At 72.9% G+C, this 56,614-nt stretch carries 50 protein-coding genes and 1 riboswitch (1 of these 51 cut by a window edge); of the genes, 26 read left to right on the forward strand and 24 right to left on the reverse strand.

What is annotated here, in order from left to right; genetic code table 11:
- Positions 1–57: 57 nt before the first annotated feature.
- Positions 58–327, reverse strand: coding sequence for a DUF4235 domain-containing protein (locus ACFVQ3_RS09570; RefSeq protein ID WP_387637981.1), 270 nt, complete (start codon positions 325–327; stop codon positions 58–60).
- A 169-nt stretch (positions 328–496) separates the two neighbouring features.
- Positions 497–622: riboswitch (TPP riboswitch) on the forward strand.
- 58 nt (positions 623–680) lie between these two features.
- On the opposite strand from ACFVQ3_RS09570, the gene ACFVQ3_RS09575 reads away from it, so the two are divergent.
- The 4 genes from ACFVQ3_RS09575 (at position 681) to ACFVQ3_RS09590 (ending at position 5,383) form a co-directional block, all read left to right on the forward strand.
- Positions 681–1,775, forward strand: coding sequence for a thiamine ABC transporter substrate binding subunit (locus ACFVQ3_RS09575; RefSeq protein WP_387637984.1), 1,095 nt, complete (start codon positions 681–683; stop codon positions 1,773–1,775).
- A gap of 2 nt (positions 1,776–1,777) precedes the next feature.
- Positions 1,778–3,490: an ABC transporter permease gene (locus ACFVQ3_RS09580; RefSeq protein ID WP_387638269.1), complete on the forward strand. Its 1,713-nt coding sequence runs from the start codon at positions 1,778–1,780 to the stop codon at positions 3,488–3,490.
- Complete coding sequence (locus ACFVQ3_RS09585) at positions 3,490–4,830, forward strand: ABC transporter ATP-binding protein (protein WP_387637986.1); 1,341 nt, start codon at positions 3,490–3,492, stop codon at positions 4,828–4,830. Before ACFVQ3_RS09580 ends, ACFVQ3_RS09585 begins: the two co-directional genes overlap by 1 nt.
- A 226-nt stretch (positions 4,831–5,056) precedes the next feature.
- A complete protein-coding gene (locus ACFVQ3_RS09590) occupies positions 5,057–5,383 on the forward strand; it encodes a DUF4235 domain-containing protein (RefSeq protein ID WP_387637988.1) in 327 nt (108 codons plus the stop codon).
- Here the strand turns inward: ACFVQ3_RS09590 and ACFVQ3_RS09595 are convergent.
- Positions 5,313–6,062, reverse strand: coding sequence for a response regulator (locus ACFVQ3_RS09595; RefSeq protein WP_387637990.1), 750 nt, complete (start codon positions 6,060–6,062; stop codon positions 5,313–5,315). The two genes, ACFVQ3_RS09590 and ACFVQ3_RS09595, sit on opposite strands and share 71 nt — an antisense overlap.
- Positions 6,059–7,258, reverse strand: coding sequence for a sensor histidine kinase (locus tag ACFVQ3_RS09600; protein ID WP_387637992.1), 1,200 nt, complete (start codon positions 7,256–7,258; stop codon positions 6,059–6,061). The genes ACFVQ3_RS09595 and ACFVQ3_RS09600 overlap by 4 nt, the downstream gene beginning before the upstream one ends.
- Positions 7,259–7,446: 188 nt before the next feature.
- Here ACFVQ3_RS09600 and ACFVQ3_RS09605 point away from each other — a divergent pair, with 188 nt between their 5' ends.
- From ACFVQ3_RS09605 to ACFVQ3_RS09615, 3 genes are all read left to right on the forward strand, one after another.
- Positions 7,447–7,974, forward strand: coding sequence for a DUF6069 family protein (locus ACFVQ3_RS09605; RefSeq protein ID WP_387637994.1), 528 nt, complete (start codon positions 7,447–7,449; stop codon positions 7,972–7,974).
- Positions 7,975–8,132: 158 nt separating this feature from the next.
- The gene (locus ACFVQ3_RS09610) at positions 8,133–8,753 is read left to right on the forward strand and encodes a dihydrofolate reductase family protein (protein WP_387637996.1); all 621 of its coding nucleotides are present in this window, start codon (positions 8,133–8,135) and stop codon (positions 8,751–8,753) included.
- Between the two features lie 179 nt (positions 8,754–8,932).
- Complete coding sequence (locus ACFVQ3_RS09615) at positions 8,933–9,613, forward strand: hypothetical protein (RefSeq protein ID WP_387637998.1); 681 nt, start codon at positions 8,933–8,935, stop codon at positions 9,611–9,613.
- A gap of 143 nt (positions 9,614–9,756) precedes the next feature.
- Here ACFVQ3_RS09615 and pgi read toward each other — a convergent pair whose 3' ends face one another.
- From pgi to ACFVQ3_RS09640, 5 genes are all read right to left on the reverse strand, one after another.
- Complete coding sequence (gene pgi, locus ACFVQ3_RS09620) at positions 9,757–11,463, reverse strand: glucose-6-phosphate isomerase (RefSeq protein WP_387638001.1); 1,707 nt, start codon at positions 11,461–11,463, stop codon at positions 9,757–9,759.
- 326 nt (positions 11,464–11,789) lie between these two features.
- A complete protein-coding gene (locus ACFVQ3_RS09625) occupies positions 11,790–13,040 on the reverse strand; it encodes a GNAT family N-acetyltransferase (RefSeq protein WP_387638003.1) in 1,251 nt (416 codons plus the stop codon).
- 65 nt (positions 13,041–13,105) lie between these two features.
- Entirely contained in the window at positions 13,106–14,338 is a 1,233-nt protein-coding gene (locus ACFVQ3_RS09630) for a GNAT family N-acetyltransferase (protein ID WP_387638005.1), read from the reverse strand.
- A complete protein-coding gene (locus ACFVQ3_RS09635; protein WP_387638008.1) occupies positions 14,335–15,468 on the reverse strand; it encodes a GNAT family N-acetyltransferase in 1,134 nt (377 codons plus the stop codon). The genes ACFVQ3_RS09630 and ACFVQ3_RS09635 overlap by 4 nt, the downstream gene beginning before the upstream one ends.
- A gap of 104 nt (positions 15,469–15,572) precedes the next feature.
- Entirely contained in the window at positions 15,573–15,839 is a 267-nt protein-coding gene (locus ACFVQ3_RS09640) for a GlsB/YeaQ/YmgE family stress response membrane protein (RefSeq protein ID WP_387638011.1), read from the reverse strand.
- 308 nt (positions 15,840–16,147) lie between these two features.
- Between ACFVQ3_RS09640 and ACFVQ3_RS09645 the strand changes: the two genes are divergently transcribed.
- Complete coding sequence (locus ACFVQ3_RS09645; protein WP_387638013.1) at positions 16,148–16,516, forward strand: RNA-binding S4 domain-containing protein; 369 nt, start codon at positions 16,148–16,150, stop codon at positions 16,514–16,516.
- Between the two features lie 217 nt (positions 16,517–16,733).
- On the opposite strand, the gene ACFVQ3_RS09650 is transcribed toward ACFVQ3_RS09645, so the two are convergent.
- Positions 16,734–17,480 carry a lytic polysaccharide monooxygenase gene (locus ACFVQ3_RS09650; RefSeq protein WP_387638015.1) on the reverse strand — a complete coding sequence of 249 codons (747 nt, stop codon included), beginning with the start codon at positions 17,478–17,480 and terminating at the stop codon, positions 16,734–16,736.
- A gap of 259 nt (positions 17,481–17,739) precedes the next feature.
- Positions 17,740–18,534, reverse strand: a complete 795-nt coding sequence (locus ACFVQ3_RS09655) for a lytic polysaccharide monooxygenase (RefSeq protein ID WP_387638018.1) — start codon at positions 18,532–18,534, stop codon at positions 17,740–17,742.
- Positions 18,535–18,964: 430 nt separating this feature from the next.
- On the opposite strand from ACFVQ3_RS09655, the gene ACFVQ3_RS09660 reads away from it, so the two are divergent.
- Complete coding sequence (locus ACFVQ3_RS09660; protein ID WP_387638021.1) at positions 18,965–19,531, forward strand: flavodoxin domain-containing protein; 567 nt, start codon at positions 18,965–18,967, stop codon at positions 19,529–19,531.
- A 305-nt stretch (positions 19,532–19,836) separates the two neighbouring features.
- Positions 19,837–20,178 (forward strand): YciI family protein, encoded by a 342-nt coding sequence (locus ACFVQ3_RS09665; RefSeq protein WP_387638024.1) that lies wholly within the window; start codon positions 19,837–19,839, stop codon positions 20,176–20,178.
- A 64-nt stretch (positions 20,179–20,242) separates the two neighbouring features.
- Here the strand turns inward: ACFVQ3_RS09665 and ACFVQ3_RS09670 are convergent, their stop codons facing one another.
- Both ACFVQ3_RS09670 and ACFVQ3_RS09675 read right to left on the reverse strand, forming a co-directional pair.
- Positions 20,243–20,650 (reverse strand): GntR family transcriptional regulator, encoded by a 408-nt coding sequence (locus ACFVQ3_RS09670; RefSeq protein ID WP_387638027.1) that lies wholly within the window; start codon positions 20,648–20,650, stop codon positions 20,243–20,245.
- Positions 20,647–21,582, reverse strand: a complete 936-nt coding sequence (locus ACFVQ3_RS09675; RefSeq protein ID WP_387638030.1) for a hypothetical protein — start codon at positions 21,580–21,582, stop codon at positions 20,647–20,649. The genes ACFVQ3_RS09670 and ACFVQ3_RS09675 overlap by 4 nt, the downstream gene beginning before the upstream one ends.
- A 382-nt stretch (positions 21,583–21,964) precedes the next feature.
- On the opposite strand from ACFVQ3_RS09675, the gene ACFVQ3_RS09680 reads away from it, so the two are divergent.
- A complete protein-coding gene (locus tag ACFVQ3_RS09680; RefSeq protein ID WP_387638033.1) occupies positions 21,965–23,500 on the forward strand; it encodes a helicase associated domain-containing protein in 1,536 nt (511 codons plus the stop codon).
- 130 nt (positions 23,501–23,630) lie between these two features.
- Here the strand turns inward: ACFVQ3_RS09680 and ACFVQ3_RS09685 are convergent, their stop codons facing one another.
- The 4 genes from ACFVQ3_RS09685 to ACFVQ3_RS09700 form a co-directional block, all read right to left on the reverse strand.
- Positions 23,631–24,155: a putative immunity protein gene (locus ACFVQ3_RS09685; RefSeq protein ID WP_387638036.1), complete on the reverse strand. Its 525-nt coding sequence runs from the start codon at positions 24,153–24,155 to the stop codon at positions 23,631–23,633.
- Between the two features lie 198 nt (positions 24,156–24,353).
- A complete protein-coding gene (locus ACFVQ3_RS09690) occupies positions 24,354–26,933 on the reverse strand; it encodes an ABC transporter permease (RefSeq protein WP_387638039.1) in 2,580 nt (859 codons plus the stop codon).
- Positions 26,933–27,745: an ABC transporter ATP-binding protein gene (locus ACFVQ3_RS09695; protein ID WP_387638042.1), complete on the reverse strand. Its 813-nt coding sequence runs from the start codon at positions 27,743–27,745 to the stop codon at positions 26,933–26,935. The genes ACFVQ3_RS09690 and ACFVQ3_RS09695 overlap by 1 nt, the downstream gene beginning before the upstream one ends.
- Before the next feature lie 246 nt (positions 27,746–27,991).
- Positions 27,992–30,256, reverse strand: a complete 2,265-nt coding sequence (locus ACFVQ3_RS09700; protein ID WP_387638044.1) for a transglycosylase domain-containing protein — start codon at positions 30,254–30,256, stop codon at positions 27,992–27,994.
- 217 nt (positions 30,257–30,473) lie between these two features.
- Here ACFVQ3_RS09700 and ACFVQ3_RS09705 point away from each other — a divergent pair, with 217 nt between their 5' ends.
- The 3 genes from ACFVQ3_RS09705 to ACFVQ3_RS09715 all read left to right on the forward strand — a co-directional run bounded on the left by ACFVQ3_RS09705 (position 30,474) and on the right by ACFVQ3_RS09715 (position 31,696).
- A complete protein-coding gene (locus ACFVQ3_RS09705; protein WP_387638047.1) occupies positions 30,474–31,001 on the forward strand; it encodes an SRPBCC domain-containing protein in 528 nt (175 codons plus the stop codon).
- Positions 30,998–31,312 carry an ArsR/SmtB family transcription factor gene (locus ACFVQ3_RS09710; RefSeq protein ID WP_387638049.1) on the forward strand — a complete coding sequence of 105 codons (315 nt, stop codon included), beginning with the start codon at positions 30,998–31,000 and terminating at the stop codon, positions 31,310–31,312. The genes ACFVQ3_RS09705 and ACFVQ3_RS09710 overlap by 4 nt, the downstream gene beginning before the upstream one ends.
- Before the next feature lie 78 nt (positions 31,313–31,390).
- Positions 31,391–31,696, forward strand: a complete 306-nt coding sequence (locus ACFVQ3_RS09715; RefSeq protein WP_387638051.1) for a hypothetical protein — start codon at positions 31,391–31,393, stop codon at positions 31,694–31,696.
- Positions 31,697–31,816: 120 nt separating this feature from the next.
- On the opposite strand, the gene ACFVQ3_RS09720 is transcribed toward ACFVQ3_RS09715, so the two are convergent.
- Entirely contained in the window at positions 31,817–32,515 is a 699-nt protein-coding gene (locus ACFVQ3_RS09720; RefSeq protein ID WP_387638053.1) for a phosphatase PAP2 family protein, read from the reverse strand.
- Between the two features lie 166 nt (positions 32,516–32,681).
- Here ACFVQ3_RS09720 and ACFVQ3_RS09725 point away from each other — a divergent pair, with 166 nt between their 5' ends.
- From ACFVQ3_RS09725 to ACFVQ3_RS09765, 9 genes are all read left to right on the forward strand, one after another.
- Complete coding sequence (locus ACFVQ3_RS09725) at positions 32,682–33,473, forward strand: TIGR02569 family protein (RefSeq protein WP_387638056.1); 792 nt, start codon at positions 32,682–32,684, stop codon at positions 33,471–33,473.
- A gap of 112 nt (positions 33,474–33,585) precedes the next feature.
- Entirely contained in the window at positions 33,586–34,116 is a 531-nt protein-coding gene (locus ACFVQ3_RS09730) for an NUDIX domain-containing protein (RefSeq protein ID WP_387638059.1), read from the forward strand.
- A 253-nt stretch (positions 34,117–34,369) separates the two neighbouring features.
- Positions 34,370–36,574: a hypothetical protein gene (locus tag ACFVQ3_RS09735; protein ID WP_387638062.1), complete on the forward strand. Its 2,205-nt coding sequence runs from the start codon at positions 34,370–34,372 to the stop codon at positions 36,572–36,574.
- A gap of 124 nt (positions 36,575–36,698) precedes the next feature.
- Positions 36,699–37,634, forward strand: a complete 936-nt coding sequence (locus ACFVQ3_RS09740) for a cold-shock protein (protein ID WP_387638065.1) — start codon at positions 36,699–36,701, stop codon at positions 37,632–37,634.
- A 334-nt stretch (positions 37,635–37,968) separates the two neighbouring features.
- Positions 37,969–39,849, forward strand: coding sequence for a molecular chaperone DnaK (dnaK, locus tag ACFVQ3_RS09745; protein WP_205308985.1), 1,881 nt, complete (start codon positions 37,969–37,971; stop codon positions 39,847–39,849).
- A complete protein-coding gene (grpE, locus tag ACFVQ3_RS09750; protein ID WP_387638069.1) occupies positions 39,846–40,484 on the forward strand; it encodes a nucleotide exchange factor GrpE in 639 nt (212 codons plus the stop codon). Before dnaK ends, grpE begins: the two co-directional genes overlap by 4 nt.
- Before the next feature lie 181 nt (positions 40,485–40,665).
- Positions 40,666–41,685 carry a DnaJ C-terminal domain-containing protein gene (locus ACFVQ3_RS09755; protein ID WP_387638072.1) on the forward strand — a complete coding sequence of 340 codons (1,020 nt, stop codon included), beginning with the start codon at positions 40,666–40,668 and terminating at the stop codon, positions 41,683–41,685.
- Between the two features lie 44 nt (positions 41,686–41,729).
- Entirely contained in the window at positions 41,730–42,236 is a 507-nt protein-coding gene (locus ACFVQ3_RS09760) for a heat shock protein transcriptional repressor HspR (RefSeq protein WP_387638075.1), read from the forward strand.
- Between the two features lie 195 nt (positions 42,237–42,431).
- Positions 42,432–42,740, forward strand: coding sequence for a DUF1540 domain-containing protein (locus ACFVQ3_RS09765; protein ID WP_387638078.1), 309 nt, complete (start codon positions 42,432–42,434; stop codon positions 42,738–42,740).
- A gap of 187 nt (positions 42,741–42,927) precedes the next feature.
- Here the strand turns inward: ACFVQ3_RS09765 and ACFVQ3_RS09770 are convergent, their stop codons facing one another.
- Complete coding sequence (locus ACFVQ3_RS09770; protein WP_387638080.1) at positions 42,928–43,725, reverse strand: hypothetical protein; 798 nt, start codon at positions 43,723–43,725, stop codon at positions 42,928–42,930.
- 204 nt (positions 43,726–43,929) lie between these two features.
- Between ACFVQ3_RS09770 and ACFVQ3_RS09775 the strand changes: the two genes are divergently transcribed.
- Positions 43,930–48,537 carry a sigma-70 family RNA polymerase sigma factor gene (locus ACFVQ3_RS09775; protein ID WP_387638083.1) on the forward strand — a complete coding sequence of 1,536 codons (4,608 nt, stop codon included), beginning with the start codon at positions 43,930–43,932 and terminating at the stop codon, positions 48,535–48,537.
- A gap of 87 nt (positions 48,538–48,624) precedes the next feature.
- On the opposite strand, the gene ACFVQ3_RS09780 is transcribed toward ACFVQ3_RS09775, so the two are convergent.
- The 4 genes from ACFVQ3_RS09780 to upp all read right to left on the reverse strand — a co-directional run bounded on the left by ACFVQ3_RS09780 (position 48,625) and on the right by upp (position 52,544).
- Positions 48,625–49,710 (reverse strand): glutathione S-transferase family protein, encoded by a 1,086-nt coding sequence (locus ACFVQ3_RS09780; protein WP_387638086.1) that lies wholly within the window; start codon positions 49,708–49,710, stop codon positions 48,625–48,627.
- Between the two features lie 44 nt (positions 49,711–49,754).
- The gene (locus ACFVQ3_RS09785) at positions 49,755–50,747 is read right to left on the reverse strand and encodes a hypothetical protein (protein ID WP_387638089.1); all 993 of its coding nucleotides are present in this window, start codon (positions 50,745–50,747) and stop codon (positions 49,755–49,757) included.
- A gap of 162 nt (positions 50,748–50,909) precedes the next feature.
- Entirely contained in the window at positions 50,910–51,590 is a 681-nt protein-coding gene (locus tag ACFVQ3_RS09790; protein WP_387638091.1) for a winged helix-turn-helix domain-containing protein, read from the reverse strand.
- Positions 51,591–51,908: 318 nt separating this feature from the next.
- The gene (gene upp / locus ACFVQ3_RS09795) at positions 51,909–52,544 is read right to left on the reverse strand and encodes a uracil phosphoribosyltransferase (protein WP_056644908.1); all 636 of its coding nucleotides are present in this window, start codon (positions 52,542–52,544) and stop codon (positions 51,909–51,911) included.
- Positions 52,545–52,700: 156 nt separating this feature from the next.
- On the opposite strand from upp, the gene ACFVQ3_RS09800 reads away from it, so the two are divergent.
- Positions 52,701–53,132 carry a nucleoside deaminase gene (locus ACFVQ3_RS09800; protein WP_377677010.1) on the forward strand — a complete coding sequence of 144 codons (432 nt, stop codon included), beginning with the start codon at positions 52,701–52,703 and terminating at the stop codon, positions 53,130–53,132.
- Between the two features lie 48 nt (positions 53,133–53,180).
- Here the strand turns inward: ACFVQ3_RS09800 and ACFVQ3_RS09805 are convergent, their stop codons facing one another.
- Positions 53,181–54,032, reverse strand: a complete 852-nt coding sequence (locus ACFVQ3_RS09805; RefSeq protein ID WP_387638094.1) for an NAD-dependent protein deacetylase — start codon at positions 54,030–54,032, stop codon at positions 53,181–53,183.
- Between the two features lie 335 nt (positions 54,033–54,367).
- Here ACFVQ3_RS09805 and ACFVQ3_RS09810 point away from each other — a divergent pair, with 335 nt between their 5' ends.
- Entirely contained in the window at positions 54,368–56,077 is a 1,710-nt protein-coding gene (locus ACFVQ3_RS09810) for a glycosyl hydrolase family 18 protein (protein ID WP_387638097.1), read from the forward strand.
- A 119-nt stretch (positions 56,078–56,196) separates the two neighbouring features.
- Here ACFVQ3_RS09810 and ACFVQ3_RS09815 read toward each other — a convergent pair whose 3' ends face one another.
- A protein-coding gene (locus tag ACFVQ3_RS09815; protein WP_387638100.1) for a carbohydrate-binding domain-containing protein crosses the window boundary here: on the reverse strand, positions 56,197–56,614 show its final stretch. 1,727 nt of this gene lie beyond the right edge of the window; the window shows 418 of its 2,145 coding nt (coding positions 1,728–2,145); the start codon falls outside the window, past its right edge; the stop codon is at positions 56,197–56,199.

A 56,614-nucleotide genomic window follows, 5' to 3' on the forward strand; every position in this document is an offset into this window, starting at 1 on the left:
AGGTAGACCTCCGGGAGGTCTACCTCGCGCCCACGGGTCTACCTCGGCTCGGAGGAGTCAGGACGCGCGTGCGACGAACCGCTTCACGACCCGCTTGGCCTCGCGTCCCGCGAACCGGCGCGCGAACACGCTCGCCGCGGCCGCGGCGGCGGCGAACGTGACGGCGCTGATGATGCCGACCTCCGGGTCGTCCAGGTCCTTGGGTGCGTCGTGCCCCGTGGCCTTGGCCCACGCGTAGCTCACGACCTTCTGCGCGACCCAGCCTGCGGCCAGCGTCAGGGCGACGGTCGCGACCTTCTCGGTGAGGGTCTGCTCGTTCTCGGCCATGTGTTCCTCCGGGGAGTGTGCGGCGGGCGGGGCGGGACCGCCGTCGTACCCGCAGGCCCGACGGCGAAGCTCACGTCCCACCGTAGCCGTCCCCGGGGCGGGGCACGCCCCGGGCGACGCCACACGCCGGAACCCTGCCTGCGCCGTCGGGCCGCGGTGTAAAGTCGCAGGTGAACGACAGGGGAGCGCCGACCGCCCGGACACACCGGGCAACGGGCGCTGAGAGTGCGGACCACCGCAGACCCTCGAACCTGATCCGGCTAGCACCGGTGGAGGAAGTCGGGCTTCTCAAGCCTCGCTCACGGGACCTGCCGTGCGCGAGGTCCCCCTCCTGTGACGTCCAAGGAGGACACGTGAACACCATCAGTACCCGCCGCAGCACCCCCCGCAGGCTCGGCCTGGGGCTCGTCGGCGGGATCGGCGCGCTGGCCCTCGCGGCCTGCACAGGCACCGGCGACGCGGGATCGGGCGAGAACGGGTCGAGCGCCGCGAGCAGCACCGTCACGCTCGTCACGCACGACTCGTTCAACGTCAGCGAGGACGTCCTCGCCGCGTTCGAGGAGGAGTCCGGGCTGACCGTCAGGCAGATCGCCCCCGGCGACGGCGGCGCGCTCGTCAACCAGCTCGTCCTCACCAAGGACTCACCGCTGGGCGACGTCGTGTTCGGCATCGACAACTCGTTCGCCACGCGCGCGATCGACGAGGGCGTGCTCGAGCCGTACACGCCAGCGGGCCTCGCCGACTCGGCGGCGCAGTACGCGATCGGGGACACGGGGGCACTCACACCGATCGACTTCGGTGACGTCTGCATCAACATCGACCACGCCTGGTTCGGCAACACCGGGGTCACCGAGCCCGAGACCCTCGACGACCTGACCAAGCCCGAGTACAAGGACCTGCTCGTCGTCACCAACCCCGCGACGTCGTCGCCCGGGCTGTCGTTCCTGCTCGCGACGATCGGCGCCTACGGCGAGGACGGCTGGGTGGACTACTGGGCCAAGCTCAAGGCCAACGGCGTCAAGGTCGTCGACGGCTGGTCCGACGCCTACTCGGTCGACTTCTCCGGCGCGGAGGGCAACGGTCCGCGGCCCATCGTGCTCTCCTACGCCACGTCGCCCGCGTTCACCGTCTCCGAGGACGGGACCTCCACCCGGACGGGCGCGCTGCTCGACACCTGCTTCCGTCAGGTCGAGTACGCGGGCGTGCTCGCGGGCGCGCAGAACCCCGAGGGCGCCAAGAAGCTCGTCGACTTCCTCGTGAGCGACGCGTTCCAGGCCGACGTCGCGGACAGCATGTACATGTACCCCGCGAACACGGACATCGCGCTGCCCGAGAGCTGGGTCGAGTTCGCGCCGCTGTCCCCGAAGCCGTTCGAGGTCGCTCCCGCCGACATCACGGCGCACCGCGACGAGTGGATCAAGGCGTGGACGTCGACGGTGATCGGCTGAGCATGTCCGCGGTGAGCCGCGGCGTGCCCGCGGCCGTGCAGCGCGGCGGGCGGGTCCTCCTGTGGGGGCTCGCCGCCGGGCTGCCGCTGCTTTTCCTCGGCGTGTTCTTCGCGTGGCCCGTCGTGACGCTGGTCGCGCGCGGCTTCGTGACCCAGGACGCGACCGGCGCCTCCGTGGATCTCTCCGGCTTCGCCGAGGTGTTCTCCGAGCCGCGGACCTGGCGCATCATCGGGCTCACGCTGTGGCAGGGCGTCCTCGGGACGGTGGTCTCGGTGCTGCTCGGCGTGCCCGGCGCGTACGTGCTGTACAGGTGCCGGTTCCGGGGACGCACGTTCCTTCGTGCCTTCGTGACCGTGCCGTTCGTGCTGCCGACCGTCGTGGTCGGCGTCGCGTTCCGGTCGCTGCTCGTCGAGGGCGGGCTGCTCGGGTTCCTGCGGCTCGACGGCACGTTCGGGGCGATCGTCCTCGCGCTCGTGTTCTTCAACTACTCGGTCGTGGTCCGCACGGTCGGCGGGCTGTGGGAGCACCTCGACCCGCGCGCGGAGGAGGCGGCCCGCGCGCTCGGGGCCTCGCCGTGGCGCGCGTTCCGGTCGGTGACGCTGCCGTCCCTGGCCCCGGCCATCGCCTCGGCGGCGTCGATCGTGTTCCTGTTCTGCGCCACGGCGTTCGGGGTCGTGCTCGTCCTGGGCGGAATCCAGTACGGCACGATCGAGACGGAGATCTGGATCCAGACCACCCAGTTCCTCGACCTGCGCACGGCCGCCGTGCTGTCGGTGGTGCAGCTCGTGGTCGTCGTCGTCGCGCTGATCGTCGCGAACCGGACCCGCTCCCGGCGCGAGCGCGCGCTCAACCTGTCTGCCGCGACGTCCGCCGCCCGGCCGTTGCGCCTGCGGGCCGACGCCGTCCCGCTCGCGGTGACCGCCGTCGTCGTGCTCGGCCTGATCGCCCTTCCGCTCGTCAACCTGCTCGTCCGGTCGTTCCGGACCCCCGCCGGGTGGAGCCTCGCGAACTACGCGAACCTCGGCACGACCGGCGGGCGCAACGCCCTGACCGTGACCGTGTGGGAGGCGACCGCCAACTCGCTGCGGGCCGCGGCGGTCGCGACGCTCCTCGCGGTCGTGATCGGGGGGCTCGTGGCGCTCGTCGTCTCGCGACGACCCCGGTCCCGCACGGGGCGGCGAGCGATCGGTGCGCTCGACTCGGTCTTCATGCTCCCGCTCGGCGTCTCGGCCGTCACGGTCGGGTTCGGCTTCCTCATCACGCTCGACAGGCCGCTCGGCCTCGACGTGGACCTGCGGACCTCGGGCCTGCTCGTCCCCATCGCCCAGGCCGTCGTCGCGATCCCGCTCGTCGTGCGGACCGTGCTGCCCGTGCTGCGCGCGATCGACCCCCGCCTGCGCGAGGCCGCCGCGACCCTCGGGGCATCGCCCGCGCGCGTGTTCGCCGCGGTCGACGGGCCCATCGCGGCGCGGTCGCTGGGGCTCGCGATCGGGTTCGCGTTCGCGGTCTCGCTCGGGGAGTTCGGGGCGACGTCGTTCCTGGCCCGCCCCGACACCGCGACCCTCCCGGTCGTGATCTTCCGGCTCATCGGGCGGCCCGGTGCGGAGAACTACGGCATGGCGCTCGCCGCGAGCGTCGTCCTCGCGGTGCTCACCGCGACGGTCATGATGGTGGCGGAGCGCCTGCGTGGCGACCGCTCGGCAGGAGAGTTCTGATGGACGGAGCCCAGGTGGCGGAGCGAACGACCGACGGACCGGCCGTGCCCCAGGAGCCGGCGAAGACGTCGGTGGGCCGGGGGCTCGCGGTGCGCGACGTCGTCGTGCACTACGCGGACCCTGCGCCCGGCAAGGGCCCCGGCACGACGGCCGTGCGCGGCGTGAGCCTCGACCTCGCCCCGGGCGAGGTGCTCGCGCTGCTCGGGCCGAGCGGCTGCGGCAAGTCGAGCCTGCTGCGCGCCGTCGCGGGGCTCGAGCCCGTCGCCGACGGGAGCGTCGCGTGGGACGGGCACGACCTCGCGGGGGTGCCCGTGCACCGGCGCGGGTTCGGGCTCATGTTCCAGGAAGGGCAGCTCTTCCCGCACCGGGACGTCGCGGGGAACGTGGCGTTCGGGCTGCGCATGGCGGGCGTGAAGCGTCCGGCCGCGGCGGGACGGGTGGCCGAGCTGCTCGACCTCGTCGGGCTCGCGGGGTACGCGCAGCGCCCGGTCGCGACGCTCAGCGGCGGGGAGCGCCAGCGTGTCGCGCTCGCCCGGGCGCTCGCCCCCGAGCCGCAGCTGCTGCTGCTCGACGAACCGCTGTCCGCGCTCGACCGCGGGCTGCGCGACCGCCTCGCGGGGGACCTGCGTGCCGCGCTCGTCGCGACCGGGACCACGGCGTTGTTCGTCACGCACGACCACGACGAGGCCTTCACGGTGGCCGACCGGGTGGCCGTCATGGACGCCGGCCGACTGCTCCAGGTCGCGGCGCCCGAGGACCTGTGGCGCGCGCCCGCGTCGCGGCGGGTCGCGGAGTTCCTGGGATACCAGGCGTTCGTGCCGGTGGGGGCTGTCCCCGCCGAGCCGTCGGAACGAGCGATGGGTGGGGTCCTCGCGGACTCCGACCGCTCGGCGGCTGGGGGCGGTTCGGCGGTCGAGGGGGCTTCGGCGGGCGAGGCGCTGCTGGCCATCGGCCCGACGGGGCTCGTGCTCGCCGCGTCTCCCGCGACCGAGGTGTCAGGACGGGCGAGGGGTGGGGCCCCCGCGGGTCTCGACAGGTCGGCCGGGTGGGCGGCGACCGTCGTGCGCAGCGCCTTCCGGAGGGGGCGCACCGAGGTCACGGTCGACCTCGACCTCGGGGCGGGGACGCAGCGCGTCGTCGCGCTCGGCTCGCCGCCGGGCGGTGCCGGGACGCCCGCTGGCTCGCCGCCGGGTGGTGCCGCGACTCCCGCGGGTTCGCCGCCGGGCGGTGCCGGGACGCCCGTGCCCGACGGCGCCACGCACCTCCCGCTCGCACCCGCACCGGGGGAGCGGGTCCGGGTCGTGCTGGACCGTGCGGGCTGCGCGGTGGTCCCGGGCTGAGGTGCGGGCCGGAGGCCGAGGGCGTGCGGCGGACTCACGATTCGTCGGTGGCTCGGTCGAGCATGCGGTTGCCGTCCCGCGAACATGCGGTTGGCGTTCGGAATGGCGCCGATACCGACGCCAACCGCATGCTCGCCACCGGTGGGTGCGCCGGGGCGCCGGTGGGGACCCGGGCATCGGCGGCCCCCACCCTGCGACCGACCGGCTGCCGCGTTAGCGTCGAAGGATGAGCGACGCCACGATCGATCACGTGTCCGAGCACACCGAGGAGCACGGCGGTAAGGCCGCGAAGATCTTGTACCGGCCGTTCGGGCTGATCAGCTCGATCGTCGGCGGCCTGGTCGCGGGGCAGGTCTTCAAGCAGGTCTACAAGCGCGTCTCCCCGGGCCACCGCAAGGACGCGCCCACCCCGCTCCAGTCCGAGTACCCGCTGCGCGAGATCCTGATCGCCGCCCTGATCCAGGGCGCCGTCTTCTCGGGCGTCAAGGCGCTGATCGACCGCGGTGGGGCGCGTGCCTTCCAGAGGTGGACGGGGGAGTGGCCGGGCGACTGATCGTCGCCGCGCCCGCGCCCGCGCCCGCACCTGCGCCCGCGTCGCGCACGAGCACTGCGAGCTGCGTCCGGTTCTCGAGGCCCAGCTTGTCCAGGACGCTCGACACGTGGGCCTTGACGGTCGGGACACTGAGATAGAGTTCGCGCCCTACGTCCGCGTTGCTCGCGCCGCGACCCACCGCGAGCGCGACGTCGCGCTCGCGTCCCGTCAGACGGCCGAGCGACTCCACCGCCCGCGCCCGCGTCTCGCCGACCGACGCGGCCGACGCCATGAGCCGCCGGGCGACGTCGGGCGAGAGCACCGGTTCCCCGGCTGCGGCCGCGAGGACCGCCGCCGCGATCCGGGCCGGGGGCATGTCCTTGAGGAGGTAGCCGACGGCCCCGGCGCGGAGCGCCCCGAGCACCTCGTCCTCGGTGTCGAACGTCGTCAGCACGACGACGGCGGGCGCGTCGGTCCGTGCGCGCACCCTGGCCGTCGCGGTGATCCCGTCGACCTGCGGCATCCGCAGGTCCATGAGGAGGACGTCGAGCGGGTGGGCGTCGAGGAGGGCGGGGACCTCCGCACCGTCGGCGGCCTCGCCGACGACCTCGATGCCGTGCGTGCCGTGCAGCATCATGCGCAGGCCGGACCGCACCAGGGCGTCGTCGTCGACGATGGCGATCCTCACGGGCGCGGTCATGAGTCCCACGGTAGCGACACCGTGAGCCGGAACCCTGCCCCCTCCGTGGCCGGGCCGGCGAGGACCTCGCCGCGCAGGAGCCCCGCCCGTTCGCGGAGGCCCACGAGCCCTGTGCCCGTTCCCTGGCGTGAGGGGACGTGCCCGAGGGAGGGTCCGTCGTCGGACACGTCGACCCGGACCTCGCCCGGGACGACCGCGACCGCGACGCGGACCACGCTGCCGGGAGCGTGGCGGCGGGCGTTGGTCAGCCCTTCCTGCACGGCGCGGAAGGCCGCGGCCTGCACGGTGGCAGGGACCCCGACGGGGTCACCGTGCTGCTCCCAGTCGACGGCGACGCCCGCGGCCCGGGACTCCTCGACGAGCCGCGCGACGTCGACCAGGCCGGAGGCGGGGCGCAGGGCGTCGGGCTCGGCGCGGAGCACGCCCACGACGTCGCGCAGCTCCTCGAGCGCCGCGCTCACGCCTTCACGGACCAGACCGGCAGCACGCGCGACCTCCGCGGGCGGCGTGTCCGGCCGGAACTCGAGCGCCCCGGCGACGGTCGCGAGCAGCGACAGCCGGTGGGCGAGCGTGTCGTGCATCTCGCGGGCGATCCGTGCGCGCTCGGCGGTCCGTGCCTCCCGCACGCGAAGCTCCTGCTCGCGCTCTGCCCGTCGCACGCGATCCTCGAGGTCGGCGACGACCTGGGCCCGGGCCTGGGCGAAGGCGCCCCAACCGACGAGGGCGGCGTGCACCGCCGCGTCGCACAGCAGCCACCAGCCGAGCGGGAGACCCACCGGACGCCAGAGCGCCTGGACCGCGTGACCGGCGAACCCCGCCGTCGCGACGAGCACCGCGACCCGCAGCGGTCTGCGGCGGGCGACCTCCAGCGTCGCCACGGTCGACGCCGGGGTCGCCGCAGGGGAGAGCGCGGTGAGCGCGGCCAGCACGAGGGCCGGTCCGACCGGGCCGGAGAGCACTCCTGCGCCGCGCGGGGCGGTCTTCTCTCCCTGCGGCAACCACCACAGGAGAGGAGCGAGGGACACTGCGGCCAGACCGACGCCCAGGTCCAGCACCACGCGCGGCCCGGACTCCTGCGGCAGGACACCCCACAGCATCAGCGCGGTGAGCGTGCCCACGGCGAGCACGACCCATGCCAGCACGGCGCGTGACGGGGCGGGCGGCGGGGAGCACTCCTCGATCGGGTAGCTGTTCATGCGGTCAGCGTAGGAATGTGCTCCGTCGGGCGACCACCGACTTTCGGAGGGGGCAGCGGACCGTCGGTCGGTGCGTGGAGAACCATCTGGAGGGTCCGGGCGGAGGGGTGCGCGGGAGACGGTGGGGAACGCCGGCCACGGGGTCGGCGCGGGGCTCCGGGGGAGCCCTGCCGGCTGAAGGAGGAGTCATGGACGCGAACGGCACGGGTTCGAGGAGCACGGGAACGACGAACCAGCGCGTGAGCACGAACGGACCGGGGGCTGTCCCGCGGTACCGCGGGACGCGCGGGGAGCCTGCGGCGAGGAGGCAGACCGGGAGCGCGGACAGGACGGCCCGGCACCTCCCTGCGTGGTGCGTGCCGCTGCTCGCTGCGGTGGCCGCCGTCCTCGTCTGGTCGGCGGGGACCGCAGCCGGCGTCGAGGCCGTCGTCCGAGGTGCGGACGGTGAGACGGAGGTCGGGCCGGCCGCGGTGGTCGTCGCCTCGCTGCTCGTCGGCTTCGCCGGGTGGGGCGTCCGGTCCCTGCTGCGCAGGGTCGGTCGCGCGCCGCGGGCGGGGCGAGCGCAGGGTGAGCGGGCCTGGGTGGTGACGTGCGCCGTCGTGCTCCTGGTGTCCGTGCTCGGCCCCCTGGGCGCGGTGAGCACGTCCGCGACGCTGCTCCTGCTGGCACTGCACGTCACGGTCGGGTCGGTTGTCGCGCTGGGGCTGCGGCGCTGAGCCGTCCGCGGCGGGGCCGCGCCGAAGGCCCGACGGCGCCGCGCACCTGCGCGCGCCGCGAGCCCTCGCGCGTGCCACGGTGGGACCAGGGGACCGATGAGTTCGAGGTCCGGTCCTGGTCCAACCGTCGTACCGGCAGACTCCCGAAGGGACCCATCATGGCCAAGCTCGTCTCGACCCTGTTCATCTCGCTCGACGGCGTGGCCGAGATCGACCCCGCCTGGCACTTTCCCTACTTCGACGAGCACATGGGAGCGGCCGTCGACGAGGACTACTCGGGCGTCGACGCCCTGCTCCTGGGGCGCGTCACGTACGACAGCTTCGCGGGCGCGTGGCCGGGGCGCGAGGAGGCCGGGGAGGAGGACGCCGTGTTCGCGAAGCGGCTCGGCGACGTGCGCAAGATCGTCGCGACCCGCGGCGACGGAGACCTCGGCTGGCGCAACGTCGACCGGATCGACGGCGACCTGGTCGAGTCGGTGACGACGCTCAAGGAGACCCCGGGGATCGCGAAGGTCCTCGTCGCGGGTTCCCTGTCGGTGGTCCGGCAGCTTCTCGCGGCCGGGCTCGTGGACGAGCTGAGCCTCCTGGTGCACCCGGTCGCGGCCCGCAAGGGCGAGCGGCTCTTCGACGAGGGCGAACCGATCTACCCCCTGCACCTGCTGCGCTCCGAGGTGTTCCCCACGGGCGTCGTGCACCTGGTCTACGGACCGAGCGACCTGCCGGGGAGCGAGGACTACGAGGACGTGAAGGACAAGGTGCCGGGGGGCGCGGAGGGCTGACCGCCCGTACGGCCGGGGCGCCGGGGCGGGCGGCGTCCCGACGGTGCGGCGGCCTCGCCGTCGTGCCCGGATGAGTCTCGTCGTCGTACCCGGATGGGTCTCGTCGTGCCCGGAAGCCAGGGGCCGGCTCGGCCGCGTCTCGACCGGAAGGCTACCGACCATATGGTTGGATTTGACCGGTGAACTCGTTGCGGAGGCATGTCCTCACTGTTGTCCTGCCCGGTGTGCTCGGTGCGACCCTTCTGACGGGGTGCGCGTCACCCACGGACTCCGGCGGCGACGGCCCGGCGACGGACGCTCCTGCCCCCGCAGCAGCCGCAGAGACCCCGCCGGCGGCCGGTGCGTGCGACCTGATCGGCGCCGACCAGGTGACCGCGCTGGCCGGTCAGGCACTCGACGGTCCGTTCGAGACGACGGTCGCGGGCAACGCCGAGTTCCCCGCCTGCGTATGGGGCGACCCGGCGGGCGCCACGGTCCAGGTCTCGCGCGTCCCGGCCGAGGACTGGGCTCAGCAGCTGCCCGAGCTGCTGCAGCAGCTCGAGGCCACCGGCCTCGTCGACGACGCGGAGAACACCCGCAAGATCCGCGAGGCGTCGGCGCTCGTCGGGACGGGCGAGACGCTCGACGCGGTGCAGTCGTGCGACATCTTCTCCACGACGATCGAGATCGCGGGCGGCGAGCCGGGCCGGACCGAGACGGTCAACATCGTGCCCTCGCTCGAGGACCCGCAGGCGCTCACGGGCCAGTCGTGCCGCGACGGGGTCTTCTCGTCCGTGCTCGTCATGAAGGACGGGATCACGGGTGCCGCCGAGGAGGTCGCAGCGGTCGAGCAGGCGCTGGCGGCGGTGGCGGCCCACTAGCGACCGGGATCCCGACGCGCTGGCCCGGCTCCCGGCGCCCCCGGCGCGCGAGAACGGGGTTGAGGTCGTCCCGGGCGACAGGACGACCTCAACCCCGTTCTCGGCAGCCAGCCCAGCGAGGCGGCCAGACAGCCAGCCGGGCGTCAGCCCCGCTGCTCCAGGTACCAGCCGATGAGCGCCTGCGTCGACGGGTCCTGCTCGGCGAGCGCAGCCGCGTCACCGGCGACGGCCGGGGCGATCTCGTTCGCGAGCTTCTTGCCGAGCTCGACGCCCCACTGGTCGAACGAGTCGATGCCCCACACGACGCCCTGGACGAACGTGATGTGCTCGTAGAGCGCGATGAGCTGGCCCAGGACCGAGGGCGTGAGCGCGGGAGCGAGGATCGACGTCGTCGGGCGGTTGCCCGAGAAGACGCGGGCGCTCACGAGGTCCTCGGCCGTGCCCTCGGCGCGGACCTCGTCGGCGGTCTTGCCGAACGCGAGGGCCTTGGTCTGCGCGAAGAAGTTCGCGAGGAACAGCGAGTGGACGTCGACGTCCCCTGCCGAGGAGTCGACCAGCGGGTGCGCGGGGTTCGCGACGGCGATGAAGTCCGCGGGGATCAGGCGCGTGCCCTGGTGGATGAGCTGGTAGAACGCGTGCTGCCCGTTGGTGCCGGGCTCGCCCCAGAAGACCTCGCCGGTCTCGGTCGTGACGGGCGACCCGTCCCAGCGCACGGACTTGCCGTTGGACTCCATGGTGAGCTGCTGCAGGTACGCGGGGAAGCGGTGCAGGTACTGCGCGTAGGGCAGCACGGCGTGCGTGTGGGCGCCGAGGAAGTTGACGTTCCACACGTTGAGCAGGCCCATGAGCGCGGGCACGTTCTGCGCGATCGGGGTGGTGCGGAAGTGCTCGTCGATCGCGTGGAAGCCTGCGAGGAACTCCTCGAAGCGGGCCGGGCCGACCGCGATCGCGAGCGACGTGCCGATCGCGGAGCCGACCGAGTAGCGTCCGCCGACCCAGTCCCAGAAGCCGAACGCGTTGGCGGGGTCGATCCCGAAGGCCGCGACCTTGTCGAGGGCGGTGGAGACCGCGACGAAGTGCTTGCCGACGGCCTCGGCGCGGGCTGCGTCGTCGGCGTCGTCGGAGAGCGCCCCGACTGCCGCGAGCTCGGTCCACAGCCAGTCGCGTGCGAGGCGCGCGTTGGTCAGGGTCTCGAGCGTCCCGAACGTCTTGGACGCGACGATGAACAGCGTGGTGCGCGGGTCGAGGCCCGCGGTCTTCTCGGCGACGTCGGTCGGGTCGATGTTGGACACGAACCGGACGTCGAGGTCCTCGGCCTTGTAGGGCAGGAGGGCTTCGTAGGCCATGACGGGGCCGAGGTCCGAGCCGCCGATCCCGATGTTCACGACGGTGCGCACGCGCTCGCCCGTGACGCCCTTCCACTCGCCCGAGCGCACCTTGTCGGCGAACGCGTAGACCTTGGCGAGCTCGGCGTGCACGTCGGCGTCGACGTCCTGGCCGTCGACGGTCAGCCCGGGGACGGCCCCGGACGGGCGGCGCAGCGCGGTGTGCAGGACGGCGCGGTCCTCGGTGACGTTGATGTGGTCGCCGCGGAGCATGGCGTCGCGTCGCCCGACCAGGTCGACGTCGTCCGCGAGGCGCACGAGCAGTGCGAGGGTCTCGTCGGTCACGAGGTTCTTCGACAGGTCGACGTGGAGGTCGGCGGCGTCGAACGTGAGGCGGTCGGCGCGGCCCGGGTCCTGGGCGAACCAGGTGCGCAGGTCGGGGGACAGCGCGGCCTGGTGGGCCGTGAGGTCGGCCCAGGCGGGAGTGGTGGTGGCGTCGATCGGCGGTGTGCTCGCAGTGCTCACGATGGTCTCGCTGCTCCCTGGTCGGTGGGGGTCGTGGGGTGTCGCGGGGTCATGGCCGGACCCGACAACCGTAGGCCGCGACCTGCACGGTTGTCCTGGTGGCTCACGGTGCGAGCGGTTGTGAGGTGCGCTGCCGGACAACCGTGCACGCCCGACGGCGGAGCATGCGTGGCGCGCGCTCCTCTCCTCGGCCCGCTCTCGCCTCGGCCCGCAAGGAAGCGCGAGGTAGACCTGTGCGCGCGAGGTAGACCTCCGGGAGGTCTACCTGCGCGCGCACAGGTCTACCTCGGCGGGGAGGCGGTGGCGGCCGTGAGGGGGAGGCCGGGTCAGCCGAGCTTCTTCTGCCACACCGCCGCGACGCCGACGGGCTCGAAGCCGAGCGCGACGTTGATCGCGAGCATGTGCTCGTTCTCCTGCGCGTTCCACGTGTTGATGCGGCGTTCTCCGGGCCGGCGCTCGGCGTAGGCGCGCAGGTTCGCGACCTTGACGAGCGTCCCGAGCCGGTGGCCGCGGTGCTCGCGCAGCACGAGCGTGTCCTCCTGGAAGGCGAACGGGACGTCCGACACGGGGATCTGGAGGACCGAGAACGCGGTCAGCGTCCCGGTCGGGACGTGCTCGGCGACCGTGACCAGCACGTGCTGGTGGCGCCCGGCCATGTCGGCGAGGTACGAGCGGACACGGGCCGCGTCCCAGGGGCTCTCCTGGACGTCCAGGTCTGCGGAGGGGACGTCGGTGCTCATGCGGGTCCACAGGTTCGCGACCTGGTCCTGCCATGCGGCCGGTACCTCGTCCCACCAGGTGTGCAGGCGGTGGTCGTCTCCCGCGACCCGGGTCGCCTCGCGCTCGAGCGTGTCGAGCCGTGCGGGGTCGACGGGCAGGCGCAGGACGGAGGCGCGCTCGACCTGTTCGAGCGCGTAGCCGTGGCCCAGGGCGAAGCGCGCACCCCGGGAGTCAGCGGGCACGCGGCCGGCACCCGTGGGGGCGTCGAGGGCGCCGGGGCCGGGCGGGGGCTCGGGGGAGTGGTTGCTCGGCACGATGACCGTGGTGCGCCCGTCGGCGCGAGCGATCTCCTCGGCGCGGGCCAGCAGCGTCTCGCCGATGCCTCGGCCTTCGAGCGTGGGGCGGACCATGAGCGTGACGTAGGCGAGGTGGGAGTTGGCGTCGGTCGCGAGCCACACGATCGCGGCGCCGCCGACGTCCTGCGGCCTGGGCGCCGCCTCGCCGTCGGTTGCCGCCGCCTCGTCGTCGGGTGCCGCCGCCTCGTCGTCGGCCATTCCTGGGACCGCCGGCTCGGGGAGCGCGAGGACCAGGACCTTGCGCTGGTACTCCTGGTGCTGGAGGACGCCGAGCATCACGGGCAGCGGCGCCCACCAGTCGGTCCAGCCCCAGGTCGCGAGCTGTACGTCGTGCTCGATGTCGGTGCAGGCCCGCACGGCCCAGACGTCGGGGTGGTCCAGGTCGGGCGGGATCGGCGGTGCGTCGACCGCGCGCCACGTCGTGGTGGGTGGGGCGGGCGGCGGCGTCGGGCTCGCCGTCCAGGGGTCGTCGTGGCCAACGGCGCTGTCGGTGGTCGTCATGGGTCCACCCTGGCGGGCTGCCGCCCGGCGCCGCCACGGATTTTGCGCGCCTTCCGGGGGCCGGGTCAGCCCAGCCGCAGCTGCCACTCCGCGGTGACGCTCGCGACCTCGAACCCGAGGGCCTCGTTGATCGCGAGCATGTGCCGGTTCTCCTGCGCGTTCCAGGTGTGGATGCGCCGCGACGAGGGCCGCACGCGGGCCAGCTCGTCGAGCACCGCGATCTTGACGAGCGTCCCGAGCCGGTGGCCTCGGTGCTCGCGCAGGACGAGGGTGTCCTCCTGGATGACGACCTCGGGGCGGTCGTGCGGGTACGCGACCATCGAGAACGCGGCGAGCCGCCCCGACGGGACGTGCTCGGCCACCGCGACGAGGTATTCCTGGCCGCGGTCGGCGAACGACTGCGAGGCGGCGCGCACCCGTTCGGCGTCCCACGGGTCCTCCTCGAGGTCGAGCCCGCCGTTGGGGGCGTCGGTGCTCATGCGGGTCTCGAGGACCGCGAAGTCGTCGATCCACCTCTCGGGGACGGCGTCCTGCCACAGGTGCACGCGGTAGTCGTCGCCGGCGGCGGCCTGCGCCTCGGAGCGCAGCGGGTCCACGACGTCGGCGCGGGGCGGCAGCGTGATCGTCGACTGCCGCATGACCTGCTCGAGCGCGAAGCCGCGCGAGAGCGCGAAGCGCGTGCCCGGGTCGTCGAGCGGCACGCGCCCGCTGCCGGTCGGCGAGTCGAGCGCCCCGGGGCCGGGAGGGGGTTCGGGGGCGTGCGCGGAGTCGGACAGGAGCACGGTGCGCCCGGCCTCGCGCGCGATGCGCAGGCACTCCTCCCAGAGTGCCTTCCCGACCCCTTGGCCGCGGTGCGCGGGGTCGACCCCGACATACACGATCGCGAGGTGCGTGTTCCCCTTCTGGGGAAGGCCGACGAGCCCACGCCCGACGACGTCGCCCGCCGCCGGGGCCAGGCCCGGTCCGCGCGCAGCCGGGCCGCCAGAGCCGTCAGAGCCGTCGGGACCGCCAGGATCGTCGGAGCCGCCAGGGGCTCGCGGACCGTCGGCGACGGCGACGAGCCGGACGGTGCGCTTGTACTCCTGCTGGGCCGTCATCGTGACGAGCGTGGTCGCCGCGTCGAGACCGAGGTCGGCGTGACCGTGTATCTCCCGGTCGATGGCCTCGCCCACGCGCACGGTGCCGTGCACGGCCCAGGCCTCGGGCGCGTCGAGCGAGTCCGGGACGGGTGCGCGCAGGACGCGCCACGCCGTCGGGCCGGAGAGCGGTGCCGGGGCCGTGGCCCGCGGGCCGCTCACGCCCCCACCCGCTTCTGCCAGCCGGCGTACCCGCCCGCGGGCGCGAAGCCCAGGTCGACGTTGATCGCGAGCATGTGGTCGTTCTCCTCGGCGTTCCAGGTGTGGATGCGTTCGGTCGTGGGGCGTCGGGCGGCGAGCTCGTCGAGGTTCGCGACCTTGACGAGCATCCCGAGGCGGTGGCCGCGGTGCTCGCGCAGGACCAGCGTGTCCTCCTGGAACGCGAACGACGGGTGGTCCTTGGGGTAGGCGAACACCGAGAACGCGGCGAGCGTGCCCGACGGGACGTGCTCGGCGACCGTCACGAGCACGCCGTCGCCCTTGCCCAGGAGCTCGTCGACCCAGACGCCCACGCGCCGCGCGTCCCACGGGTCCTCGCGGTAGTCGATGTCGCCGTTCGGGGCGTCGGTGCTCATGCGCGTGAACAGCGTCCCGACCTGCTCGCGCCAGTCTTCGGGGACGTCGTCCTCCCAGACGAGGGTGCGGTAGCCCGGTCCCGCCGCGGCGAGAGCCTGCGCGCGCAGCCGGTCCAGCAGCCCCGGGTCGACGGGCAGCGGCAGGATCGAGTGCCGCTCGACCTGCTCCAAGGCGTACCCCTTGCCGCGCACGAAGCGAGGTCCCGGGTCGTCCGCGGGGACCCGTCCGGCGCCCGTCCGGGCCTCGAGGGCGCCAGGTCCGGGCGGAGGTTCGACGCCGTGCTGGGTGTCGGTGAACAGGACGGTCCGTCCGGCGTCGAGCAGGATCCGTTCGCCGTGCTCCCACAGCGCCGTGCCGAGTCCGTGGTGCCGGGCCGCCGGGCGCACCTGCACGTACAGCTCGCCCAGGTGCTCGTTGCTGCTCGTCATCATGAGGACGAACAGGTGGCCCAGCACGTCCTGCGGCCGGGGTGTCTCGGGTGCGTCCGCGCGGACCGCGACGAAGCGTTGCTTGGTCGCGTACTGCTGGTTGTCCATCCCGGCGAGGACGTCGCGGGCCTCGTTCGCGAAGTCGTCGTAGCCGTGGGCCTCGATCATGACCTCGGCCTCGATCTCGGCCACGCCGTGGTACGCCCAGGCCTCGGCGGAGTCGAGGTCGGCGGGGTGCGGGGCCGGGGTGATGCGCCAGGTCGTCGTCGACTCGGTGGGATGGCTCATGCCCTCAGCGTCTCGCGCGAGGCGCGAGCGGTCCACGGGTTTTCGGAGGTGCAGCCCGGCGGACCGGGCCGCACCTCCTCACGTGCCCGACGGCGCAGCGCGCCTCAGGCCTTCGACCTGCGGCCCGCGATGAGGCCCCAGACCAGCAGGACGACGAGCGAGCCGATGAACGCCCAGAACCAGGTCGAGAACGACCAGAACTCCTGGTTGGGGTCCGAGCCGAACGCCCGGCCGATGAACCCACCGACGAACGCGCCGACGACACCGACGATCAGCGTCACGACCCAGCCGCCCGCTGCCCTGCCCGGCATGATGGCGCGCGCGATGGCGCCCATGATGAGGCCGATCACGATCCACGACAGAAACCACATGGTCCACTCCGTCCGTCGGACGAGCCCGTCGGCCGACGACGTGGTCGGGGCCGGACCGGCGCCGTCGCCGGTCGGTTCCACGGTGGCACGGACAGGCCGGACACGCACGCCGATAGGGGACGATCGGCGCATGCGTGTCGCGGATGCTCCCGCGCCACGCCGGGCACCGGACGGCCGCGTCGCCGGGCTCGGCGGGGGCGGCGCCGCCAGGCCCGGGCTCGCTGCGGTGGTCGGCGGCCCGCACCGGACCACCGCGCGACGTGCGCCGCCTACGCTGGGGTGGTCCGACGTCGGGAGAGGGAGTGACCATGCGGGTCGACAGCTGGCTCTGGGCGGTCCGCCTGACCAAGAGCCGTTCGGTCGCGACGGCCGCGTGCCGTGCCGGGCACGTCAAGGTCGACGGGGTGCGCGTCAAGCCGTCCGCGACGGTCAAGGTCGGGAGCACCGTGACGTACCGAGGGGGTGAGCGCGAGCGGATCGTCGAGGTCGTCGAGCTGCTCGCCAAGCGCGTCGGGGCGCCCGAGGCCGCGAAGGCGTACGTCGACCACAGCCCGCCCGCGCTGCCCCGCGAGGCCGTGCCGTTCGTGCCTGTCCGCGACCGCGGCGCGGGGCGCCCCACCAAGCGGGAGCGGCGCGAGATCGACAAGCTGCGGGGCCGCGAGCTGCCGCCCGTCTGACCCGTTGCGGTGAGACGGGTTCAACGGTCGGAGACGGGTCACCCGGATCGTGGCGCACGTGCCCGTCTCGGACCGGACCACCCGTCTCGCTCAGCGGGCTCAGCCCTGCGCCGGGCAGCACGACGCCCGGGCCACCTGTGTTCCAGGCGACCCGGGCGCGGTTCTGGTGCGTGTCGGTCGGCCCTCGCTCCTGAGCGCCGACCGTCCGGTGCTCAGGTCAGCAGGCGCCGAGGTCCTTCCACGCGCCCCACTGGCCGCTCGTGCCGGGGTTCTCCCCGGTGTTCCACCACTTGGCCTCGTAGGTCTTGCTGTTGTACGAGACGCGAGCGCCACCTGTGTAGACCGAGCCGGCCGCCCAGGCGGGAGCCGTGCAGACACCCGTCCCGGTCGTGCCACCGGTGGTTCCGCCGGTCGTGCCGCCCGTGGTGCCTCCCGTGGTTCCACCGGTCGTGCCACCCGTGGTGCCACCTCCGTTGACCGTGAGGTCGACGCAGTTGTAGAACGCGTTGACCGTGTTGGACACGTTCCACCGGGCGAGGATCGTGTGGTTGCCCGAGGGCAGGTTGGTCAGCGTGTGCGAGATGTTGCTCGGGGGCTGGGCGCCGCCCTGGCTGAACGTCTGGTGCAGCTTGCCGTCGACGAAGTACTCCCACGTGCTCGTGTTGTGAGCGGCCGTGAGCTTCCACTGGAACGTCACCGAGCTGCCGACGCTCTTGCGCGGCCACGGCTTGCTGTTGTCGTCCAGGATCGAGAACCCGCTGCCGCCCGAACACTGCATCGAGCCCTTGGGTGCCTCGACGCTCTGCGGCTCGTACTTGATGCTGCCGCAGTCGAAGGACGTGGCGCCGGTCGCGCAGTTGTCCTGCCGGCTGGGCGGTGACGTGATCCATCCGTGTGCCGAGGCGGCCGGGGCCAGCACGACAGGGGCCGCGATCGCGGCCACACCGAGGACGGCGGCAATCATTGCCGCGCGTAGTCGTCTCATCTTTTCTTCTCGCTCTCCATGGCAGTCGGTAGGGCCCCATTGCCGGGCGACCTACACATGTCGAATCGGACAAGTTCGACGCTATGCAATGAAATCGGCATGCACAATCCGGTGAAGCACGTAGGGGGTCCTACGTAGTGCGGGAGATATTCAATCGACCGAGAAATGGGAAAAGTGACGCCGGGTCAGGAATTCCTGACCCGGCGTCACCGGTCACGCGTCACGCGTCATGCGGTCCTCAGCAGGCGCCGAGGCTCTTCCAGGGCCCCCACTGCGCGGCGGCGTCGGGCTTTTCGCCCTTGGTCCACCACTTGGCCTCGAAGAGCTGGCCGTTGAGCGACACCTTGGCGCCACCCGTGTAGGCGACGGCCGTGTCCCAGGGGCCGGCCGAGCACTGAGGCGTGCCCGTCGTGCCGCCCGTGGTGCCGCCGGTCGTTCCGCCGGTGGTGCCACCCGTGGTGCCGCCGGTCGTGCCACCCGTGGTCCCGCCGGTCTCGCCGCCGGTGGTGCCACCCGTGGTGCCGCCGGTCGCGCCGCCACCGGTGACGGTGAGGTCGACGCAGTTGTAGAACGCCATCGGGGTGTCAGCGACGTTCCAGCGAGCGAGGACCGTGTGGTCGCCCGCAGGCAGGTTGGTCAGCGTGTGGGAGATGTCCTTCGCGGGCTGGGCGCCGCCCGAGCTGAAGGTCTGGTGGAGCTTGCCGTCGACGAAGTACTCCCACGTCGTCGTGGCGTGGTTGGCCGTGAGCTTCCACTGGAACTTCACGGAGGAGGCGACCGTCGTGCGCGGCCACGGCTTGCTGTTGTCGTCGAGGATGTCGTAGCCGCTGCCACCGCTGCACTGCATGGAGCCCTTCGCGGCCTCGACGCTCTGCGGCTCGTACTTCAGGCCGCCACAGTCGAAGGACGTCGCGCCGGTGGCACAGTTGTCCTGACGGCTCGGCGGGGAGGTGACCCAGCCGTGCGCGGAGGCGGCGGGCGCCAGCACCACGGGGGCAACAATGGCGGTCGCGCCGAGCACGGCGGCGATCATTGCCGCACGTAGTCGTCTCATCTGCATCTCGCTTTCGTTGTGGTGGACGGCGAGACGCAAGGCCTCGGGTCCACCTCGACCAGAACGCTGCGACGCTAAGGCAGAGGTCGTTGAGTCTTCAAACAGCGGCGCCGGGTAAGGGTAAACACGTATGCGCGCGAGGGGCGTCCGGGAAACGGCGTCCTGGTGCGCCTGGTGAGGGACGCCGTCGGGCAGATGAGAAGCATGTGAGAGGGTGCTCGCCCCGAATCGTGTGGAGAACACCTAGAGGGACAGATCGTCCCATAACACGTCTGGTCGCTCCTGCGCTCGTCGAACGCCGCACGCCACTCCCGAGGCCCTCGTCCACCGGTGCCAGGGGACGAAGGTCCCACCCCCCAGGGACCGTCGTCCGTGGTTCCCGAGAGCCGCTCTCGGGGACGCTGAGAGCATGTCGAACCACGAAGAGAACCTGACTGCTGCCGTCGTCTTCGAGTCGATGTTCGGGAACTGTGAGAAGGTCGCCCGGCAGATCGCAGCCGGCATGGCGACCGGCGTGCCGGTGAAGGTCGTGGACGTCGCGGACGCGGTCGCCGACCCGTCGATCCTCGACGACGTCGCGCTCGTGGTCGCCGGTGGTCCCACGCACTCCATGTCGATGAGCCGTCCCGGTACCCGTGCCGAGGCCGTCCAGCGTTCCGGCGGGACGGTACCTGCGCGCAACGTCGGCCTGCGCGAGTGGTGCGTCGCGCTCCAGGACCGCACGGACGAGCACGGTCCTCGCTGGGTCACGACGTTCGACACCCGCACCGCGCTCGGTCGGGCCATCCCTTCGTCCGCCTCCCGTGCTGCCGCGCGCATCGTCACGCGCAAGGGCTACGAGATGCTCGTGCCGCTCCGTTCGTTCCTCGTCGAGGACGCGGCGGGACCCCTGGTCGACGGCCACCTCGAGGAGGCGTACGTCTGGGGCGAGAAGATCGCTGCGGCGTTGCGCGCACAGGTTCCGGTCGCCGTCTGAGACGGTGTGCGGACGGTCGTCCGCAGCTGAGCACGGACGGGGAAGACGGGCTCAGCCGCGGGGGTCTCGCCGCTGTCCGACGATGCCGCGTTCCCACGTCGGGGACGCGGCATCGTCGTACCTGGGCCTGGGCCTGGGCCTGGGCCGGCCTCGGGTGCTCCGGTGACGCCGCGGGCCCGCCCGCGCGAGGGGGACGTCGACGGCGTCGCGCCCGCCGGAGGGAGGGTGTGCGCGGGTACGTCCTGCGCGCGGTGAGCCTGCGGGGCGAGGATGGTCTCCTGGAACCAGGCAGAGGAGACGACGCGATGACGAAGTACCTGATCTCGTTCCCGAGCGGCGCCATGGACGTCTCCGCGGAGGACCTGCCCGCGGTCTCGGACGCGTCCCACGCCGTCGTGGAGGAGGCGAGGAGAGCGGGCGTCTGGGTGTTCGGCGGGGGGATCGACGAGAGCGTCCCGCCCGTCCTGGTCGACGGCGACGGCACCGTGACTGAGGGCACCTACCCGCAGACGAGGCAGATCGAGGGCGGCTACACGGTCCTCGAGGTGCCGTCGCGCGCGGAGGCGCTCGAGTGGGCCGCGAAGATCGCGGTGGCGTGCCGGTGCGCACAGGAGGTGCGCGAGTTCCAGCTCGACCCCGCCAGCTGACGGTCCGCCGACGCTCTCGGCCGGAACCGGGGGCGCGGCGCGCGCCGTCCGGGCCGCCGTCGCGTCAGCGCAGGTCGTCGGTGCGGGGCGCGCCGACGGGCTTCTGCAGGAGGCCCGTGACGACGTCGAGGATCGCGGAGTCGTCCAGCCCGAGCTCGCGGCCGCGGACGACCATCTGCGTCGCGAGGTCGGCGAACGACCGCTGGTCGGCGACCGACGAGCGCCGGTGGGTGGGGGCCGTGACGACCGTCCCCGTGCGCGGCCGTGACGAGACCGCACCCGCCGCCTCGAGCTCGCGGTAGGCACGCTGCACCGTGCCGACCGCGACGCCCAGGTCGCGTGCGAGTTCGCGTGACGAGGGCAGCCTGTCGCCGGGGTTCAGGGAGCCCAGCGAGACGAGCGCCGCCACCTGGGCCCTGATCTGCTCGTAGACCGGGACGGGGGAGTCCAGGTCGACCGTGAGGGTCTTCATGCCTGGGGCTCGGGCGCCACGGTCGTCACGGGCGACGTCCCTGTCGTGGTGGACGTGCCGGGCGGGGTGGGGAGGGCCTGCCGGGCGAGCACGGAGAGTCCGACGACGACCGACGTGATGCCGATCGCGGACCCGACGGCGAACGCCAGGACGGCGGCTCCTGTCCGGTCTGCCCCGAACAGGGCGAGGGCTGCGGTGAGCAGGACGGCGGCCGACCCCAGACCCACGAGGAGCTGTGCACCTGCCAGGACGTGGGCGGCGCTGAGCCGGCGCAGGGAGTCGTCCTCGTGGGCCGTGGCGCCGCTCACGACGCCGCGCCGGGCGATGAGACGCAGCACGCCGAGCACCCCGAGGGTGATGACGCCCAGCACGCCGAGCAGCGGCCCGGCGTAGGGCCAGCCGGGGTAGGGGCCGGACTCGCCGGTGATCCATCCGTCGACCGTGACGAGGAGCGGCGCGTCGACCGTGCTTCCTCCCTCGCCGGCCGTGACCCCGAAGACCACGAGGGCCGCGGCCGTGAGTGCCGTCGTCGCGAGGAAGAGGGGCAGCCGCCACTCGCCGAGGCCGCGGACGGTCCGTCGGGTGAGCGGGGCCGTACGGACCGCGCCCTGGGGGCGGGGCCAGGCGAGCTCGCCGATCGCGCGGACGACGAGGACCATGACGACGGCGATGAAGGGGGAGAGGGCGACGAGCAGGCCGGGGGCGGCCGTGACGCCGGTGAGGCCCGGGAGCGCCGCGGGGGAGACCACGTAGGCGATCAGCGACAGTGCGACGACGGCGGCGACGGCGGACGTGGTCCGTTCGTGCCGGAGTGCGGCGTCGAGCACGGGGCGTCGGGGATGGCGCCGGGACCGGACGGCGTTGGCCGCCGTCAGGACCGCGGCGGCGAGGGCGCCGAGCGCGACGAGGGCGACGAGCGACAGGCCTGTCATGTGGACTCCTCCGAATGGATCAATGAATCAGAGTATTGACTCATTGGTTCCGGCTTGTCCACTCGATCCTGCCGGGCAGCCCGCCACCGCCGGGCATCCCGCCGCCACATGGCGCGCGCCGCGGGGACCACCCGCGACGGGTGGCGCGACGCCGCCCGTGAGTCGGGGACCGGGGAAGGAGCGGGCCACGTCACCGGGAGCGGGCGGCGGGAGGGGGACCGGGGCAGTGGCGCACAGGCTCGGCAGTCTCGCGACCGCACGAGCGGATGAAGTTGGCGATCGGTCGACGTCCTGCCGTCACAAGGGCGGGCGCAGCGTGTCTTTCCAGGGTGATCGGCCCGGACGGGCTGGTGCCGGCCGTGTTCGGGAGAGGAAGCCGTCGATGGGGCTCTACGAGGAGCGTTGGTGGGAGGGGCATGCCCACCTCGTGCGGTTCGTCGCCGAGCACGGGCACCCTCGGGTCCCCGTGAGCCACCGCACCGAGCCCGATGGCTTCGCCCTCGGCACGTGGGTCAAGGTCCAGCGTCGAGAGCACTCCCTCGGGACGCTGAAGGAGGAGCGCCTGCGTGCGCTGCGCGAGGCCGGGTTCGCGTTCGAGGTCCGGCACCCGCTCAAGCAGTGGCAGCGCAACGTGGACCGGCTGGCCGCGTTCAAGGACGAGCACGGGCACACCCGCGTGCCGTACTACTTCGAGACCGCGGACGGTTTCGGGCTCGGGGCGTGGGTCGGCCGCATGCGCAGGCGCCGGGCCTCGGGCGAGGTCACGGACCAGCAGGTGGCGGACCTCGACGCCGTGGGGATGGACTGGACCCTGGCGCTCGAGACGTCGAAGCGCCGCAGCCACCGGGCGTTCGCGGCGTTCGTCGCCGACCACGGTCACGGGAGCGTGCCGGACCCGTACCGTACGAGCGACGGGTTCGACATGGCGGGCTGGGTGGCGCGGGTGCGTCGCGACCGGCGTGCCGGGCGGTTGTCGGCCACGCAGGAGCGCGAGCTGCGCGATCTCGGGTTCGAGTTCCCGAGCGTGCTGGAGCCGGACGACTGGGATGCTCACCTGGCGTGCCTGTCGAGGTACGTCGCTCGGTACGGCCCCGACATCTCCACGACGTTCGAGTGCGACGACGGGACCCGGCTGGGCCACTGGGTGGCGAGCCAGCGCGCGTCCCGGGAGGCGGGCACGCTCCCGGCCGGACGGGTCGCGCGGCTCGACGACCTGGGGTTCGTCTGGCACGCGCACGACGAGGAGGACGAGCTCTGGCGGGAAGGGGTCGCGCTCCTCGCGGGGTACGTGGCGGAGCACGGGGACGGCCGGGTCCCCGGTGACCACGTCGCCCCCGACGGGACGCCCCTGGGGGCCTGGGTCGGGCGACGCCGGTGGGAGCACCGTCACGGCCTGCTGCGCGCAGAGCGCGTCGACGAGCTCGCGGCCCTGGGCTTCGAGTGGACCTCGACGCCGCAGCCGGGGACGACGCGCGGCACCGACGACGAGGCCTTCCGCGCCTGGGTGGACGCGCTCGAGTCCTTTCGGGGAGAGAACGGGCACTGTCGCGTGCCTGCGAGCCACGTGCGCCCGGACGGCAGGAAGCTGGGCGACTGGGTCGCGTACGTGCGCGCCCGGCACGCCAAGGGGCTTCTCGCGCAGGGTCGGGTCGAGGTCCTCGACGGGCTCGGCTTCGAGTGGCGGGTCCGGGACAACGACGCCCTGTGGCAGCAGGGGCTCGAGGCCCTCGGGTCCTACGTCGCGGAGCACGGGCACGCTCGCGTGCCGATCAGGCACCGGCGGGACGACGGGTTCCGGCTCGGGCAGTGGGTTCGCAGCCGACGCAGCGAGGGGAAGCGCAGGCGGCTGAGCGTCGAGCGGGTCGTGGCGCTCGACGCGCTGGGTTTCGTCTGGGACCCGACGGCGCCCGCGACCTAGGCGGGGCCCGGTACGGTCCGGCGCCGCGCGGTCCGGGGCCGTAGGAGGGAGCGGCAACCGCCGCGTGCACCCGGCGTGGAACCCGTGTCGAGCGCGGAGCCCGCGGCCTGACGCCGGGCCGCGCGGCGCGTCAGTCGTCGAAGGCGTCCCAGCAGATCGCGCTCCGGCGTCGTTGGTCGTCGAGGACGAGCTCGCGGACGGCGTCGGGGAGCCGGTCGCGCTGCCAGTCCCGTTCGGCGAGGCGCGCGGCCTCGGCGTCCTTGCCCTGTGCCGACGCGTCGGCGGCCGCGGCCCGGATCGCGTAGGCCGCGGCCCCCAGGTCGTGCGCGGCGACGTGGGCGACGGCCACGGCCTGGCCCGCCGCGAGCGCGGCGAACCTGGCGGGGTCGGGCAGGTCGCGTCCGGCGGCGTTGGCAGGGAAAGCGGCCCGGTGGGCGTCCTTCATGGCGACCTCCCCGCGGATCCAGGCGCGGCCGACGGCGAGGGCGTCGCGCGGGCGGGGGTCGTCGGGTGCGGCCCGCTCGAACAGGGGCAGGACGTGCTCGGCGCAGACCGCGGCCCACTCCGCGAGGTGGTGGTGGTCCTCGTCCGTGAGCGTGCCTCCGCGGCGCTCGGTGATCAGGCGTGGGTCACGGTCGGTGGGCAGGATCGGCATGGGCCGATCCTGCGGCACGGACGGCGTCTGCGCGAGCGAGCACCGGCATGCCCACGTGGGTGCCGGCATGCCACGTGGGTGCTGGCGGGCCCCGCGGGTCCCGGCACGCACCGGGAGACGGCGGACGCCGGCCGCCCCGGAGCGGGGCGACCGGCGTCGTCGGTCCGTGCGGGCACCCGGCCCGCGAGCGAGCGACCGTCAGTCCACCGTGACGGCGTCGAGCACGGGGAGCCGGGCTGCGCGCAGCGCGGGCCACCCTGCGGCCAGGATCCCCACGAGCACCGCGATGCCCACCATGGTCCCGAGCTGGGCCCACGGGATCACGAGGTCCGTGAAGCCCGTGCTCGCGAACACGGTCGGCATCCCGGCCGCCAGCCCCACGCCCACGGCCAGGCCCAGCAGCGTCCCGAACACGGCCGTGAGGACCGACTCGATGACGATGGTCCCGGCGAGCTGGGAGCGTCCCAGCCCGACGGCACGCAGGAGCCCGATCTCGCGCGTCCGCTCGATCACGGACAGCGCGAGGGTGTTGACGATGCCGAGGATCGCGATGACGATCGACAGCCCCAGGAGCGCGTAGAGGATCGTGAGCATCTGGTTGACCTGGCTCGCGAGCGACGAGATGAACTCCTCGTTGTCCATGACGGACACGATCATGTAGGGCTTCGCCGCGGCGGTCACGGCGGCGTCCAGGTCGGCCTGGCTCACGCCGTCGGCCGCCTGGAGGAGCAGCATGGTCGACATCTCGGTCGGTGCCGCGGAGAGCTCCGCGAACACCGTGTCAGGCACGACGACCGGCACGCCGAGGGCGGGCGAGTCGAAGACCGAGCCGATCGTCACGTCGGTGGTGCCGAGCTGTGTGCGCAGCGTGAGCTCGTCGCCGAGCTTCCACCCTTCCTCCTCGGCCTTGGCCTGCAGGACGGAGACCTGGCCGTCCGCGAGCGTGTCGAGGTCACCCTCGACGGCTTCGGTGTCCCACGTCTCGCCGAAGAGGCTCGGGTCGACCCCGAGCACGAACAGCGGTGACGCGTCGGCGGCGGGCTCGTCCGCGGCCCCGACGAAGTAGCGGTCGGCCGTCATGGAGTCGGCCCGGCCGACCTCGGGCAGGTCGGAGATGTCGCTCACCGCCCCCGAGGGGACGGTGCCGGTCGCCGACTGCACCACGAGGTCGGCGAGGGACTCCTCGGTGACGATGCCCTTGAGCGAGGCCTGCATGGACACCGCCAGGACGGAGGCCGCCCCGACGAGCGACATGCCGATCATCAGGGCACCCGCAGTGCTCGCGGTGCGTCGAGGGTTGCGGGTCACGTTGCCGCGCGCGAGCGTCCCGAGCGGCTTGGCCCACGCGACGAACGGCGCGGACATGACGTGCAGGACGCCGCGGGCGACGACGGGGGCGAGCAGCAGCGTCCCGACGACCACTCCCACCGCGCCGAGGCCGAGGAGACCCCCGGTGCGCGCGGCGTCGTCGGCCGCGGCCTGGACGACCGCGAGGACGACGGTGCCCGCACCGGCACCGGCGACGACCGCGCCGACGATCCCGCGGACCTTGAGGGACGCGGCCTGGGCGGGGGCGTCGTCGCGCATGGCCTCGACCGGGGCGACGAGCGCCGCGCGTCGGGCGGGCAGGGCGGCCGAGGCGACCGAGACGACGATGCCCAGCACGAGCGAGACCACGATCATCGACGCGTTGACGGGGACGTCGCCCGTGAGGTCCATGCCCATGGACTCGAACAGGGCCTTGAGGGCCGTGACGAGCCCCAGCCCGCCGAGGATGCCGAGCGCACCGCCGAGGGTGCCGATGATCGCGGCCTGGGTCAGGATCGAGGAGAAGACCTGGAGCGGGGACGCACCGACGGCACGGAGCAGCGCGAACTCGCGCTGCCGCTGGCGGACCGTCATGGCGAACGTGTTCGCGATGATGAACCCGCCGACGAACAGCGAGATCCCGGCGAAGACCAGCAGGAAGGTCTCGATGAACCCGAGCATCGACGCGATGTCCTCACGGGCTTCGTCCCGCGCGACCTCGCCCGTGATGACCTCGACGGGCTCGGACGGCGACGAGGCCTCCAGGGCGCTCGCGACGTCGTCGCGCAGGTCGCTCTCGCTCACGCCGTCCTGCGCGAGGACCGTGATGCTGGGGACCATGCCGTCGGGCGCGAACGCCGCGGCCGCGGTGGCCTCGTCGAAGAAGACGATGCTCGCGCCGGCCATCGAGGCGCCCATGTCGACGATCCCGGTCAGGGTCGCCTCGGTGATCTGGCCCGCGACGACGATCGTGGTCGTGTCACCGATCGCGAGCCCGCTGGCCTCGGCCGTGCCGGCCTCGAGCAGGAACTCGTCCGGGCCCGACGGCGCCACGCCCTGCGTGAGCGGGGTCGCCGGGTCGTCGGCCTCGTAGGCGAGACCGAACGTCGGCGCTCCCGTGGTGGGCGGCGGGGTGCCGTCCGCCCCGACGAGGACGAGCGGACCGGTGTAGTCGGCGAAGGCGTGCGCGACGCCGTCGGCCCCTTCGATCGTGTCCGCCAGGTCGGCGGGGATCGGGTTGCGGACGGCGCCCGCGGTCGCGTGCTCCTGGGTGAGCGCGGAGGAGTCCTCCTCACCACGCACGAGCACGTCCGCGGACGAGCTGTCGACGATCCCGTCGAACGTCGAGGACAGCATCTCGCGCAGCGAGAACGTGCCCGCGACGAACGAGACGCCGAGCACGACCGCGAGGATGGACATCCCGAGACGCACGAGGTGCGCGCGGACGTTGCGCAGGGCGACGCGCAGCATCAGGCGGCCGCCTTCTTGCGCGTGAGGGAGCCCAGGACCGCCAGGACGGAGTCGGGCGTCGGGTCGAGGACCTCGTCGACGATGCGGCCGTCCGCGAGGAACAGCACGCGGTGCGCGTAGCTCGCCGCGACGGGGTCGTGCGTGACCATGACGACCGACTGGCCCAGGTCGTCGACCGACTCGCGCAGGAACGTCAGGACCTCGCGCGAGGACGTCGAGTCCAGGTTCCCCGTGGGCTCGTCCGCGAACACCACCGACGGCTTGGAGACCAGTGCGCGCGCGCACGCGACCCGCTGCTGCTGCCCGCCGGACAGCTCGCTCGGGCGGTGCTTCAGACGGTCGGTCAGCCCGACGGCGTCGACCACCTTCGCGAGGTACGCCCGGTCCACGGGCTTGCGCGCGATGTCGAGCGGGAGCGTGATGTTCTCCTCGGCCGTGAGCGTCGGCACGAGGTTGAACGACTGGAAGACGAACCCGAGCTGGGTGCGGCGCAGCTTCGTGAGCTGGCGCTGGTTCATGGTGGAGACGACGAGGTCGTCGACGACGACCGTGCCGGCCGTCGGGGTGTCGAGGCCCGCCATGCAGTGCATGAGCGTGGACTTGCCCGAGCCGGACGGACCCATGATCGCGGTGAACCGACCACGGCCGAAGTCGACGTCGACGCCCGCGAGCGCGTGGACCGCCGTCGGGCCCTTGCCGTAGGTCTTGACCAGGCCGCGCGCGGTCGCGATCGCGTCGGGGGCGGAGGGCGGGGTGCCGCCGGCGGCTGCGGCCGCCGTGACGGTGACCGGGGCAGGGGACGGGGAGGGCATGTCGGGACTCTCTCTCGAGGGGTGCGCGTGCGGACGGCGACCCGGTCGAGGGGGAGTGTCGCGGTGGGGACCGGCAACGGTCGCCCCTCCGAGCCGCTGTGCCCATCCTGGCGGCGGCCCGGTCGGCGGAGCATCGGGGATGTCCCTGAAAGAACCCTGAACGTCACCCGTGGGCGTGCGGCGTCCGGCGTACGCCCTCCGAGGGACCGACCGTGCGGAGGCCGTCCGGCACCTGGTGCCCGGTGCCTAAGGCGTCGGGGGGACGCCCGGGTCGACGGGCGGGGCGGGGTCGACGGGCGCCGCCGGATCTGTCGGCGGTGCCGACGGGTCGGTCGGGGTGACCGGGGCGTCGTCCTGGGGCTTCGCGGGTTCCTTGGGGGCGGGTGGGACGCCCACCATGTTCGGGTCGGGGGCCGGGAAGTCGACGACCGGCGAGCCCTCCAGCGCGGTCTCCATGAAGGAACGCCATGTCGGGGCGGCGAGCGTCGACCCGTACCAGCGCTGCTGGTACTTGCCGTTGATCGTCATGCGGCTCATCGAGACGTCGCTCTCCGCGTTGCCGATCCACACCGCCGTGACGATCTGGGGCGTGTACCCGATGAACCACGTGTGGTTGTTGTTGTTCGCCGTGCCGGACTTGCCGGCGCTCGGGCGCGAGAGCTGGGACTTCTTGCCCGTGCCCTGCGTCATGACGTTCTGGAGGGCGAAGGTCACGGTGTTCGCGATGTTCGGGTCGAGCGCGTTCGGGTTGCAGCTCGCGGACGGCACGGGCAGCTCGCTCCCGTCGGCACCGACGATGCGGGTGATCGCGATCGGGTCGCAGTAGGTCCCGCCGCTCGCGAACGTCGCGTAGGCGGCGGCGAGCTGGAGGGGCGAGGAGTTCTGCGTGCCGATCGTCATGGTCGGCATGACGTGGATCGCGGACGCGTCGCCCGTGATCTCGGCCGTGCGGGAGGGGCGGAGCCCGATGCTCCACGCCATGTCCCGCACCGCGCACAGGTCCAGCTGGGACTCCATCGTGGCGTAGCCGGTGTTGACCGAGTTGAAGGTGGCGCGCAGGACCGGGATCTCGCCCTGGTCGGTCGAGCCGTCCGAGTTGCCCGGGGACCACGGGATGCGGTCGAGACGGGCGCACGAGGCGTGGAAGTCCCGGTTCGGCACGAACGTGCGCTTGTTCGCGTTGACCGTCTGGTTGAGGGTGTGACCCGACCGCAACCACTCGGCGAGGGTGAACACCTTCCACGTCGAGCCGGGCGAGAAGCCCTGGGACGAGCCGTGCTTCTGGTCGGCGTTGTAGTTGACGGCCGTGGTGCCCGGTGCGGGTTCGCGCGCGACGTCGTAGGGACGGTTCTGCGCCATCGACAGGATCTTGCCGGTGTGGGGTTCGACCGCGACGATCGCGTCCTCGATGCCGCTCGGGTCGCCGGGCGGGACGGCTGCGGTGATGGTCGCCTCGGCTGCGGCCTGCATCCGCGGGTCCAGCGTCGTCGTGATGTCGAGGCCGCCGCGGTAGAGCAGTGCCTGGCGGTCCGCCTTGGTCTCCCCGAACGTCGGGTCGGAGGTGATGACCTTGGTGACGTAGTCGCAGAAGAAGGCGGCTCCTCCGGCCGTCTGGCACCCTCCGGTGACGGGCTGGACGACCAGGGTCGCGGGCAGCGGGGTCGCGACCGCCTCGTCGTGCTGCTGCTGGGTGATGTAGCCCTGCTCCAGCATCTTGTTGAGAACGCGGTTGCGACGTGCTTCGGAGTCGACGGGGTTGGTCACGGGGTCGTACTTGGTCGGGGCGTTGGTGACCCCGGCGATCGTGGCTGCCTCGACGATGCTGAGCTCGGAGGCGTGCTTGGAGAAGTAGTGCAGCGAGGCGGTCTCGACGCCGTAGACCCGGATGCCGAACTGCGCGATGTTGAGGTAGCCCTGGAGGATCTCGTCCTTCGACATGACGGTCTCGAGCGAGATCGCGAGCTTGGCCTCGCGGGCCTTGCGTCCCAGGGTGTCGTCACGGGCCGCGCGCATCGCGACCGGGTCGTCGTCGCGCACGGCCTGCTCGATCAGGACGTTCTTGACGTACTGCTGGGTCAGGCTGGAACCGCCCTGGGTGTCGCCTCCCGTGAAGTTGTTGACGGCCGCACGGGTCACGCCCTCGGGGTCGATCCCGCCGTGCTGGTAGAAGCGGTGGTCCTCGATCGCGACGACCGCGTCCCTCATGGGTTGGGAGACCTGGTCCAGGGGGACCACGATGCGGTTCTCCTGGTAGAAGGTCGCGAGCAGCGTGGTGCCGTCGTTGGCGTAGACGCGGGACTGCTCGGCCAGGGGCCCGGGGACGAGCTCGTCGGGCAGCTCGTCGAACATCCTCGTGACGTCCTCGGACACGGTGTTCGCCCCCGCGGCGAGGGGCAGGAGGAGGCCTGCCGCGAGGACGCCCCCCACGGCCGACACGAGCAGGAAGGCCATCAGGAGCGCGAGCGCCTTGACGGCGGAGGTCTGCTGACGGGGTCGTGTGGACTGGCCCATCTGCCGACTGTACGTCCCGAGTCCCGGGGCGGCTCGGTGAGCCGGTATCCGTTGCCGGGGCGTGACCTGGGGTGGTGCGGGCGGCGTCCGGCCCGGCGCTTCGGGTGCAACCTATGGGTTGCGCGTCGTGGCATCAGGTGCAACTCTGGAGTTGCACTTTTTAATGACACCCCAGCAGGACCCGAGAGACCTGGCAGGACCCGAGAGAGGAACGACCATGACGACCACCGACCAGCAGGCCTCGATCGACACCGAGGCGTTCCAGGTGACCCGCACGCTGATCGTGCACGCCCCGCCGTCCACGGTGTGGGCCGCCCTGACGCGCGACGACCTGATCGCCCAGTGGTTCGGCCAGGAGGCTCACCTGCCCGACCTGCGCGTGGGCGGCGAGGGAACGTTCGGCTTCGACGGCTACGGACGGTTCGCCGTCCGCATCGAGGAGTACGACGAGCCCACGGCCTTCGCCTTCACCTGGACCAACCAGGCCGGCGCCGAGCTGCGCCCCGACAACTCGACCCTCGTCCGGTTCACGCTGACCCCCGAGGGCGAGGGCACCGTGCTCGCCGTCGTCGAGTCCGGGTTCGAGCGTCTCGGTGACCGCGCCGAGGGTGCGATGGCCGACAACCGCTCGGGATGGACCGGTGAGCTCGACGAGCTGGTCGCGTTCGTCGAAGGGCCGGGGTCCTCGGCGGGGGCCGCGTCCGTCGAGGGCGCCGCGCGCCCCGCCGACGGGCCCGAGGCGTGAGCACCCAGACGCTGGCCCCCGTGTTCGCGGCGCTCGCCGACGACACGAGGTGGCAGATCCTCCAGGAGCTGGGACGCGCGGACCTGTCGGCGTCCGCGCTCGCGACCGTCCTGCCCGTGACACGGCAGGCGATCGCGAAGCACCTGGCCGTGCTCGCCGAGGCCGGGCTGGTCGAGCCCGTGCGCGTCGGGCGCGAGGTCCGCTACCGCGCGATCGGGTCCCGCCTGGGCGAGACCGCCCGTGCGCTCGATGCGATCGGCGCCGCGTGGGACCGCCGCCTCGCCACGATCAAGCGGATCGCGGAGGGCTAGGTACCTCCGGGTCCTCCGGTTCCTCCGGTTCCGGAGGGCCCGGAGTGCCGAAGGTGCCGGCAGCGGTAGCGTGGGCGCGTGCCACTCACGCTCTGCGTCCTGCTCTGGGCCGTCGACGGCCAGGTCGAATCCCTCGCGCGCTACGAGGACGAGGTCCTCGCGCTCGTCCCGCTCCACGGCGGCCGGATCACCTCACGGGTGAGGGCACTGCCCGGTGAGGATCCGTCCCTGCCTGCCGAGGTGCAGGTCGTCGAGATGCCCGACGACGTCGCTCTCGCCGCGTACATGGCCGACCCCGCGCGCGTGGCGCTCGCGGACGTCCGGGACAGGGTGGTCGCGCGGACGCAGATCGTGCGCGTGGAGCCGGTCGCCGACCGAGGGTGACGGTCCGACCCGCCGAGGGTGACCGCCCCGCCCGCCGAGGGTGACCGCCCCGCCCGCCGACGGTGACCGCCCGACCCGCCGAAGGTGACGGTCCGGCCCGCCGGGGGTGACCGGTTGCCGTCAGACCCGCACCCGCGACGTGTCGCGGCGCAGGTAGCCCCACGCGAGGACCGCGCAGACGACGCCGTTGACGAGCCCGGCGAGGACGTCGGTCAGCGAGTGCATGCCGCGGTACAGCCGGGCGAAGCCGACCGCGAACGGGACGAGCACCGCGAGGACCGTGAGCACGACCCGGAGCGCAGGGTTCTGCACGCGCTGCGCGAGAAGAGCGAGCGTCAGGTAGAACGCCGTGGAGGCGCCGGTGTGCCCGCTCGGGAAGCTCGACGTGGGCGGGGCGTGGTCGAGCATGTCGACCTCGGGGCGTGTGCGGCCCACGACGAGCGAGGACGTGAGGAAGATCAGGGCCTGCAGCGACACCGCGAGCGCGGGGACCAGGGCGAACCACCACTGCCTGGTCCGCCACCAGACGAGCGCGACCGCGAGCACGCACGCCCCGATGATGAACTCGGTCATCCCGATCGCGGACAGCATCTCGGTGACCGTGTCGAGGAACGGGGTGCGCACCTCGACGAGGGCCCGGTTGACCCCGGCCTCGCCGGGCAGGTTCTCGAGCGGGCCCTTGATGAGGAAACCGAGCCCCACGATCGCGACCCACAGCGCGACGCCGGGCAGGAACGCCCGCAGCGCCAGGTCGCGGGCGACCTCACGGCCCGTCGGGCGCGAGGTGTCGAGCTCGTAGCGGTGGACGAACGGGTGCACGGGGCCTCCAGTCAGGGTCGGCGCGCACCGACCTGTGGGCCGGGTGCGAGTCCCGGACATTACGTGCACACGGGACGACTCGCACGGCGAGCTGCTCGGGGCACGCGGCACGACCGTCGCCGAGCGCTCCCGTCCCGCTCCGCTGCGTCCTGGGTAGGCTCGCCCGGTGCACCCACCGAGACATGTCCTCGAGGAGTTCGGCGCCGTCGGGCGGGCGACGAGGCTCGACGGCGGACGTGGCCGGGCGTGGCGCGTCGGGGATACGGTGGTCAAGCCGCTCGACGTGCTGCCGGCCGAGCTCGACTGGCTGCGGGACCACGCGCCGTCGGGCGGGCACGACCTCCGACTGAGCCTGCCCCTCGTGAGCCGTTCCGGCGACCTCGTCGTCGACGGCTGGACGGCGTTCCCGGTCCTGCCGGGCGAGCACGTCGCGGGGCGGTGGTCACGGATCGCGGGCGTGGCCCACGAGTTCGCGGCAGTGTTCGACGGCGCCGCGCGGCCCGCGTTCCTCGACGACAGGACGCACGCCTGGGCACGGGCGGACCGGCTCGCCTGGGGCGAGGAGGCGAGCGACGTGCCCGACGGCGTGCCGCACCTCCCTGCGCTGCTCGCGGCCCGGCGGACGGTCGTCGAGCCGTCGACGATCGTCCACGGCGACCTCGCGGGCAACGTCCTGTTCGACGACGACCTGCCGCCCGCGGTGATCGACCTGACGCTCTACTGGCGGCCCGTGCGGTACTCGGTGGCGATCGTCGCCGTCGACGCGGTCTCCTTCGAGGGGGCGCCGCTGGGGCTCCTCGAGACGATCGACCCGGAGGAGGGCTTCGCGCAGCACCTCGTGCGCGCACTGGTGTTCCGCATCGCGACGGACTGGTTCAACGAGCTCCCGCTCGCCGTCGACGACGTCTACGCGGCGACCGTGGAGCGCGCGCTCGACCTGGCGGCGCGGGGACGCTGACGCGTGGGGTGACGCGCGTGGAGCGCGACGCGTGGGGGCGCTGACGCGCGGTGGCGCGATCCGCCGTCGGGCAGGCCTGGAGCGCGGCCCGAGCGGCTGCGAGGATGCCTGGATGGCTGACGCGGAGACCTGGGACCTGCTCGACGCGCAGGGCGACCCCACCGGGGAGGTCCGCCGCCGAGGGGATCCGGGATGGCCCCCGGGCCGCTTCCACCTCATGGTGGCGACGTGCGTCGTCCGGTCCGACGGCCGGGTCCTGCTCACGCGCCGCGCTGCGACCAAGACCTTCCCGTCCGCGTGGGAGATCCCCGGGGGCAGCGTGCTCGCGGGCGAGACCGGCGCTCGGGCGGCCGTGCGCGAGCTGCGCGAGGAGACGGGGCTCGTCATCGACGAGGACGCCCTCGAACGGGTGGGCAGAGGTGTCGAGTCCGCGTCATTCCTCGACGTCCACGTCGCGACCGTGCCCGGTCGACCACGGCTGGTCCTCGACCCGGCAGAGGTCGACGCCGCCGCCTGGGTCACGTGGACCGAGGTCGAGGCGCACCGCGCGGCGGGGCGGATGCCCGCTCCCTGGGTCGGGTGCTTCGCCCCGCTCTGGCCCGACCTCGCCCGGAAGGTGGCGGAGGTGGCGGGCCGAGGGTGAGCCGCCAGACGCCCCGCGTACCCGGTGCGACGAGCTCGGCGCGGGCCGCGGCAGGTCGAGCGGGAGCAGGACGACGCGGGCGGAGCCCTCGGCCTCGTGGCACGGCCTCGGGTGGTCGGCACCGCGCCCGCGAACCGGTACAGTTCCGGCCGAATGGTCCCGTTCCCGGTCGTCGTCGACCGGACCCGTCCAACCGGGGAGGCGGGCTCTCCGCTTCGGCGAGAACGGCGGTGCAGTGGTGTTTGCAGGACGGGTGCGTCGCGCACGGTGGATGCTGCGTGCAGGGGCGGGGGGCGCGGTCGTGTGCGCAGTCCTCCTCAGCGCTCCGACGATCGCGAGCGCGGACCCGAGCGACGGGCTGTCGGAGACCTCCCGCACCCGGTACGAGGTCGACGGGGCGGGTCCCGTCCGGGTCACGGTCACGACGACGATCCGCAACGAGCAGCCTGACAGCAGCCAGTACACCTACTACTGGGACGAGTACGGGATCCCGGTCCCTGCGGGAACGACCGACGTCTCGGCCACGAGCGGCGGAACCGCGCTCCAGGTCACCCTCGAACCGACCGAGGACCCGGCGACGAGCGCGGCCGTGGTGTCGTTCGCGCCGCTGAACTACGGGCGCGAACGGACCGTCGAGTGGGCCTACACGCTCCCGGGGGAGCCGGTCCGCTCGGAGGGGATCACGCGCGTCGGTCCCGGCTACGCCACGTTCGTGGTCAGCTCGGCGGGCGACCCGGGTCAGGTCGTGGTCGAGATCGTCGCGCCCGCGTCGATGGACTTCGACAGCACCTGGTCCGGCTTCACGTCGGTCGTCGAGGGCGAGACCCAGACGCACCGCGCGACCGACAGCACGGACGACAACGGCACCTGGGCGTTCGTCTCGCTGCGCGACCCCGACCAGTCGGAGACGACGACGGTCGAGGTGGGCGGCACGGAGCTCGTGCTGGAGAGCTTCCCCGGCGACACGGAGTGGAGCGGTTTCGTCGCCGCGCAGCTCACCGCGGGTCTGCCCCTGCTCGAGCGCTCGGTCGGCATGCCCTGGCCCGGCAACCTGGAACGGATCCGCGAGGACGTGTCGCCCGGGGTGCTCGGGTACGCATGGTTCGACTCGGTCGCGGGGGAGATCGTCATCCCCGAGGACCTCGACGCCGGGCTGCTGTTCCACGAGCTCTCGCACGCGTGGCTCGGCGGGGACAGGTTCGAGGACCGGTGGGTGTACGAGGGCCTGGCAGAGGTGATCGGGCAGAGCGTCGCCGCCGAGACCGGCGGTCCGGCGGACCCGAAGCCCGCACCCGCGCGCGACGCGGCGGACGCCCTGCCGCTCGCCACCTGGCAGGAGGTCGACCTCGAGGACGGCGCGGACGCCGTCGAGGAGTACGCCTACGCCGCGGCAGGGACCGCGATGTCGGAGCTCGTCGGGGGCCTGGACGAGGAAGCCCTCGGCTCGCTCGTCGCGGCCGCGTACGCGGGCGAGAGCGCGTACGACCAGCCCGGCACCCTCGACCACCCGGGCCGGACCGACGGTCGTCGCTTCCTCGACCTCGTCGAGGTGCGTGGTGAGGTGGCCGTGGCCGAGGCGACGTACCGGACGTGGGTCGCCGATGCTGCCGACGCCGCACTGCTCGACGCGCGGGCCCCGGCACGCGAGGCGTACGCCGTCCTCGACGAGGCGGACGGCGCCTGGTCGCCGCCCGCCGGGCTGCGTGCCGCGATGACGGACTGGGCGTTCGAGGACGCCGAGGTCGTCCGAACGGCCCTCGGCGCCGACGCAGCGGCGTCCGCCGGGCAGGTCCAGGAGGCCGCCAGAGCCGCAGGACTGCCCGACCCTGCAGCCGTGCGCGATCAGTACGAGGGGGCGGAGAGCACCGAGGAGTACACGGCGCTCGCGACCACGCTGCCGCGCGCGGTCGAGGTCGTGGGGGTCGTGGGCGACGCGGTCGCTGCCGCCTCGGGCGGCGGCCCGCTCGCCGGGCTCGGGCGACTGCTCCTCGGCGTGGACGGCGCCGTCGACGACGCCCGCGCCGCGCTCGACGACGGGCGTCTGGACGACGCCGCGGTGGCCGCCGACGACGCGTCGTCGGGTGCCGCCGTCGCGCCGTGGCTCGGGCCCGGCGCCGTCGTGCTCGTGCTGGGCGCCCTCGGCGGTGGCATCGTCCTCCTGGTGCGTCGCCGTCGTGCCCAGGGCTCTGCGGCTGAGGCCGCCGTGCCGGTGGCTCCGGCGGTCGACGGTGGTGACCGGGCGGCTGATGCTGATGCTGATGCTGGAGCCGGCGTGGATGCGGACGCCGATGCCGGAGCCGGCGTGGATGCCGACACCGGCGCAGACGCTGAACCCGGAACCGACGCTGAAACCGGAGCCGAAGCCGAAACCGGAGCCGACGCCGAAGCGGACACCGATGAGGGATCGCGCGACGAGCAGGCCGTGGACGAGCCCATCGCCCCCGCGGTCACGTCGTAGCGGACGCGGGGACCGGCGGCTCCCCGCGGTCGACTTCCTCGGGATCGGCTGATCCCGCCTGCTGCCGGCCCCGCCGGGGGGACAATGGGTGACAGCAAGTGTTCGCTTAGACGAGGAGTCCTCAGTGCCCCAGGGAATTGTCCGATGGTTCGACGCCGACCGAGGCTTCGGCTTCATCGACCTCGGGAACGAGGCCGAGGACCTGTTCGTGCACGCGTCCGAGATCCTCGACGACGACGGACCGCGGGTGCTCCGTGAGGGGCAGACCGTCGAGTTCGAGGTCGGCGAGGGGGACCGTGGCCCGCAGGCACGCCGCGTCCGCGTGACCGGTGACCGGGCCGCCGATGCGCCTCTGGGTGTGCTCGGCACCGTCAACTGGTACGAGCCGACCAAGGGATACGGCTTCGTCACGCCCGACGGCGGTCGCGGCGAGATCTTCGTGCACAGCTCGGCCATCGTCGGTGGCGGTGTGATCTCGGAGGGGCAGCGGGTGGCGTTCCTCGTCGTCGACGGCGAGAAGGGGCCGCAGGCGGACCACCTGCTGCCGCTCGGTGCCGAGGCTGCCCAGCGTGCTGTGTCTTCGGACGGCGCTGACGGCACGGTCTCCTGGTACGACGACGTCAAGGGCTTCGGGTTCGTCGCTCCCGACTCGGGTGGTGACGACGTCTTCGTCCACGTCAGCGCGCTCGGCTCGGGGCTGACCGAGCTCTCCGAGGGCGACCGCGTGACGTACGACGTCGTCGACGGCGACAAGGGGCCCAACGCCCGCAACGTGCAGCTCGCACGCGGTTCGGGCGGCGCGCGCGGCGGCATGGACCGTGGTCGGCCGGGCCGTCCCGCCGCATCCGGCGGGCCTGTGCGCGGAGGCGAGGGCACCGTCGCGCGCTACGACGAGGAGCGCGGCTTCGGCTTCATCACCCCCGACGACGGAGGCCTGGACCTGTTCGTGCACGTGTCGGTCGTGCGCGGCGACGAGGTCCTGGAGGAGGGCGACCGGGTCCGGTACAAGGTGCGCCAGAGCGACCGGGGACCGCAGGCGGACGGCGTCGAGCTGGTCTGAGCGAGGAGCCTTCGTGAGCGGGTGGCCGGGCGGTTCCAGGTGAACCGGCCGGTCACCCGCTGTGCTTCTGCCGACCAGCCCCAGCCACACCCGGGAATACCCCGCCCAATCCCATAGTTGAGCCTAGTGGACTCAAGTTCACGCCCCCGCCGCTTGCGCAGCGGCACGGACCGGCATAACTTGAGTGGAGACGACTCAACCGGCAGTCGGGTGGAGACACCCAGCAGGGGAAGGTCCGGACGGGCGCGCCACCACGCGCCGTCGGGCAGGGAACCACCGCGGGCTGCCGCACGGACGACAGCACCACACGCAGCAGAACAACGGAGGCACGAACATGGCACGAGCGGTCGGAATCGACCTGGGCACCACCAACTCGGTGGTCGCCGTCCTCGAAGGTGGAGAGCCCACCGTCATCGCGAACGCCGAGGGCGCTCGCACGACCCCGTCGGTCGTCGCGTTCTCGAAGACCGGCGAGGTCCTCGTCGGCGAGATCGCCAAGCGCCAGGCGGTCACGAACGTCGACCGCACCATCACGTCGGTCAAGCGCCACATGGGCACCGACTGGTCGGTCGAGATCGACGACAAGAAGTACAGCGCGCAGGAGATCTCCGCGCGCGTGCTCGGCAAGCTCAAGCGCGACGCCGAGGAGTACCTGGGCGAGCCCGTCACCGACGCGGTCATCACGGTCCCGGCGTACTTCAACGACGCCGAGCGTCAGGCGACCAAGGACGCCGGGCAGATCGCGGGCCTCAACGTCCTGCGCATCGTCAACGAGCCCACCGCCGCCGCTCTGGCCTACGGCCTGGAGAAGGGCAAGGAGGACGAGCTCATCCTCGTCTTCGACCTCGGTGGTGGAACGTTCGACGTCTCCCTCCTCGAGGTGGGCAAGGACGAGGACGACTTCTCGACCATCCAGGTCCGCGCGACCTCGGGCGACAACCGCCTCGGTGGTGACGACTGGGACAACCGCATCGTCGAGCACCTCATCCAGCAGGTGAAGAACAGCTCGGGCGTCGACCTGTCGAAGGACAAGATCGCGCTCCAGCGTCTGCGTGAGGCGGCCGAGCAGGCCAAGAAGGAGCTCTCGTCCGCGACGAGCACCAACATCTCCATGCAGTACCTCTCGATGAGCGAGAACGGCCCCATCCACCTGGACGAGAAGCTCACGCGCGCTCAGTTCCAGCAGATGACGCAGGACCTCATCGACCGGACCAAGGCGCCGTTCCACGCGGTCATCCGCGACGCCGGCATCTCCGTCAGCGACATCGACCACATCGTGCTCGTGGGTGGTTCCACCCGCATGCCCGCCGTGACCGAGGTCGTCAAGGAGCTCACGGGCGGCAAGGAGCCCAACAAGAGCGTCAACCCGGACGAGGTCGTCGCCGTCGGCGCCGCGCTGCAGGCCGGTGTCATCAAGGGCGAGCGCAAGGACGTCCTCCTGATCGACGTCACCCCGCTGTCCCTGGGCATCGAGACCAAGGGTGGCGTGATGACCAAGCTCATCGAGCGCAACACCGCCATCCCGACCAAGCGCAGCGAGGTGTTCTCGACCGCCGAGGACAACCAGCCGTCCGTGCTGATCCAGGTGTTCCAGGGTGAGCGCGAGTTCGCCCGCGACAACAAGCCGCTGGGCACGTTCGAGCTCACGGGCATCGCCCCGGCCCCGCGCGGCCTGCCGCAGATCGAGGTCACCTTCGACATCGACGCGAACGGCATCGTCCACGTCGGCGCGAAGGACCGCGGCACCGGCAAGGAGCAGAAGATGACCATCACCGGTGGCTCCGCGCTGCCGAAGGAGGACATCGACCGCATGGTCAAGGAGGCCGAGGAGCACGCGGCCGAGGACAAGAAGCGTCGCGAGGAGGCGGAGACCCGCAACCAGGCCGAGTCGTTCGTGTACTCGACCGAGAAGCTCGTCGCGGAGAACAAGGAGAAGCTCCCCGCCGAGGTCGTCACCGAGGTCGAGGCCGACATCGCGTCGGTCAAGACGGCCCTCGAGGGCACGGACGCGGACGCCGTGAAGTCGGCCCACGAGAAGCTCCTGGCCTCGAGCCAGAAGATCGGCGAGGCGCTCTACGCGTCGGCCGAGCGTGAGCAGGCCGCGGGCGACCAGGGCGCCGCTGACGCGGACGCGGCTGCGGCCGCCGGTGCGACCTCCGCGCCCGACGAGGACATCGTCGACGCCGAGATCGTGGACGAGGACGACAAGAAGTGACGAGCGACGCGCAGGGCCCCGAGGAGTTCGGCTCCGAGGACCAGCCCTTCCACTTCACGGACAAGCGCAAGGTGACCCCGGAGGGGCAGCCCAAGGAGGCTGCCCCCGAGGGGGCCGCCGGGGCCGGCTCGGCGGGGAACGACGCCGAGCAGGACCCGCTGGCCGGGCTCGACTTCGAGCCCACCGGCGAGGCCGGCGACGACGCAGCGCTCCTCGCTGCGCAGTCCGAGGCGGCGGCCCACCTCGACGCGCTCCAGCGCGAGCGGGCCAGCTTCACCAACTACCGCAACCGGTCGCTGCGTGACCAGGAGGCCGCGCGGGTCAAGGGCGTCGAGGACGTCCTGGCCGCGCTCCTGCCGGTCCTCGACGACATCGACCGGGCGCGCCAGCACGGCGAGCTCGACGGCCCGTTCGTCGCGATCTCCGACAAGCTCGACGCGAGCCTGTCGAAGTTCGGCATCGAGCGGTACGGCGTCGTGGGCGAGGAGTTCGACCCGACCGTCCACGAGGCGCTCATGCACCAGGTGGACCCGGCCGCGACGTCGGCCACGGTCAACATGGTCATCGAGCCGGGCTACCGGATCGGCGAGAAGATCGTGCGCGCCGCGCGCGTCTCGGTCGTCGGACCGGAGTAGAGACGACGGTGGGTGCCGGGCCCTGCGGGACCGGGCACCCACCGTCCCGGGACGCCCGACGGCGGAGCGCACCTTCCACGTGAAGGTGACCTCCGCCGTCGGGCCCCCGGGAGCACGACCACTATCGATGTAAGCACCACGACCGGCCCCGGGGCCGGTGAGACCTATGAGAGGAGGCGCCTTGACCGGTCAGGACTGGATCGAGAAGGACTTCTACGCCGCGCTGGGCGTCCCCAAGGATGCCGACGACGCCGCGATCAAGAAGGCGTACCGCAAGCTGGCCCGCACCTATCACCCCGACCAGAACCAGGGTGACGCGAAGGCCGAGGCGAAGTTCAAGGAGATCGGCGAGGCCTACGCGGTCCTGTCCGACGCCGAGCAGCGCCAGCAGTACGACGCGATCCGTGCCATGGCCGGCGGGGGCGCCCGCTTCTCCGCAGGAGCCGGCGGACCCGCCGGTGGGGCCGGAGGGTTCGAGGACATCTTCGGCGGCATGTTCGGCGGCGGTGGCGGAGGCGGGGGAGGCCGCGTGCGGTACTCCACGCAGTCCGGCGGTGGCGGCGGCTTCGAGGACATCCTCGGGTCGATGTTCGGCGGCGGGGGATCCCAGACCGGGTTCCGCCCCAACGCCGGCTACCAGCGCCCGCAGCCCGGTGCCGACGTGCAGTCGAGCGCGACGCTCGGGTTCCGGCCGGCGGTCGAGGGCTCGACCGTCAACGTCACGACCGAGGGCCGCACCATCACGGCCCGCATCCCGGCAGGCGTGCGCGACGGCCAGAAGATCCGGCTGCGCGGCAAGGGGCGCCCCGGCGTCGCGGGCGGAGCCCCCGGCGACCTGGTCATCACGGTCCACGTCACGCCGCACCCCGTGTTCTCGGTCGACGAGAAGCACAACCTGCGCCTGACCGTCCCCGTGACGTTCGCGGAGGCGGCGCTCGGCGCGACCATCGAGGTCCCGACCCTGGACGGCAGGCCCGTCAAGGTCAAGGTCCCCGCGGGTACGCCGTCGGGCCGCACGCTGCGCGTCAAGGGCAAGGGCGTGAAGACGGCCAAGGCGACGGGCGACCTGCTCGTCACGATCCAGGTCGTCGTGCCGCAGAAGCTCTCCAAGGCCGCCAAGGAGGCCGTCGAGGCGCTCGCCGCGGCGACCGACGGTGAGAGCGACGTGCGCTCCGACCTGTTCGGGCGCGCGGCCGAGTAGCGAGCAGGACCGACCAGCAGGCACGAGGAGCAGCGAGGAGGAGCATGGCCAGGAACGAGGCTCCCACGGGGAGCCAGATCCCGTTCAACGCGTACGACGACGCCCCCGTGCTCGCCATCTCGCAGGCCGCGACCCTCGCCGGGATGCACCCGCAGACCCTGCGCCAGTACGACCGCCTGGGTCTCGTGACCCCGCGCCGCACCATGGGTCGCGGCCGCCGCTACTCCCAGCGGGACGTCGCCAAGCTCCTCGAGGTCCAGCGGCTCTCCCAGGAGGAGGGCATCAACCTCGCGGGCATCCGCCGCATCCTCGCGCTCGAGGAGCAGGTGAGCCGGCTCGAGTCCCGGCTCGACGCGCTCTCGTCGCAGCTCGAAGGAGGGCGCGTGTTCGCGGCCGGGGTGAGCGGCGACGTCGTCATGGTCCCGCGGGGGCGGCGCGTCCGGCGGACGACGGCGGACCGGGGTACGGATCCCGGCCGCGGCGGCGGCCAGGTCGTCGAGTCCACCGAGACGCGCGCGCTCGTCCTGTGGCGGCCCGGCCGCGGCTCCTGACCTCGGGAACCGAGGACGCGCACGCGGACGGAGAAGCGCCCGCACGACAATTACGTGCGATCCGCGTGACGTAAAAATGGCGGAATTCCGCCGAAGTGAGTGAGGCCTTGCTTCCTATACAGGGGACGTTCCAAGGAATACCGTGAAGGAGATGCACGGTCGAACGCCCCCGTCCTTCGAGCAAGGAGAAGTCCCATGAGCAGCCTGATGGAGATGCCCCAGGTCGTCGAGTGTTCGATCGACGGCTGCGGATACAACCACGAGCACGGCTGCCACGCCGGCGCCGTGACGATCGCCGCGCACGGCAGCGAGGCCGAGTGCGCCACGTTCATCCCCCTGACCTCCAAGGGCGGTCTGGAGAAGGTCATCGCCCACGTCGGCGCCTGCCAGCGCGGCGAGTGCTCGCACAACGAGTCGCTCGAGTGCAACGCCTCCTCGATCCGCGTCGGCGCCGGCCCTCAGGGTGCCGACCACGCGGACTGCCTGACCTACAGCCCCCGCTGACCCTCGCGCCGTCCCCCCAGCGCGATTCCCCACGACGCCCCGCTCGTCCCTCGCCGGACGACGGGGCGTCGTCGTGCGCGGGGGCGCCGTGGAGCGAGGGCTGCGGCCTGCCGACGGCGCGCTGACCGTGGGGCGTGCGCGGACCGCGGCGCGCGCGGACCGCGGGGGAGTGGCCCGTCGGGCGCCCTCAGCGCGAGAGGTCGTGGAGCATGTGCGCGGCATCGGCGTGCCGCGGGGGCAAGGGCTCGACCCAGATGCGAGGCGGACGTCGCAGGATCGCGGTCACCCCGAACGTGAGCGCCGTGCGCTCGATCCTGTGCCGCAGCTCGGCACGCACCGGACCGACGTCGGCCGTACGGGTGCAGAGCGCGGCATAGATCCCGCCGCCGAGCGTCGCGACCGGGTGCCCGAGGCCGAACGTCTCCGTCAGGACCTTGCCCATGGCCGCGGCGCGGGCGACCTTCTGCCATCCGTCGATGCGCTCGATCGCGACGTCCACCAGGACGAGGCAGTGCGTCGCGGAGGCCGGCGTCCCCGAGCGGTCGGCCTGCCCGTACGTCTCCTGGAGGCGCTGCACAAGATAGGGCACCGTCACCAGGCCCGAACGAGGGTCGGTCGTGGGCGGAGCGCCGGGGACGACCTCGTTGCCGACGGCCCACCCGGTGCTGACTGCCCGCAGCACGGTGACGTCGGGGGCCGTGCCCCACAGGTCGAACAAGCACGAGAGGTCGTCGATCGTCTCGCCGATGCTGATGCCGTCACGGCCACGGGCCTCACCGAGCCGCTCGGCCGCAGCGGCAGGGCACCGGGAGTCCGTGAGCGCCTCGACGAGCGCCTCGACGGCAGGGTGGTACCAGTCGCCCGGCCGCAGCCAGACGCTGTTCGTGCTGGCCGCCTGCCACTCGTCGAGCAGCGAGGCGACGGCTGGCTCGGGGTAGCCAGGTCGTAGGTCCATACCCATGAGACGTCCGAGGTCGGTGCTCATGACGCGACAGCGGCCGTCCGGTTTCTCTTTCATCCACTCGACACACCGAGGGACATGCAGCACATTCCGCCGGTTCTGTCATCCTGACAGACGGACAAGACGGGCGAATCTGCGGTGAGACGTAGGTAACACCGCCGATTTTCCCGTCTAGGATGAACGGGAGGGCCTCACCTGCTGATGGGGCGGAGTCAGAGGCGGTAGGGCATGACGCAGGTCGACACGTCGAGGGACGATGCCTCGACGAGCGATGCCGAGCTGATCACCGCCGTCCGTGGCGGTGACTACGCGGCGTTCGGCGCGCTGTACGAGCGGCACGCCGCTGCGGCGCGCACCGTGGCCCGCCAGTACGTGCGCTCGGGGGCCGACGCCGACGACATGGTCTCGGAGGCGTTCGCCAAGGTCCTCGGCATCCTGCAGTCGGGGGGCGGCCCGGACGTCACGTTCCGCGCCTACCTCTTCACCGTCGTCCGGCGCCTGTCCTACGACCTGTCGAACGCGGGTCGCCGCACGCAGCCCACCGACGACATCGAGACCTTCGAGAGCGCGTTCGGGCCCATGGCCTCGACCGAGGACCCCACGCTCCAGGGCTTCGAGCGCTCCGTCGTGACCAAGGCCTACCAGGGACTGCCGGAGCGTTGGCAGGCCGTGCTCTGGTACACCGAGGTCGAGGAGATGAACCCGGCCCAGATCGCGCCGCTGCTCGGTCTGACGGCCAACGGCGTCTCGGCCCTCGCCTACCGTGCCCGGGAGGGGCTGCGCCAGGCCTATCTCCAGCAGCACCTGACGGGCGCGAGCAGCGCAGGGTGCGAGAACGTCAACCCCCTCCTCGGGTCCTACGTCCGCGGCGGGCTCGCGAAGCGGGAGACCGCCAAGGTCGACGCCCACCTCGAGGAGTGCGGCGAGTGCCGGGCGCTCGTGCTCGAGCTCGGCGACGTCTCGCACGGCATGCGCGCCGTCATCGCACCCCTGGTCTTCGGTGTCGCTGCGCTGGGGCTGGTCGGGACCGCGCTCCCTCTCACGGGTGGTGCGGCCGTCGGTGCCGGAGCCTCCGGAGCGACGGGGGCCGCGGGCGGCAGCGCAGGGAGCGGTGCGGCCGGAGCCTCCGGTTCCGGTGCTGCGGGTTCCGGTGCCGCCGCAGGTGGCAGCGGTGCTGCTGCCGGGACCGGTGCCGCCGGAGGGGCCGCAGGGACGGGCGCCATGGGAGGTGCCGCGGCGGCCGGTGCAGCCGCGACGAGCGGTGGGCTCGGTGCGGCCGCGGCGGTCGGCGCGAGCGCCGCGGTCGGCACGGGGGCCGCTGCGGCGGCCGGTGCGACCGGCCTGGCGGCCTTCATCGCCGCATCCCCCCTGATCGCCGCCGCGGTCGGCGTCGTGGCGGTCGCGGCCGTCGGCGCGGGCGTCGTCGCCGTGTCCGGTGGCTTCTCGTCCGACCCACCTCCGAGCGCGGGCGCCAGCCCCGACCCGTCGGCCTCGACGTCGCCGTCGGGCACTCCCACGAGCGCACCGACCAGCAGCCCGCCGGTCTCGCCGAGCGAGGACCCCACGGCTCCGGCGAACACCGTTCCGCTCGCCGAGGCGCCCGCCGACACCGCGAGCCCGGCCTCCAACGGCAGCCCGGCCGCAGGGTCCGACGCGGCGCCCGCCGGTCAGGGCGAGCCGACGACGCCCCTCGTGCCGCCGACCTTCCCGCTGACCCCGGTCGCCCCCGTCGTCCCCGGTCCGGACCCCGTCATCCCGGTGGACCCGCCGACCCCGGCGGCCCTCGACCTCGCGTTCGCGCCCCTCACGCTCGCTCCCCGGGACCCCGAGGACCTGACGCTCACGGCGTCCAACTCCGGCGAGACGTCCGCCGAGGAGGTCGTCGTCGACGTGACGCTCCCGCCGAACGTGTCGGTCGTGACGTCCACGGTCACCGCGGGCCGGGGCGTCGTCCCCGCGATCAGGCTCGCCGCGCTGCCGTGCGGCCCGGCATCGCCGCAGTCCGACGGGTCCTCGCTCGTCACGTGCTCGGTCGGGGTGCTCTCACCGGGGGAGAAGAAGGACCTCGTCATCACCGTCCAGGCCTCGCGCGGCGGGAGCTACACGTTCGGTGGTGCCGTGCACGGCAAGGGCCTGACCCCCGTGAAGAAGGAGTACGTGCCGGCCCCCGTGCCGTCGTACGGCGCCGAGGTCGACCTGGTGACCCCGACGGTCGGCCCGCTCGTGAACCCCGGCGCGACCTCGGTCCGGCTCACGGCTCGCAACACCGGTGACGTCGACGCCCAGGGCGTGGCGTTCTTCGTGGGCGACCTGCCTGCCGGAGTCACGGCGAAGCCCCTGGACGCCGGGTGGACCTGTGCGCCGGGCAACGCCTCGGTCACGTGCACCCCGACGGGCGGCGCGGCTCTCGTGGCCCCCGCCGGGAGCCAGGCGTCCGGCCCGCCGGTCGCCCTCGACGTCCAGCTCCTCGCGGGTGACGGGGCCGAGGCGACCACTGCCGGGCTCTCGTTCTCCGCGACCTCGTCCTCGGCAGGCCGGACCCTGAGGGACTCCGCGAGCGCGGACCTCACGGTCGGCGAGCCGTGGGCCGGCGCGGACAAGGTCACTGCCGGGGCGACGTTCGCCGCTCAGTGCGTCGACGGCACCGCGACGGTCGTGCTGAAGGGCGTCGCCAACACGACGTCCTACGACGACCTCCGGGTGACGCTCGGCGTCGACAAGGTGACCTCTCAGCAGGTCTCCGTGCCGCGCGGTGCCAGCACGCAGCTCACGGTGCGTCATGACCTGCGCGTCCCGAAGGACGCCTCGGCATCCCTGACGCTCCGGACCACGGTCGACGGGCGAGAGTTCACGCGGAACGTCCCGGTGGGCGGCGTCCCGGCCAAGGACTGCTTCGTCCCGCAGTGGTTGTCGGGTGGCGACGTCACGACGGAGGTCGCCAACGAGGCGGGCGCCGTCCGTCTCGAGGCGGTCGTCACCAACTCGACCGCTCGCCCGTTGACGATCCAGGTCGACGACATGACGACCGTGGGCGCCGAGGGGACCTCCCGAGGGACGACCACGATCGACCCGGGCGAGAGCGCGACGTTCTCCCGGTCGACGGGGGAGCCGGTCCTCGCCTCCGGCGACCTGGTCGTGCGCCAGCACCTGTCCGTCCCCGACGCCGACGGAGACCCGGGCGAGTACGACGAGCAGCTCACGGTCGGCCACGAGGCGGCGCGCATCGCGCCCCGGACGGTGGCCCCCACGGTGGGCCAGTGCGTGTTCGACCTCGGGTCGCGGACCTCGGTCGCCGACGTCGTGCTCTCGTTCGACAACACGGCCTCGACGCTGCCGGTCGAGTTCGGCGTGGCCGGCCAGGACGGTCTGCGCACGGTCGTCGGCGCGGGCGAGAAGAAGACGGTGGCTGCGCCGGGTCTGCTCCGCGGGCTGGCCGCGCACGAGCTCACGGTGCTGGCGGACGGTCGGGACCTCGGGTCGTTCACGCTCCGTGGTGAGAGCTGCTACGTGCCGCAGTGGTCGCAGGAGGTGTCCGTCGCGGCGGAGAACGTGGGTGGTCAGGTTCGTCTGACCGGCACGGTCGTGAACACGACGGCCGAGGCGATGGACGTGCGGATGCTCGCACCGGTGGGCCTGGGCATGACGGACTCGGAGAAGGTCACGCTGGCGCCGGGGCAGACCGGCTCGTTCACGATCGACACCGGTCGGCAGTCGGTCGACGCCGGGAAGGTCACCTTCCGCCAGTACCGGTGGGTCGCGGAGACCGGCGCCACCGGCAAGGGGTTCCAGCACGAGGTCGTCGCCCCGTACGGCCGCGCGGCGCTCGCCCCGAAGGCCACCGTCACGGCCGGGCAGTGCGTCTACGACCCGGCCGCGCACGCCTCCTCGACCACGGTGACGCTGTCGTTCGACAACTCGGCCTCGACGTTGCCGGTGCGGTTCACGGTCGCAGGCCGTGACGACCTCGCGCAGGTCGTGGCACCGGGGAAGGTCGTCCCGGTCACGGTGTCGGCCGGGTACCAGGGCGCCACGTTCACGGTCTCGGCCGACGGACGGCAGGTCGCGAGCCGGTCGATCCCCGCCGCGAGCTGTTACGTCCCGAGCTGGTCGGCGACGCAGTCCGCCCGCGCGGAGGCGGCCGACAAGTCCGTCCGGATCGTCGGCACGTACACCAACACCTCGCCGGGCACCGTGCGGGTGCGCATGTACTCGCCGGTGTACGGCTTCGCCGGGGCGGCGGTCGACGTCCCGGCCGGGGCCACCCAGGAGTTCTTCCTGCCGACGGGCGTCACGAGGGTTCCCGCCGGGACCGTCCAGTTCCAGCAGTCGGTCACGGCCGACGGCGTGGCACGCAGCAACACCGTGACCGCCAGGTACGAGGCCGCGCGCTACGACGTCTTCGCACCGACGGTGGGTGCCCCGATCCTCGGCGTCTGCTTCTTCGAGGACAACGAGCAGCAGTCGTACAGGCCGGTGACGTTCGTGTACGACAACATCGCGTCGACCACGGCCGTCACGTTCCACGTCGAGGTGAACGGGGTGCTCGCTCCCGAGACCGTGCGGACCGTGCAGGACCAGAAGAGGGTCCAGCTCAAGGTGCCGAACGTGCCCGAGGGTGGTGCGACGTACCGCGTCGTGGCCGACTCCGGCCACTCGTGGACGTTCGAGGTCGCGGGGCAGAGCTGCCTGCCGACGTGGCACTGGACCGAGGGCTACCGGGTGGGCGACCGTGTCGCGTACGAGGGCCGGAACTACACCGCGACGGCGTGGAGCGTCTCGGTCGTGCCAGGCTCCGCGTTCGGTGCGTACTTCTGGCGCGACGAGAGCCGCGGCTGAGCGACGGCTCGACGCACGACCGACGAGGGGGCCCCGGCGTCACGCCGGGGCCCCTCGTCTGCCTCCCGAGACCGCAGGAGCGCCGTGTCAGTCCCGGGGTCGTGCCGCCCGGGGCTCGCCCTCGACGGGCACCGCGAGAGGCGCGAGGTGGTAGGACGCGAGGTCCGTGGCCGCGGTGGGTGCGCTGCCGTCACCGAAGGGCGACCCGCCGAGCGCCTCGCGCCCGTGCGGGGTGAGCCAGCCGGACAGGTCGGGGCCGTCGGGCACGATCCCGCTCGGGTTGAGCTGGGAGTGCACCCGGTAGTAGTGGTGCTTGATGTGCTCGAAGCTCACGGTGTCGCCGAACCCGGGAGTCTGGAACAGGTCACGCACGTACCCCCACAGGACCCGGTCCTCGGTGATCTTGTTGCGGTTGGTCTTGAAGTGCCCGTGGTAGACGGCGTCGAACCGCACGAGCGTCGTGAAGAGGCGTACGTCGGCCTCGGTGATGTGGTCGCCGACGAGGTAGCGGCGCTCGGACAGCCGGTCGGAGAGCCAGTCGAGGCGCTCGAAGAGGATCCCGTACGCCGTGTCGTACTTCTCCTGCGAGTCGGCGAACCCGGCGCGGTACACGCCGTTGTTGACGTCGAGGTACACCTTCTCGGCGACGTCGTCGATCTCGTCGCGCCACGCCTCGGGGTAGAGGTCGGGGGCGCCGGGGCGGTGGTACGCGGTCCACTCGGTCGACAGGTCGAGCGTGATCTGCGGGTAGTCGTTGGTGACGAGCAGGCGCGAGGGGACGTCGACGATCGCGGGCACGCTCACGCCGCCGTCGTCCTCGGGGTCGCGGGCGAGGTAGTGCTCGGCGAGGAAGTGGGAGCCGAGCTCGGGGTCGACGCCGTCGCGGTCGAGCGTGAAGCGCCACGAGCGGGAGTCCTGGATCGGGTCGACGACGCCCAGCGAGATCGCGTTCTCGAGCCCGAGCAGCCGCCGCACGATGATCGACCGGTGCGCCCACGGGCACGCGAGGCTCGCGACGAGCCGGTAGCGGCCGGGCTCGACGGGCCACCGGCCGTGGTCGTCACCCTGCCCGCCGGGCGCTGACGTGCTGTCCGCGGCGATGCGGTCGGTGAAGTGCGGGCCGCGGCGCTTCCAGCCGCGGGGGACGGGGTTCGATCCGGTGGTGTCGCTCATGGACCGAACCTACGCCGGGCCCCTGGCGTCCGCAGCGACCGGCGTCACGGGGCGAGTGTGACGTCCGTCCGGACGGGGCGCAGCCGAGACCCGACCACCCGGGACGTGCCGTCGTCGTGCGCCTCGACGAGGACCGTGACGGTCTGCGTGACCGTCCATGCCGACAGGCGTGCACCGGCCGGGACGGTCCCCAGCGTGCTGGTCGTCGGGGTCGGTGCGGTCCACCCGCCGGTGAGCGTCACGGACTGCGTGCACTCGACGGACGCGAGGGCGAAGACCCCGTCGGTGGACGTGAGCCAGACGGGGTCGGGGGTCTCGTACGCGCACGAGCGCTCCTCGGTCCCGCTCTCGGGGGTCAGGTCGGCGACGGGGAAGCCCTGGGCGTGCGCGGTCGCGAGCTGGTCGGCGTGGGTGACGTCGAGCGTGGGTGCGGCCTGGCCGGTGCGGGCGAAGGCGAGCACGTCCTCGAGCGCGGCGTCCCCTCGGGCGAGGGCGGCGTCGTCGGGCCCGACGGCGGTGCCCCCTACCAGCGCGGGCTGCGGGAGGGCCACGGCCGGATCGGTCGCGAGCTGGTAGGTCAGCAGCCACGGCACGTCCGGGGCCGCGCGCGTGAAGAGCGTGGACTCGACGAACTCGCCGTCGGACGCCGCAGGGTCCCCTGGTGCGCGCAGCGAGTAGAACCAGTCCGCGGTCCCGGCCGCCGGGGCGGCGAGAGTCCCCGGCACGGACGTGTGGGGTGCGACGGGCGCGGCCGCCTGTGCGCTCTGCGCGGCGAAGGCGAACGCCGACGACCGCAGGACGGGGCCCGCCTCGATGGTCGCGAGAGCGTCGCCGTCGCGGGCCGCGTTCGCGGTGTTGCGCGTCGTGGAGAGCGAGGCGAACAGCGTCGCGGCCGCGTCGTGGCTGATCACGGGCTCGTGCACCGGGGCGGGTACCGCCGCGACCTCGGTACCCACGCATCCCGACAGGAGGCCGAGCGAGGCGACCGCCCCGATCAGGCCCGCGAGGGGGCGGGCAGGGGGACGGGGCGCAGGCACGACGGCGGAGACCTCACGGGACGGGGCGGGCGGACGCCCTCATCCAACCCTGCCGGGGGCGCTCGACCAAACTCGGACGGTGCCCCGCAGGGCGGGGTTGCTGCCGGGCCGGACGGGATCCCCCCACGAGACCACGAGCGTGCGACCCGGCAGCACTGGTCCTCAGGCGGCGTCCCCCGAGCCCCTGAGGACGACGTGGGTCTGCGGGTCGAACCGGTAGCCGAGCCCGCGGACGGTCGAGATGACGTGCTGGAGCCCGAGCTTCTCGCGCAGGCGACGCACGTGGACGTCGATGGTCCGGCTGCCGTCGCGCACCGCGTCGGCCCCCCAGACGGTCGACAGGAGCTCGTCCCTGGTCACGACGCGGTGCGCCGACCGGGACAGGTGCGTCAGGAGCTCGAACTCCTTGTGGGTGAGCCGCTGCTCGGCGCCGTCGACGGTCACGCGGCGGCTCGCAGGGTCGATGACGACCCGCGGGAACGGCGACAGGGCCGCGAGCCGGTCGCGGAACGCCTCGACGTCGCCGAGGGGTGCGAGGTCCGGGGCCGGGACGGGGATCTCCGCCCGCCGCGCGGCGCTGCGGCCGCGCACCTTGCGGCGTCCTTCGTCGACGAGGAGCTCGTGCCGGTCCGTCGCGGGCTCTGACAGGGTCAGCGCCGTGTAGGTCTCGGCGTCGGGCAGCCACTCGCGGGCCAGCTCGCCGAGGGCCTCGGCGAGCTCGACGAGCTCGGCCTGCGGGTGCTCCCCGGTCGCGGCGTCGACCCCGACGTACAGGACGAAGCCGGGGTGGGTGCGACGGTGGGGTGCGTGCGGGCGAGGGGTCTTCTGGGTCAGGGTGGCCATGGGATGCTCCAGGGTTCCCGCTCGACGGCTGGGCCGGAGCGGCGCCGACGACGGTCGGCAGGGTTGTCAGGGGGCTGAGGGAGTCAGGCCGGACAACAGACGCTGGAGGGCATGCTGACGCTCGGGCGCCGGTCGGCGCCTCGGGAGGTCAGCGAGGAGGTCACGTGGCGAGCATGGCAGCGACGCGGTGGGTCGCCAAGGCCAAGCGCCAAGAATCTCACGGGGTGAGACGCGAAAATGGGACGGACGCGACGCCGTCGGGCATCGTGGGCGCGAGCGGTCCGGCGGACCGGTCACGCCGCGCCCACGACGGCGGTCTCAGACCACGCCGTAGAGGCGGTCGCCCGCGTCGCCCAGGCCCGGCACGATGTACGCCTTCTCGTCGAGACGCTCGTCCACCGCGGCCACCACGAGCTGGACGTCGACGCGGTCGCCGATCGCCTTCTCGAGCACCTCGATGCCCTCGGGGGCCGCGAGCAGGCACACGGCCGTGACGTCGCGCGCACCCCGCTCGAACACGTAGTCGATCGCCGCGACGAGCGTCCCACCGGTCGCGAGCATCGGGTCGAGCAGGAACACGTGGCGACCCGTCAGGTCGTCCGGGAGACGGTTCGCGTACGTGACGGCCTCGAGGGTCTCCTCGTCGCGCTGCATCCCCAGGAAGCCGACCTCGGCCGTGGGCAGCAGGCGGGTCATGCCCTCGAGCATCCCCAGGCCCGCGCGCAGGATGGGGACGACGAGCGGGCGCGGCTCGGCGATCCGGACGCCGACCGTCGTGGTGACCGGGGTCTCGACCTCGTGGGGCTCGACCCGGACGTCCCGCGTCGCCTCGTAGGCCAGCAGGGTCACGAGCTCGTCCACCAGGAGGCGGAAGGTCGGGGAGGCGGTGTCCTTGTTGCGGAGGACGGTGAGCTTGTGGGCGACCAGCGGGTGGTCGGCGACGTGCAGGCGCATGGTTCGAGGGTACCGCCCGGTAGCCTCGGGAGCATGGTCCCCGACGACGTCGCCCCCGCTGCAGATCCCGGTCCCGTCGGGCTCGACCTGCCCTGGGCGACCGGAACGTTCCCGCCCGACACCGTCGTGGCGCGCCGCGCCGTGTGGGACGAGCTCATGGGGCTCGCGCTGCACGAGGCGACCCACGCCCTCGCCACGGGCGACGTGCCCATCGGGGCGCTCGTCGTCGGGCCCGACGGGCGGCTCCTGGGCCTCGGTCGGAACCGGCGCGAGGAGACCGGCGACCCCACCGCGCACGCCGAGGTCCTCGCGCTGCGCCAGGCCGCCGCGACGCTCGGCTCGTGGCGCCTCGAGGGGTGCACGCTCGTCGTGACGCTCGAACCGTGCGCCATGTGCGCGGGGGCGACCACGCTCGCGCGCGTCGAGCGGCTCGTGCTCGGCGCGTGGGACCCCAAGGCCGGCGCGTGCGGCTCCGTGTGGGACATCGTGCGCGACCGCCGCAACCCCCACCGCGTCGAGGTCGTCGGCGGCATCCGCGACGTCGAGTGCGGCGACCTCATCCGCGAATTCTTCGAGACGCAGCGCTGAGGAGGCCGTGCCGGCCCCTCGGCGCGAGCACCGCGCCGACCAGCGGCGTCAGAGCCTGTCCGCGAGCTCTTCGAGCGTCTCGGAGACCCCGGCCTCGAGCTTGATCGTGGCGAGCGGGTCGCCCCGGGTCGCGCCCCGGTTGACGATCACGACCGGCTTGTCGGTCTTCACGGCGTGCTTGACGAACCGGAGCCCGCTCAGGACGGTCAGCGACGATCCGGCGACGAGCAGCGCGTCGGCGGCGTCGACCAGGGCGAAGGCCCGCTCGACCCGCTCGCGCGGCACGTTCTCGCCGAAGTACACGATCTCGGGCTTGAGCATGCCGCCGCAGAACTCGCACGCGGCGGGCACGAAGTGCGAGGTCGACTCGATGACGGCGTCGGCGTCGGGCGCGGTCTCGACGTCGTCGAGGTCGCCGATGCTCTCCAGGAAGTGCGGGTTGAGCTCGGTGAGGCGGTCGGCCAGGTGCTCCCGCGAGATGACGCGCGAGCAGGACAGGCAGATCACGCGGTCGTAGCGGCCGTGCAGGTCGATGACGTTGCGCGAGCCCGCGTCCTCGTGGAGCAGGTCGACGTTCTGCGTGATGATCCCCTCGAGGACCCCGCGCTCCTCGAGCCGGACCAGGGCCTTGTGCCCGGCGTTCGGGTGCGTGCGGTGCACGCGCTGCCAGCCCACGTGGTTGCGCGCCCAGTAGTGGCGGCGGAACGCCTCGTCCCCGACGAACTGCTGGTAGGTCATGGGGTTGCGAGGAGGAGAGTCGGGGCCGCGGTAGTCGGGGATGCCGGAGTCCGTGGAGATGCCCGCGCCCGTCAGGGCCGTGAGCCGCTTGCCGCGCAGCAGGTGGACGACGTCGTCGATCGTGGGGCCGGTCTGCGGGGTCACGGGGGTCAGCGGGGGCACGATCCGAGCGTACGACGGCCGCAGGAGCGGTTCCACAAGGAACGGTGTGAGGTGCGGCGCCCGGTACAGGGCCCGGCGGGTACCGGGGGGAACCTCGGGCGAGATCCCCGCGTGAGAGGGGCTGGGCCGCGAGGGCGGGCCCTGGTTCCGAGGACCGTCGCTGGGCTGCGGCAATAGCCCGAGTAGGACACCCGTCCAACGGGCAATTCGGGCGTATCTCGCAACACGCCCGCGGATTGGTTAAGACCCTTGGCAAAGGTTCCCCGAAGGTCTACTGTGCGAGGCGTCCGAACAAAGTTCCGGGCGTGCCCGGAGGAGAGCAACGAGGCCCTCACATGCAAGACACACCCAGACGCCGGCTCGCGCCGGTGGCGATCGCCGCAGCCGCGGTCCTCGCCGCATCCGTCGTGGTGGCGCCGGCAACCCAGGCCGCCACGACCCAGTCCGTCACTTCTGCCAAGCCCGCCACCACCTCGTCGTCCGCAGGCCCTGACGACATCAACGGCTACCGCAGCGTCGGCTACTTCATGGCCGACGGCCCGATCACGCGCAACTTCCACGTCGCGAACCTCGTGTCGACCGGCGCGATCAAGGACCTGACCCACCTCAACTACGCGTTCGGCAACGTCACGACCGACCTCGTGTGCGACATCAACCAGGTGCCCGGCGAGGGCGACGCGCAGAACGACTTCCTGCGCCTCGTGCCCGCGAACCAGTCCGTCGACGGCAAGGCCGACAAGGCGGGCCAGGCGCTCGCGGGCAACTTCAACCAGCTCCGCAAGCTCAAGGCCGTCAGCCCTGACACCAAGATCCTCGTGTCGCTCGGCGGCTGGACCTGGTCGGACAACTTCTCCGAGGCAGCGTCCACGGCCGAGGGGCGCACGAAGCTCGTGAACTCGTGCCTCGACATCTACATCCGGGGCAACCTGCCTCAGATCGGTGACAAGGGCGGCCCTGGCGCCGCGGCCGGCATCTTCGACGGCATCGACATCGACTGGGAGTGGCCCGTCACCGGAGGCGAGACGGCGAACGCCCGGCCCGAGGACAAGGAGAACTTCCTGCTCCTCATGGAGGAGTTCCGCACCTCGCTCGACACGCTGGGCGCCCAGAACGGCCAGGACTACCTGCTCACCGGGTTCGCCCCCGCGGGCGGCGGGAACGCCCGGCAGGGCTGGCTCGACCCGCGCCTGTTCGCGGTGGTCGACTTCCTCAACGTCCAGGGGTACGACTTCCACGGTGGGTGGGTCCCGAACAAGACGGGCCACCAGGGCAACCTGCACCCGGACGGCACCGAGAACTGGGGCCTGGCGCTCGACGGCGTCATGGCCATGTACACCAAGGCGGGAGCGGACCCGCAGCAGCTCAACCTGGGCCTCGCGGCGTACGGGCACGGCTGGTACGGCGTCGCGGACGGCAGCGCCGGGTGGAAGCCCGCCGCCGGCTACGTCGGCACCAAGACGTACTCCGAGCTCCGCACGGTCGGCAAGGCGTACTTCGACCCGAAGGTCGGCGCCTCGTGGCGCTACGACGGCGACCAGTGGTGGTCCTACGACGACAAGGCGTCCGTGAACGCGAAGGCCGAGTGGCTCGCGGTCCAGGGCTTCGGCGGCGCCATGTGGTGGGACCTCACGGGCGACTACAAGAACGAGCTCGGTGGGACGCTCGGCGCGACGCTGCGCGCGTCGACGCCCGGCCCGCAGGTCGGCGCGCAGTGCGCCGCACCCTGGTACGGCTCGGGGGTCTACACGTCGGGTGACGTCGTCTCGCACGACGGCGCCGAGTACAAGGCCAAGTGGTGGACGCGTGGCACGGCTCCGGCCGCGACCTCCGGCAGCCCGTGGCAGAAGATCGGCCCGTGCGGCACGGCCCCCGTGGTCGAGGTCGTCAAGTGCGCCCCGGCGTTCTCGCTCGAGGCCACCTACTCGGGCGGCGCGGTCGTCTCCCGTGCGGGCGTGAACCACACGGCCCAGTGGTGGACCCGTGGCGAGGTGCCCGGGAGCAACGTCTGGGGTGCGTGGGACGCGGGGCGGCCCTGCTCGGCCTGACACCTGCGTGAAGGTCCCGGGTCGGTCCGGGACGGCCGGGGGCGCCGCACCGTCGGGTGCGGCGCCCCTGGCGCGTCCGGGTCCCGGGGGCCCTTGCTGCACCCCGGTGCCCGACGGCGTCACGCGCCGCTCGTGGTCGTCCCGCCCGAGGTGTCGGTCGAGCCGGTCGATCCGTCGGCGCCGGGCCTGCGGCCACCACCGCCCATACCGCCCGTGCCGCCGCCTGCGAACTCACCTGCGACGGCTGTCGCCGCCTGGGTCGCGCCGTCGGCGCTGCCGTCGGACGAGAGCCCCGTGGCGTCGGGAGTGCCGAGCGTCCCACCGGTCTGGAAGACGTACGTCGCGCCCGTCGTGACCTCGGGCGAGGAGTAGACGACGTTCTGCGTGTCCTTGGTGACCTCGTAGGAGACGAGAGTCGTGCCGTCCTCGGCGAGGACGTGGACCACGGTCCCGGCCGTGGCGCTCTGGTCGAGGTTCGCCGCGACCCAGCCCTGCGGCGAGTCGGTGTCCGGGGCGACCGCCATGCCCGAGCTGCCC

This window comes from Oerskovia sp. NPDC057915 (assembly GCF_042887685.1).
GTDB lineage: Bacteria > Actinomycetota > Actinomycetes > Actinomycetales > Cellulomonadaceae > Oerskovia.

Bases quoted from the DNA above. Each gene is read 5' to 3' on its own strand.
- ACFVQ3_RS09640 (WP_387638011.1), bottom strand. From the start codon at position 15,839: ATGTGGTTTCTGTCGTGGATCGTGATCGGCCTCATCATGGGCGCCATC.
- ACFVQ3_RS09670 (WP_387638027.1), bottom strand. From the start codon at position 20,650: ATGAAGACCCTCACGGTCGACCTGGACTCCCCCGTCCCGGTCTACGAG.
- ACFVQ3_RS09590 (WP_387637988.1), top strand. From the start codon at position 5,057: ATGAGCGACGCCACGATCGATCACGTGTCCGAGCACACCGAGGAGCAC.
- ACFVQ3_RS09790 (WP_387638091.1), bottom strand. From the start codon at position 51,590: ATGGCCACCCTGACCCAGAAGACCCCTCGCCCGCACGCACCCCACCGT.
- ACFVQ3_RS09645 (WP_387638013.1), top strand. From the start codon at position 16,148: ATGCGGGTCGACAGCTGGCTCTGGGCGGTCCGCCTGACCAAGAGCCGT.
- ACFVQ3_RS09775 (WP_387638083.1), top strand. From the start codon at position 43,930: ATGACGCAGGTCGACACGTCGAGGGACGATGCCTCGACGAGCGATGCC.
- ACFVQ3_RS09570 (WP_387637981.1), bottom strand. From the start codon at position 327: ATGGCCGAGAACGAGCAGACCCTCACCGAGAAGGTCGCGACCGTCGCC.
- ACFVQ3_RS09690 (WP_387638039.1), bottom strand. From the start codon at position 26,933: ATGCTGCGCGTCGCCCTGCGCAACGTCCGCGCGCACCTCGTGCGTCTC.
- upp (WP_056644908.1), bottom strand. From the start codon at position 52,544: ATGCGCCTGCACGTCGCCGACCACCCGCTGGTCGCCCACAAGCTCACC.
- ACFVQ3_RS09700 (WP_387638044.1), bottom strand. From the start codon at position 30,256: ATGGGCCAGTCCACACGACCCCGTCAGCAGACCTCCGCCGTCAAGGCG.
- ACFVQ3_RS09605 (WP_387637994.1), top strand. From the start codon at position 7,447: ATGGACGCGAACGGCACGGGTTCGAGGAGCACGGGAACGACGAACCAG.
- ACFVQ3_RS09665 (WP_387638024.1), top strand. From the start codon at position 19,837: ATGACGAAGTACCTGATCTCGTTCCCGAGCGGCGCCATGGACGTCTCC.
- ACFVQ3_RS09730 (WP_387638059.1), top strand. From the start codon at position 33,586: ATGGCTGACGCGGAGACCTGGGACCTGCTCGACGCGCAGGGCGACCCC.
- ACFVQ3_RS09600 (WP_387637992.1), bottom strand. From the start codon at position 7,258: ATGAACAGCTACCCGATCGAGGAGTGCTCCCCGCCGCCCGCCCCGTCA.
- ACFVQ3_RS09680 (WP_387638033.1), top strand. From the start codon at position 21,965: ATGGGGCTCTACGAGGAGCGTTGGTGGGAGGGGCATGCCCACCTCGTG.
- ACFVQ3_RS09655 (WP_387638018.1), bottom strand. From the start codon at position 18,534: ATGATCGCCGCCGTGCTCGGCGCGACCGCCATTGTTGCCCCCGTGGTG.
- ACFVQ3_RS09660 (WP_387638021.1), top strand. From the start codon at position 18,965: ATGTCGAACCACGAAGAGAACCTGACTGCTGCCGTCGTCTTCGAGTCG.
- ACFVQ3_RS09610 (WP_387637996.1), top strand. From the start codon at position 8,133: ATGGCCAAGCTCGTCTCGACCCTGTTCATCTCGCTCGACGGCGTGGCC.
- ACFVQ3_RS09625 (WP_387638003.1), bottom strand. From the start codon at position 13,040: ATGACGACCACCGACAGCGCCGTTGGCCACGACGACCCCTGGACGGCG.
- ACFVQ3_RS09705 (WP_387638047.1), top strand. From the start codon at position 30,474: ATGACGACCACCGACCAGCAGGCCTCGATCGACACCGAGGCGTTCCAG.
- ACFVQ3_RS09595 (WP_387637990.1), bottom strand. From the start codon at position 6,062: ATGACCGCGCCCGTGAGGATCGCCATCGTCGACGACGACGCCCTGGTG.
- ACFVQ3_RS09800 (WP_377677010.1), top strand. From the start codon at position 52,701: ATGGGGCTCGCGCTGCACGAGGCGACCCACGCCCTCGCCACGGGCGAC.
- ACFVQ3_RS09635 (WP_387638008.1), bottom strand. From the start codon at position 15,468: ATGAGCCATCCCACCGAGTCGACGACGACCTGGCGCATCACCCCGGCC.
- ACFVQ3_RS09685 (WP_387638036.1), bottom strand. From the start codon at position 24,155: ATGCCGATCCTGCCCACCGACCGTGACCCACGCCTGATCACCGAGCGC.
- ACFVQ3_RS09780 (WP_387638086.1), bottom strand. From the start codon at position 49,710: ATGAGCGACACCACCGGATCGAACCCCGTCCCCCGCGGCTGGAAGCGC.
- ACFVQ3_RS09695 (WP_387638042.1), bottom strand. From the start codon at position 27,745: ATGCCCTCCCCGTCCCCTGCCCCGGTCACCGTCACGGCGGCCGCAGCC.
- ACFVQ3_RS09770 (WP_387638080.1), bottom strand. From the start codon at position 43,725: ATGAGCACCGACCTCGGACGTCTCATGGGTATGGACCTACGACCTGGC.
- ACFVQ3_RS09760 (WP_387638075.1), top strand. From the start codon at position 41,730: ATGGCCAGGAACGAGGCTCCCACGGGGAGCCAGATCCCGTTCAACGCG.
- dnaK (WP_205308985.1), top strand. From the start codon at position 37,969: ATGGCACGAGCGGTCGGAATCGACCTGGGCACCACCAACTCGGTGGTC.
- ACFVQ3_RS09675 (WP_387638030.1), bottom strand. From the start codon at position 21,582: ATGACAGGCCTGTCGCTCGTCGCCCTCGTCGCGCTCGGCGCCCTCGCC.
- ACFVQ3_RS09580 (WP_387638269.1), top strand. From the start codon at position 1,778: ATGTCCGCGGTGAGCCGCGGCGTGCCCGCGGCCGTGCAGCGCGGCGGG.
- ACFVQ3_RS09810 (WP_387638097.1), top strand. From the start codon at position 54,368: ATGCAAGACACACCCAGACGCCGGCTCGCGCCGGTGGCGATCGCCGCA.
- ACFVQ3_RS09650 (WP_387638015.1), bottom strand. From the start codon at position 17,480: ATGATTGCCGCCGTCCTCGGTGTGGCCGCGATCGCGGCCCCTGTCGTG.
- ACFVQ3_RS09765 (WP_387638078.1), top strand. From the start codon at position 42,432: ATGAGCAGCCTGATGGAGATGCCCCAGGTCGTCGAGTGTTCGATCGAC.
- ACFVQ3_RS09585 (WP_387637986.1), top strand. From the start codon at position 3,490: ATGGACGGAGCCCAGGTGGCGGAGCGAACGACCGACGGACCGGCCGTG.